At 69.4% G+C, this 57,671-nt stretch carries 55 protein-coding genes (2 of these 55 cut by a window edge); 33 read left to right on the forward strand and 22 right to left on the reverse strand.

All coding sequences use genetic code 11. From position 1 onward, the window contains the following. Positions 1 to 1,312, forward strand: the 3' portion of a protein-coding gene (locus tag BJ964_RS06540) for an acetyl/propionyl/methylcrotonyl-CoA carboxylase subunit alpha (protein ID WP_188119839.1). It extends 434 nt beyond the left edge of the window; 1,312 of the gene's 1,746 nt are visible here — the last part of the coding sequence; its start codon lies off the left edge, out of view; the stop codon is at positions 1,310 to 1,312. Positions 1,313 to 2,195: 883 nt separating this feature from the next. Further along, entirely contained in the window at positions 2,196 to 2,906 is a 711-nt protein-coding gene (locus BJ964_RS06545) for a hypothetical protein (RefSeq protein WP_188119840.1), read from the forward strand. Between the two features lie 116 nt (positions 2,907 to 3,022). On the opposite strand, the gene BJ964_RS06550 is transcribed toward BJ964_RS06545, so the two are convergent. Continuing rightward, complete coding sequence (locus BJ964_RS06550) at positions 3,023 to 3,217, reverse strand: DUF397 domain-containing protein (protein ID WP_188119841.1); 195 nt, start codon at positions 3,215 to 3,217, stop codon at positions 3,023 to 3,025. A gap of 15 nt (positions 3,218 to 3,232) precedes the next feature. Then, positions 3,233 to 4,114, reverse strand: a complete 882-nt coding sequence (locus tag BJ964_RS06555) for a helix-turn-helix domain-containing protein (protein WP_188119842.1) — start codon at positions 4,112 to 4,114, stop codon at positions 3,233 to 3,235. A gap of 409 nt (positions 4,115 to 4,523) precedes the next feature. Here BJ964_RS06555 and BJ964_RS06560 point away from each other — a divergent pair, with 409 nt between their 5' ends. The 6 genes from BJ964_RS06560 (at position 4,524) to BJ964_RS06585 (ending at position 6,930) form a co-directional block, all read left to right on the forward strand. After that, a complete protein-coding gene (locus tag BJ964_RS06560; protein WP_188119843.1) occupies positions 4,524 to 4,805 on the forward strand; it encodes a hypothetical protein in 282 nt (93 codons plus the stop codon). Further along, complete coding sequence (locus tag BJ964_RS06565; protein WP_188119844.1) at positions 4,802 to 5,149, forward strand: hypothetical protein; 348 nt, start codon at positions 4,802 to 4,804, stop codon at positions 5,147 to 5,149. The genes BJ964_RS06560 and BJ964_RS06565 overlap by 4 nt, the downstream gene beginning before the upstream one ends. After that, on the forward strand, positions 5,142 to 5,534 hold the full coding sequence (locus BJ964_RS06570) for a hypothetical protein (protein WP_188119845.1): 393 nt from the start codon (positions 5,142 to 5,144) through the stop codon (positions 5,532 to 5,534). Before BJ964_RS06565 ends, BJ964_RS06570 begins: the two co-directional genes overlap by 8 nt. Continuing rightward, positions 5,531 to 5,977, forward strand: coding sequence for a hypothetical protein (locus tag BJ964_RS06575; RefSeq protein ID WP_188119846.1), 447 nt, complete (start codon positions 5,531 to 5,533; stop codon positions 5,975 to 5,977). The genes BJ964_RS06570 and BJ964_RS06575 overlap by 4 nt, the downstream gene beginning before the upstream one ends. Before the next feature lie 116 nt (positions 5,978 to 6,093). After that, positions 6,094 to 6,504, forward strand: a complete 411-nt coding sequence (locus tag BJ964_RS49030) for a DUF397 domain-containing protein (RefSeq protein ID WP_229806599.1) — start codon at positions 6,094 to 6,096, stop codon at positions 6,502 to 6,504. A 252-nt stretch (positions 6,505 to 6,756) separates the two neighbouring features. After that, positions 6,757 to 6,930 carry a hypothetical protein gene (locus BJ964_RS06585; protein ID WP_188119847.1) on the forward strand — a complete coding sequence of 58 codons (174 nt, stop codon included), beginning with the start codon at positions 6,757 to 6,759 and terminating at the stop codon, positions 6,928 to 6,930. A 12-nt stretch (positions 6,931 to 6,942) separates the two neighbouring features. Here BJ964_RS06585 and BJ964_RS06590 read toward each other — a convergent pair whose 3' ends face one another. The 3 genes from BJ964_RS06590 to BJ964_RS06600 form a co-directional block, all read right to left on the reverse strand. Next, positions 6,943 to 7,716, reverse strand: coding sequence for a hypothetical protein (locus BJ964_RS06590; protein WP_188119848.1), 774 nt, complete (start codon positions 7,714 to 7,716; stop codon positions 6,943 to 6,945). Positions 7,717 to 7,814: 98 nt separating this feature from the next. Continuing rightward, entirely contained in the window at positions 7,815 to 8,720 is a 906-nt protein-coding gene (locus BJ964_RS06595; protein WP_188119849.1) for a glycosyltransferase, read from the reverse strand. Between the two features lie 4 nt (positions 8,721 to 8,724). Then, entirely contained in the window at positions 8,725 to 9,576 is an 852-nt protein-coding gene (locus tag BJ964_RS06600) for a GntR family transcriptional regulator (protein ID WP_188119850.1), read from the reverse strand. A 178-nt stretch (positions 9,577 to 9,754) separates the two neighbouring features. On the opposite strand from BJ964_RS06600, the gene BJ964_RS06605 reads away from it, so the two are divergent. From BJ964_RS06605 to BJ964_RS06645, 9 genes are all read left to right on the forward strand, one after another. Next, the gene (locus tag BJ964_RS06605; protein ID WP_188119851.1) at positions 9,755 to 10,081 is read left to right on the forward strand and encodes a hypothetical protein; all 327 of its coding nucleotides are present in this window, start codon (positions 9,755 to 9,757) and stop codon (positions 10,079 to 10,081) included. Positions 10,082 to 10,534: 453 nt separating this feature from the next. Next, positions 10,535 to 10,810, forward strand: a complete 276-nt coding sequence (locus BJ964_RS06610; protein WP_188119852.1) for a hypothetical protein — start codon at positions 10,535 to 10,537, stop codon at positions 10,808 to 10,810. Continuing rightward, positions 10,810 to 11,046 (forward strand): hypothetical protein, encoded by a 237-nt coding sequence (locus BJ964_RS06615; RefSeq protein WP_188119853.1) that lies wholly within the window; start codon positions 10,810 to 10,812, stop codon positions 11,044 to 11,046. Before BJ964_RS06610 ends, BJ964_RS06615 begins: the two co-directional genes overlap by 1 nt. 351 nt (positions 11,047 to 11,397) lie before the next feature. After that, positions 11,398 to 12,480: an FtsK/SpoIIIE domain-containing protein gene (locus BJ964_RS06620; RefSeq protein WP_407650835.1), complete on the forward strand. Its 1,083-nt coding sequence runs from the start codon at positions 11,398 to 11,400 to the stop codon at positions 12,478 to 12,480. Further along, positions 12,447 to 13,328: a hypothetical protein gene (locus tag BJ964_RS06625; protein WP_223149490.1), complete on the forward strand. Its 882-nt coding sequence runs from the start codon at positions 12,447 to 12,449 to the stop codon at positions 13,326 to 13,328. Before BJ964_RS06620 ends, BJ964_RS06625 begins: the two co-directional genes overlap by 34 nt. A 129-nt stretch (positions 13,329 to 13,457) precedes the next feature. Then, positions 13,458 to 14,768 carry a replication initiator gene (locus tag BJ964_RS06630; RefSeq protein WP_188126823.1) on the forward strand — a complete coding sequence of 437 codons (1,311 nt, stop codon included), beginning with the start codon at positions 13,458 to 13,460 and terminating at the stop codon, positions 14,766 to 14,768. Then, on the forward strand, positions 14,761 to 14,934 hold the full coding sequence (locus BJ964_RS06635) for a helix-turn-helix domain-containing protein (protein WP_188119856.1): 174 nt from the start codon (positions 14,761 to 14,763) through the stop codon (positions 14,932 to 14,934). Before BJ964_RS06630 ends, BJ964_RS06635 begins: the two co-directional genes overlap by 8 nt. Then, a complete protein-coding gene (locus BJ964_RS06640) occupies positions 14,934 to 16,172 on the forward strand; it encodes a tyrosine-type recombinase/integrase (protein WP_188119857.1) in 1,239 nt (412 codons plus the stop codon). The genes BJ964_RS06635 and BJ964_RS06640 overlap by 1 nt, the downstream gene beginning before the upstream one ends. A 305-nt stretch (positions 16,173 to 16,477) precedes the next feature. Further along, a complete protein-coding gene (locus BJ964_RS06645; RefSeq protein WP_188119858.1) occupies positions 16,478 to 17,179 on the forward strand; it encodes a DedA family protein in 702 nt (233 codons plus the stop codon). Here the strand turns inward: BJ964_RS06645 and BJ964_RS06650 are convergent. Then, positions 17,106 to 18,506, reverse strand: coding sequence for an NAD(P)H-quinone dehydrogenase (locus BJ964_RS06650; protein WP_188119859.1), 1,401 nt, complete (start codon positions 18,504 to 18,506; stop codon positions 17,106 to 17,108). The two genes, BJ964_RS06645 and BJ964_RS06650, sit on opposite strands and share 74 nt — an antisense overlap. A 99-nt stretch (positions 18,507 to 18,605) precedes the next feature. Here BJ964_RS06650 and BJ964_RS06655 point away from each other — a divergent pair, with 99 nt between their 5' ends. Next, the gene (locus BJ964_RS06655; protein ID WP_188119860.1) at positions 18,606 to 19,067 is read left to right on the forward strand and encodes a gamma-glutamylcyclotransferase family protein; all 462 of its coding nucleotides are present in this window, start codon (positions 18,606 to 18,608) and stop codon (positions 19,065 to 19,067) included. A 361-nt stretch (positions 19,068 to 19,428) separates the two neighbouring features. Then, the gene (locus BJ964_RS06665; RefSeq protein ID WP_188119862.1) at positions 19,429 to 20,376 is read left to right on the forward strand and encodes an acyltransferase family protein; all 948 of its coding nucleotides are present in this window, start codon (positions 19,429 to 19,431) and stop codon (positions 20,374 to 20,376) included. On the opposite strand, the gene BJ964_RS06670 is transcribed toward BJ964_RS06665, so the two are convergent. Further along, positions 20,373 to 21,338: a GNAT family N-acetyltransferase gene (locus BJ964_RS06670; protein ID WP_188119863.1), complete on the reverse strand. Its 966-nt coding sequence runs from the start codon at positions 21,336 to 21,338 to the stop codon at positions 20,373 to 20,375. The two genes, BJ964_RS06665 and BJ964_RS06670, sit on opposite strands and share 4 nt — an antisense overlap. Positions 21,339 to 21,555: 217 nt before the next feature. Here BJ964_RS06670 and metG point away from each other — a divergent pair, with 217 nt between their 5' ends. Beyond that, positions 21,556 to 22,989, forward strand: coding sequence for a methionine--tRNA ligase (gene metG, locus BJ964_RS06675; protein WP_188119864.1), 1,434 nt, complete (start codon positions 21,556 to 21,558; stop codon positions 22,987 to 22,989). A gap of 7 nt (positions 22,990 to 22,996) precedes the next feature. Here metG and BJ964_RS06680 read toward each other — a convergent pair whose 3' ends face one another. Genes BJ964_RS06680 through BJ964_RS06690 form a run of 3 tightly spaced genes read right to left on the reverse strand, consistent with a single transcriptional unit; the run spans position 22,997 to position 25,296 of the window. Next, a complete protein-coding gene (locus BJ964_RS06680) occupies positions 22,997 to 23,734 on the reverse strand; it encodes an SCO6745 family protein (protein ID WP_188119865.1) in 738 nt (245 codons plus the stop codon). Between the two features lie 46 nt (positions 23,735 to 23,780). After that, positions 23,781 to 24,662, reverse strand: a complete 882-nt coding sequence (locus BJ964_RS06685; protein WP_188119866.1) for a hypothetical protein — start codon at positions 24,660 to 24,662, stop codon at positions 23,781 to 23,783. Position 24,663: 1 nt separating this feature from the next. After that, complete coding sequence (locus BJ964_RS06690; RefSeq protein WP_188119867.1) at positions 24,664 to 25,296, reverse strand: MBL fold metallo-hydrolase; 633 nt, start codon at positions 25,294 to 25,296, stop codon at positions 24,664 to 24,666. Positions 25,297 to 25,405: 109 nt separating this feature from the next. Here BJ964_RS06690 and BJ964_RS06695 point away from each other — a divergent pair, with 109 nt between their 5' ends. Next, a complete protein-coding gene (locus tag BJ964_RS06695; RefSeq protein WP_188119868.1) occupies positions 25,406 to 26,344 on the forward strand; it encodes a DUF4349 domain-containing protein in 939 nt (312 codons plus the stop codon). 245 nt (positions 26,345 to 26,589) lie between these two features. Here BJ964_RS06695 and BJ964_RS06700 read toward each other — a convergent pair whose 3' ends face one another. After that, positions 26,590 to 27,846 carry an amidohydrolase gene (locus BJ964_RS06700; RefSeq protein WP_188119869.1) on the reverse strand — a complete coding sequence of 419 codons (1,257 nt, stop codon included), beginning with the start codon at positions 27,844 to 27,846 and terminating at the stop codon, positions 26,590 to 26,592. A gap of 216 nt (positions 27,847 to 28,062) precedes the next feature. Further along, positions 28,063 to 29,628 carry an acyl-CoA mutase large subunit family protein gene (locus tag BJ964_RS06705; RefSeq protein WP_188119870.1) on the reverse strand — a complete coding sequence of 522 codons (1,566 nt, stop codon included), beginning with the start codon at positions 29,626 to 29,628 and terminating at the stop codon, positions 28,063 to 28,065. A 206-nt stretch (positions 29,629 to 29,834) separates the two neighbouring features. Here BJ964_RS06705 and BJ964_RS06710 point away from each other — a divergent pair, with 206 nt between their 5' ends. Beyond that, positions 29,835 to 31,766 (forward strand): serine/threonine-protein kinase, encoded by a 1,932-nt coding sequence (locus BJ964_RS06710; RefSeq protein ID WP_188119871.1) that lies wholly within the window; start codon positions 29,835 to 29,837, stop codon positions 31,764 to 31,766. Positions 31,767 to 31,786: 20 nt separating this feature from the next. Next, entirely contained in the window at positions 31,787 to 33,427 is a 1,641-nt protein-coding gene (locus tag BJ964_RS06715; protein ID WP_188119872.1) for a phospho-sugar mutase, read from the forward strand. Positions 33,428 to 33,470: 43 nt separating this feature from the next. Here the strand turns inward: BJ964_RS06715 and BJ964_RS06720 are convergent, their stop codons facing one another. Next, positions 33,471 to 34,157, reverse strand: coding sequence for a GOLPH3/VPS74 family protein (locus BJ964_RS06720; protein ID WP_183222635.1), 687 nt, complete (start codon positions 34,155 to 34,157; stop codon positions 33,471 to 33,473). A 64-nt stretch (positions 34,158 to 34,221) separates the two neighbouring features. After that, entirely contained in the window at positions 34,222 to 35,226 is a 1,005-nt protein-coding gene (galE, locus tag BJ964_RS06725; protein WP_188119873.1) for a UDP-glucose 4-epimerase GalE, read from the reverse strand. Positions 35,227 to 35,472: 246 nt separating this feature from the next. Between galE and BJ964_RS49035 the strand changes: the two genes are divergently transcribed. From BJ964_RS49035 to BJ964_RS06740, 3 genes are read left to right on the forward strand one after another with little or no spacing between them, the layout of a single operon-like run. After that, on the forward strand, positions 35,473 to 38,331 hold the full coding sequence (locus BJ964_RS49035; RefSeq protein ID WP_223149492.1) for a bifunctional glycosyltransferase/CDP-glycerol:glycerophosphate glycerophosphotransferase: 2,859 nt from the start codon (positions 35,473 to 35,475) through the stop codon (positions 38,329 to 38,331). Continuing rightward, entirely contained in the window at positions 38,324 to 39,475 is a 1,152-nt protein-coding gene (locus tag BJ964_RS49040) for a glycosyltransferase (RefSeq protein WP_188127573.1), read from the forward strand. The genes BJ964_RS49035 and BJ964_RS49040 overlap by 8 nt, the downstream gene beginning before the upstream one ends. Positions 39,476 to 39,526: 51 nt before the next feature. Further along, the gene (locus BJ964_RS06740; protein ID WP_188119875.1) at positions 39,527 to 40,018 is read left to right on the forward strand and encodes an NUDIX hydrolase; all 492 of its coding nucleotides are present in this window, start codon (positions 39,527 to 39,529) and stop codon (positions 40,016 to 40,018) included. 113 nt (positions 40,019 to 40,131) lie between these two features. Here the strand turns inward: BJ964_RS06740 and upp are convergent, their stop codons facing one another. Next, positions 40,132 to 40,764: a uracil phosphoribosyltransferase gene (gene upp, locus BJ964_RS06745; RefSeq protein ID WP_188119876.1), complete on the reverse strand. Its 633-nt coding sequence runs from the start codon at positions 40,762 to 40,764 to the stop codon at positions 40,132 to 40,134. Positions 40,765 to 40,824: 60 nt separating this feature from the next. Here upp and deoC point away from each other — a divergent pair, with 60 nt between their 5' ends. From deoC to BJ964_RS06775, 6 genes are all read left to right on the forward strand, one after another. After that, positions 40,825 to 41,754, forward strand: coding sequence for a deoxyribose-phosphate aldolase (deoC, locus tag BJ964_RS06750; protein ID WP_188119877.1), 930 nt, complete (start codon positions 40,825 to 40,827; stop codon positions 41,752 to 41,754). Positions 41,755 to 41,757: 3 nt separating this feature from the next. Then, positions 41,758 to 43,182, forward strand: a complete 1,425-nt coding sequence (locus BJ964_RS06755; RefSeq protein WP_188119878.1) for an aldehyde dehydrogenase family protein — start codon at positions 41,758 to 41,760, stop codon at positions 43,180 to 43,182. A gap of 10 nt (positions 43,183 to 43,192) precedes the next feature. After that, positions 43,193 to 44,020: an aldehyde dehydrogenase family protein gene (locus BJ964_RS06760; RefSeq protein WP_229806600.1), complete on the forward strand. Its 828-nt coding sequence runs from the start codon at positions 43,193 to 43,195 to the stop codon at positions 44,018 to 44,020. A gap of 113 nt (positions 44,021 to 44,133) precedes the next feature. Further along, positions 44,134 to 44,991, forward strand: a complete 858-nt coding sequence (locus BJ964_RS06765) for a DNA primase (protein ID WP_188119880.1) — start codon at positions 44,134 to 44,136, stop codon at positions 44,989 to 44,991. 64 nt (positions 44,992 to 45,055) lie between these two features. After that, complete coding sequence (locus BJ964_RS06770; RefSeq protein ID WP_229806601.1) at positions 45,056 to 47,320, forward strand: transposase; 2,265 nt, start codon at positions 45,056 to 45,058, stop codon at positions 47,318 to 47,320. 235 nt (positions 47,321 to 47,555) lie between these two features. Next, positions 47,556 to 48,260, forward strand: a complete 705-nt coding sequence (locus tag BJ964_RS06775) for an HAD family hydrolase (protein WP_188119881.1) — start codon at positions 47,556 to 47,558, stop codon at positions 48,258 to 48,260. Positions 48,261 to 48,406: 146 nt separating this feature from the next. On the opposite strand, the gene BJ964_RS06780 is transcribed toward BJ964_RS06775, so the two are convergent. From BJ964_RS06780 to BJ964_RS06800, 5 genes are all read right to left on the reverse strand, one after another. Then, a complete protein-coding gene (locus BJ964_RS06780; RefSeq protein WP_183222624.1) occupies positions 48,407 to 48,994 on the reverse strand; it encodes a GTP-binding protein in 588 nt (195 codons plus the stop codon). Position 48,995: 1 nt separating this feature from the next. After that, complete coding sequence (locus BJ964_RS06785; protein ID WP_188126825.1) at positions 48,996 to 49,376, reverse strand: DUF742 domain-containing protein; 381 nt, start codon at positions 49,374 to 49,376, stop codon at positions 48,996 to 48,998. A gap of 132 nt (positions 49,377 to 49,508) precedes the next feature. After that, the gene (locus tag BJ964_RS06790) at positions 49,509 to 49,913 is read right to left on the reverse strand and encodes a roadblock/LC7 domain-containing protein (RefSeq protein WP_014447580.1); all 405 of its coding nucleotides are present in this window, start codon (positions 49,911 to 49,913) and stop codon (positions 49,509 to 49,511) included. Next, complete coding sequence (locus tag BJ964_RS06795) at positions 49,910 to 53,335, reverse strand: sensor histidine kinase (RefSeq protein ID WP_188119882.1); 3,426 nt, start codon at positions 53,333 to 53,335, stop codon at positions 49,910 to 49,912. Before BJ964_RS06795 ends, BJ964_RS06790 begins: the two co-directional genes overlap by 4 nt. A 451-nt stretch (positions 53,336 to 53,786) precedes the next feature. After that, a complete protein-coding gene (locus tag BJ964_RS06800) occupies positions 53,787 to 54,884 on the reverse strand; it encodes an adenosine deaminase (RefSeq protein WP_188119883.1) in 1,098 nt (365 codons plus the stop codon). 26 nt (positions 54,885 to 54,910) lie between these two features. On the opposite strand from BJ964_RS06800, the gene BJ964_RS06805 reads away from it, so the two are divergent. Further along, positions 54,911 to 55,711, forward strand: a complete 801-nt coding sequence (locus BJ964_RS06805; protein WP_188119884.1) for a putative RNA methyltransferase — start codon at positions 54,911 to 54,913, stop codon at positions 55,709 to 55,711. A 34-nt stretch (positions 55,712 to 55,745) separates the two neighbouring features. Here BJ964_RS06805 and BJ964_RS06810 read toward each other — a convergent pair whose 3' ends face one another. Together BJ964_RS06810 and BJ964_RS06815 are read right to left on the reverse strand one after the other, a co-directional pair. Further along, entirely contained in the window at positions 55,746 to 56,426 is a 681-nt protein-coding gene (locus BJ964_RS06810) for a DUF4272 domain-containing protein (protein ID WP_188119885.1), read from the reverse strand. A gap of 6 nt (positions 56,427 to 56,432) precedes the next feature. After that, on the reverse strand, positions 56,433 to 57,671 hold the 3' portion of the coding sequence (locus BJ964_RS06815) for a thymidine phosphorylase (RefSeq protein ID WP_188119886.1). It continues 39 nt past the right edge of the window; the window shows 1,239 of its 1,278 coding nt (coding positions 40-1,278); its start codon lies off the right edge, out of view — the gene reads right to left on this strand; its stop codon occupies positions 56,433 to 56,435.

Genomic DNA, 57,671 nt, shown 5'->3' on the forward strand with positions numbered 1-57,671 from the left:
GTTCGCGCAGGTGCACGGCCTGCCGGTGGCGATCAAGGCGGCGTTCGGCGGCGGTGGCCGAGGGCTGAAGGTGGCCCGCACGATCGAGGAGATCCCGGCGCTGTTCGAGAGTGCGACCCGCGAGGCAGTGGCCGCTTTCGGTCGTGGCGAGTGTTTCGTGGAGCGCTACCTGGACCGGCCCCGGCACGTGGAGGCGCAGGTCCTGGCGGACATGCACGGCAATGTGGTGGTGGTCGGCACCCGGGACTGCTCGTTGCAGCGCCGCCACCAGAAGCTGGTCGAGGAGGCGCCGGCGCCGTTCCTGAGCGACGACCAGAGACGAGAGATCCACGAGAGCGCGAAGGCGATCTGCCGGGAGGCCGGCTATCACGGCGCCGGCACGGTGGAGTATCTGGTGGGCCAGGACGGGACGATCTCGTTCCTGGAGGTGAACACGCGTCTCCAGGTGGAGCACCCGGTCAGCGAGGAGACCACCGGCATCGATCTGGTGCGGGAGCAGTTCCGGATCGCGGCGGGCGAGCCGCTGCCGTTCACCGAGGACCCGGCGCCGCGCGGCCATTCGATCGAGTTCCGGATCAACGGGGAGGACGCGGGTCGCAACTTCCTGCCGGCGCCGGGCACGGTCACCGCGCTGACCTGGCCGTCCGGGCCGGGTGTGCGGGTCGATTCGGGGGTCGAGCAGGGCGGTGTGATCGGCGGCAACTTCGACTCGATGCTCGCGAAGATCATCGTGACGGGCGCGAACCGGGCCGAGGCGCTGGAGCGGGCCCGCCGGGTGCTGGACGAGACGGTGATCGAGGGGATCGCCACGGTGCTGCCGTTCCATCGGGCGGTGGTGCGGGACGAGGCGTTCACCGGCGAGCCGTTCACGGTGCACACCCGCTGGATCGAGACCGAGTGGGTCAACGAGGTGCAGCCGTTCGCCTCGCCCGCCGCGCCGGCCGAGGAGGCGGGCGAGCGCGAGACCGTCGTGGTCGAGGTGGGCGGCCGGCGCATCGAGGTGCGGCTTCCCAAGACCCTTTTCTCCGGTACGGGGCCCGCGGCCCCCAAGCGCAGTGCGTCCCGTCCCCGCGGCGGCGGCGCGCAGACCCGGGTCAGTGGCGGCAGTCTGACCGCGCCGATGCAGGGCACCATCGTGAAGGTCGCCGTGCAGAACGGCGACGAGGTGGCCGAGGGCGACACCATCGTGGTGATCGAGGCCATGAAGATGGAGCAGCCGTTGCAGGCGCACAAGGCGGGCACTGTGGCGGGCCTGTCCGTGGAGCCGGGCGCCACGGTGACCGCCGGCACGGTGATCTGCGCGATCGACTAGCCGTCACGGGTTCGCCGCCTGCGGCGTTCTCTGGAGGGGCCCGGGGTTCCCCGGATGGGGCCCGGGGCTTCCCAGGTTTCCCGGAGCGGGCCGTCGATACGGGACCTACTGGATAGCCTGTTGATCATTGGGCAGGTCGCGGCCACGATCAAGGCCGCGACCTGCCCATATTCTTGATCATCGTTCGGCAGTCTTGGTCGACGTTTGTCAGCATCTGACGGCCTGGCGGCGGCCTGACGGCCTGGAAACGGCCTGGGTTCCGCGCGGAACGCGCCTCCACACCGCCACCGCCATCCCGTCACCGTCGTCCCACACCACGTGGAGCGGGCCTGCCCCGGGGTGACCAGGTGGAGCGCCCTACCGGACGTACGACCTGGTCACCCCGGGGCAGGTCTGCTCGGCTCTGCCTGGGACGACGGTGACGGGATGGCGGCCCTCGACCACCGCGGACCGCGCCGGCCAAACGGCCCCGGACCATCCCGGAGCCCGAGGCCCCCGCCGGAGGCGCTCTAGCCGTGACCAGGCAGCGTTCGCACTTCAACGCCCGATGCTGCCGTGCGCCGGGGCGTGACCGGCCGCCAGGCCGCACGCGCGCCCCGGCGCGACACGGCGGCGGGCCGAAGGCCCGCCCTTGAACAAGTAAAGAAAGTCTGAACACGCACGCTCGGGTTACGCGGGTTACGTCGACCGCAACCCGGTTCGCCTAGGCATGCGCGCTCCGCCCCCAGGGCTCCGGCAAAGTCGTGGGATGTCTGGTGCGTCAGCTCCGCCGAGACAGGACACGCGTTCTGCGGCTCGAGCCCAGGGCATTGAGCTGACTCACCATCTCGGGATCAATGCAGCTCCCACGGGCGCGGTCGGCCTGCCGGGGTATTGTCCAAATATGATCATGCCGGTCTTCTATGCCCGACCTCATGCAGCGGGTAAGGCGCTCGATGTCGCCCGCGCTCTCGCCGGTCATGCTGAGGCGGGAAGCACCCGCAAGGACCGCTTGGCGGGGCTTGCCGACGATATCCGGCTGCTCGTCGCTGAGGACCTGCGGGTGACGCCTGACCCGCTAGGGCTATTGCTGAACATCGGGCTGCCCAGCAATGTGCCGTTGCTGTCCTCCAACGACCTGGACCGCTTCGTGTACCCGCTGGTACCAAGGCTCACCGCGGCGACCCGGCGCCCGTTCGTCTCGGTATGGGCAAGCAAGCGACACGCCAGGACTTCCTCGGTCGGGGTCTTTCAGGCCCTCCCGGCCCGGGACCCCGGCGGGGCTGAGCAATTTCAGGTCCGGACGAGCGCCTCCATCGTCGCTCCAGCCTTCCGGCAACAGATCCACAACCAGCTTGCCTCTGGTGGTTTGTCGCCGACCGGTGGCATCGCCCTTCAGCTGTCGTTCGTGGTCGGCCCGAGACGTGCCTGGCCGAACCTGTGGAAGGCCACGATCGACTCACTGGGTCCACTGCTGGGGCATGCTGTCGACACCCGCGGAGCGGATGGCCGCATCACCGATCTTGGACTGCACTGCGCCGTCGACCCGGACCTCGGACACGACGTTGTCATCGCGATCCGCGCCACGTCATCCCGGACAAGCACCGAATCTTGACCATCAGGCGGTGAGCAAGGGTGAACTCACGAACCGGCAGCCGGCCCTTGCTCCGCCCCTAGCCCAGACGCGAAAAAGCCCGGCCTGTGTAGACCGGGCTCTTCGGTGTCGGGCGATCAGAGATCGAACTCGCCGTCTTTGACGCCACCCACGAACGCGGCCCACTCTGCATGAGTGAAGACGTGCGCGGGCTTGCTCCGGTCTTTGGTGTCCCGAACGGCGACGCCCTCGTCGGTGATCGCCACCTCGACACAGTTGCCGTTTGCCCCACTACGGGTGCTTGTACGCCAGCGTGCGTTAGAGAGATCCACCGCCCGCTCCTTCCTTTATGTGGCCTCGCGGGCCACGGTCTGGATCATTGTCGTGGTGTCGCTCGTGTTCAGAGCCTGAGCAGCAAGCCGCTGGAAGCCAATGCGGTACCAACCAACCTCGGCGTCTGCCTCCGCGAAAAGTCCCCCGCCCTGATTTTCCATGTAGACCAGCGGCGGATCGGGCTCTACGAACTCCAAGATCGCGAAGGCGCCAGGCATTCCGGCATGCGCTCCAGCGATGAACGGGAGTACCTGAAGAGTGATGTTCGGCCGCCGTGCCATTGCAACCAGATGCTCAAGCTGGGCGCGGTGCGCTGTCGGGGTACCCACCTGTCGACGGATCACGGCCTCGTCCAGGATCACCCAGAGCGCCGGAGGCCGAGGCTTCGTCAGAGCCTCCTGCCGCCGCATCCTGATCTCCAGCCGTGGGCCGATCTCCTCGTCCGTCGCCTCGGGAAGAAGTGCCCGAATCACAGTCTCGGCATACTCCCGAGTCTGGAGCAGGCCAGGCACGAACAGGCTTTCGTAGTTCGAGATCCGCTCGGCGTCGGACTCAAAGGACGTGAACGTTCGGTAGGTGTCGGGCAGCGTGCCACCCTCGAATGCCTCCAGCCACTTGAGCTGACGCGACCTCTTGCGCAAGTCGTGCATCTCGGCGCGGGTGTCGGCGTCAGTGACGCCGTAGAAGTCGAGTAGATGATTCAGCGTTCCGGCCTGCGGCGTGGTCTTCGCGGTCTCCATCCGGTGCAGAGCACCCGTCGACAGGCCCGTTGCGGCGGAGACGTTTTCGCGCGTTCGGCCCTCCACGGACGTCCTGAGCGCGAGCAACTGGGCGGCAAGACGACGCCTCGCCACCGTCGGCGCTTGTCTGCGCACAGCCATCGCTTGCAACTCCATCCTCGGGGCTCCCTTCAATGAGTCTCCCTCGCTGAGGTGGGGGAGATACGCCGGGGCAGGCTTAGTTCCTGTAGCAAAAGTATCTCAGGTACTTGTAGACTCCCGAGTAAGTACCACAAGTACTACTACTAAGTGATCTCTAAGCCGACGCCAGGCATCCGCCAGGCTCCACCCGTCTCGAAGCCGACCCGCCGGGGGCAGACGTGAAGCACCGAAGAAGGAGAGTCCTGAGGGTCTTCCCGACTCGCCAGTGTGTATGCGGACTAAGGCACCCATGCCCGGATGCCGGACAGCCATTTGGCCTGACGCCGGTGCGTCCCGGACCTCGCACGCGCCATGCGGATGAGGAGATTTGGCCGACGCCATGGGGACCGATGTACGTCCGTCTGCCTGGAGAGCGGTGGACGAAATGACGACCGAACTGGTCCTCGTCACGCCCGCGCGGCCGGAGCCGAGCAGCGAGCACATTGCCGACCGTTCGTCCTGGGATTGCCGAGTGTGCGGGCAGCCGTGGCCCTGCGCGCCGGGCAAGGTGGCACTCATCGAGGAGTTCCGGGAGTACCCGTCGGTTCTGCTGCTGTACCTGGTCGCGACGTTCTACGAGGCTCGGGATTCATATATGAACGTGGCGGAGCCGCCGGACCTCTACGGGCGCTTCGTGATGTGGGCCGTGAGGCGGGCGAACCCATGACCCGCCGTCACTACCCGCCGATGATGACGTTTCACTCGCCCGAGTGTCCGGCGCTTGCCGGCCTGCTCGATCAATTCGAGTCAATGCCGGTCGATAGGGCTCGCGAGAAATACCCGAACCATCATTTCGATCTCTGTGCCGCTGTCGACATCACGCCGTACGTGGCTGTCGAGCTGGCGGTGCCGGAGCACCTGTACGACCCGAGCGGCACTCGCCCTGACGACGCCGTGCGGTCGCTGTGCCGGAAGTGTTTCGGCACGCACGGCGAGGACGAGGGCCGGGAAGTGATCAACGTGCGGCCGCAGCAGGAGCCGCCGTCAGGCTTGGTGATTCCCGGTGCCTGAGCCGCAGCGTGCCATCGAGGAGTCGCTCAGTTGGCGGAACCGACGGATCCGGGCCGCGAACCTGCCGTACCCGCCGGGTGTCCTGGAGGCATGCGAGCAGTTCGATCGTGACCATTCCGCCTGGTCCGCCTCGTGGATGCCGGAGAACACCGGTAAGGGCTGGGAGCGCCCGGCCGGGTTCGGTGCCCGCCGAACCGACGGTGAGCGGCTGCGCGGTTGTGACGACTTCCGCCCTGGCCTGGACGACAACGTGCCACGGACGCCGTGGGCGTTCGGAGCGACCATCGCTGACCTGGAACGGCGGGTCGCGGAGTTCGAGGCGCTGATCGCCATGGAGGCAGATCTGACCCGGCGACTGACGCCACGCATAGGGGGCATTCGATGACAAACTATATCTACGACGAATCACACGCTCTCGCCGCTGCGGACGCTGCTGGCCGCGCGCTGGAGCCCGATGACGAGGCGCGGCCGACCCTACGCGAGGTGCTTGGCTCCTCGGGCTACCCGATGCCCGCCTCCAGCGCTCCTGACCGGTTCGTGCGATTGCTCGCCGACCTGGTGCCGGGATGGCTTGCCGAGCCGCCGGAGAGCGCGGTGGATTTTTACCTGGCCGTGGCGGCACCGGACCGGTCGATGGGTGTGAGCATCACCGTGGGCCTGCCGGGTGAGCAGGGGTATCTCACGGTCGACGAGTGGTGCGTCACCGGCACCAGTACCGCGCATGTCGCCCTGGAGCTGACCTTGAACCACGATGCGGGCACGCCAGCATTCGAGCACGCGATCCGGGTGCTGCGGGCGCATGGCGCGCTACCGGCGGTAGGGCAGTGATGGCCAGTGAGATCGATCTGCGTCGGTTGGGTCGGCCGTTGTGGGCCAACCTCATGGATTGGCCTCGCCGGGCAGCGAGGACCTGCCTTGCCATCGACGTCGACTACCCCGCGTGGGTGGCCTGGTATCACCCGCCGCGCGGCACGGATCCGGCCTGCTGGTCGGCCCTGCTGGTCAGCGGTGACCCGTGGCCGGTCCACGTCAACGCTGCGACCCCCGGTGAGCTTCGTTCCGCGATCGCGGCCCGCGAGGCAGAGCACCGGCCCCATTCTCCGGCGGAAACGGCCGCCGGTGACACCAAGGAAAGGAATACCAGCATGGACCTGCTCAACGACGGCAAGCCGTTCAAGTCCTCGAAGTCCGGCGCGGCCGGGCACTGCGTCACGGTGCAGCACCTGCCGTCCGGCGGCGTCGCCGTGGCCCACAGCCAGGACCCGGACGGCGTGAAGATCCGCTACACCCCCGAGGAGTGGACCGCCTTCCTCGAAGGTGCCAAGAGCGGCGAGTTCGACCTGCCGACGGTCTAGGTCGCAGCCTTCAACACCACTCCCAAGTTTGACCCTCCAACGATCTAGTGGCCGGGCAGGGCGCTAGATCCGGGTGAGGGCGTTAAACCGATCCAGCCGGAACAGCGACACGCATGCCCCCCTGCTACGCGTGCACGCCCCTACCGGTCTGTGTCGGCTAGGACGTCCACGACGGCCCCGTTCCCGCTTTCTTCCGGCCGAGACGTACCTGCGCCCTCACTCCTCAAACTTTCGACAGAAGAGAGTCGCACCGTGTATGAGCTGCCGGTACTGGATCAGCGGATTCCCGGTTCCCACCTCCACCCGCTGCTCCGGCGAACTCGCTTCGTTGGTGTGGCGAAGGTTCCCAGCGGCTTCGTCGATGACCTGCCAGTGCTTGAAAAGGTGCTGACGGCACTCCGGCAACACCGGAATGCCGAAGACTGACCGTCGACGCGTTCACTCCGTCGGCATCGAGGACGTTGGCGGGCAGGAGTGCCACGCGCGGAACGGGTCACGCGGGCCGCACTTCAACATCTCGCGGGGATGCTTCAACGGATCCGCCGACGACGGGACGACCGCCGGCACGGGCGCAGCCGACGGTTCCCCATCTCCAGCGCCTTCATATCGGGGCACGTACCCACCCGTCCCGCACCATGGCGGAGCGTCGATACCGGCGACTCGCCAACCATCATCGTTTCGGGTCTTGATGACCCATGTCCGCGGCGAGCTGCTGTAGCCGCCAAGCCGCCCGTTGTCGTCCGCGCCCCACCACACTGCCTGGACCTCCGCGCGCACTTCGGCACGCCCGTCGACGACAGGGCCGCTACGCAAGGACTTGATGTCTAAACGGGTGGGGGGCGGATCGGTTGAGCGCATCGCGTCCTGGTACGTCCGCCACTGGCTCAGTAGCCGCTCCTGCCCGCCATCATCCAAGAGCGGCAGCAGGCCATCGGGATCGTTGTACGACAACCGGATGAGGTACTCATCTGCGGCGGCTTCGGGAGACGGGGCACCCTTGCCGGCCTCAACCGTCACCCTGGCAAACCAGAGGACAGGGACACTGAGAATCCCGCCGCAACAGATCAGCAGCGTTGGCGTGAACACGAACACGGCGAGGCGGCGGCGCACTGACCAACCCGAGAAGCGATGTCGGACATGCCGCTCCTCCCAGCGTTCATAGGCAGCCTTGACTACCCTCCACCGCACCCATCGATCGACCCTCGTGATCATCCGGGAACGATACGCATCTTGGTCAACTTCCGTCGAACGCGTTACCTCTTCCTGAGCATGCGGTGCGGCGGTGCCAGCAAGGCCTAGAACAACTGCGCCTATCGTTGGACCAAACCAAGCTGCCGCCTCAACTCCTGCATTGATGCCTTCAGAAGTTCCTGCTCGAAAGCCTGCGGGCTGTCAATATTGGGCTTATATTCGGCCATCAGAGAGTGCGCGCGATCGTACCACTTGCGTAGCGCAATCGACGTGGCTTCGTCAAGTCGGCCATCGATGAGGCCGTGACGAATTATGACGTCTAACTCTTGGCTCATTAGATCGTCCTTGGGCCTTTGCGGATTTGTCCAGTCGTCCGCGACAATCGGGCGTAGGCGCAGCGCCTTCCGGTTCCAATGCATGAGAATGTCGAGGTCGACGGTAAAGTGATCTGGCATCTCCTCAGGCCAGAGGTGGCGCCACGCCGCGCGCTGCCCAGACCATGGCGTGGAGCCTACCTTCGGAAGCATTTCCGGATAGAGATAGCCGCAGACTGGCGCAAAAAAACCGTGGAGCCACATCTGCGGATACAGGGGACGCCAATACAGATCGGTGACACACGCGTCGGCAATGCCGCTTAGGATTGGCTCAAGCAAGATCGTTGATAGCGGTCGGTCGCCGAAGTACTGCATGTCGCCATCGATTAGACAGACAATGTCGCCTGACGTACTTGCCAGTCCAGCCTTTATGGCTGCGCCTTTACCAATCGGTGCTTCAATGACCCGAGCGTCGGTCTTCTGCGCTTCGGCCACCGTCCCATCGGTGCATCCGCTTGCGCTAACGAGCACCTCGCCGCCGATCCCAAGAAGCGACAAGCCCTGGCGCGCCTCAGCAACAACACTGGCAATCGTGGCTTCTTCATTGTGCGCTGGGATTACGATGCTGACGGTTGCCTTGGAGCTGCTGATCGTCCGATTAGGAACCAAATCGAGCCCGAGGGCAGGATCAATCTCCGGCCGCTTAACCATTTCCTCAACTTCCCTTCGCGTATGACTGATGACCCGCCGGCCACCGATCCAAGGACTCCGTAAACACCAGATCCACCCTGTCAGCAGGGTATGTGGCATCGGAAAGCTCAACGACTCTTCCATCGGTGTCTACGGAGCGACTTCGCACCCACATCAACGGCACGCCTGGATCAATTCCCCAACGCGCACGATCGGCTGGCGTCGGCTCCGTCGCTGTAACCGATCTGACAAATCGCTCTATCTCAATCCCGACGGTATAGAGCTGATGCTGATGCCCTCCAGGCCACGGCTCTAGATCCTCTCTCAGGAGATCAGGATTTCCTGAGATGAGGCTCACGGGGATGTAGGAGGTGCTCCATGCAATTCGGAGACCGGTGTCAATCTCAAGAGTTTCGTAGACTCGCCGAAGTACCTCAACGTCATCGGGAACGGAAAACTCTTCGGCAAGCTCCGGCGTGATGGGAACAACAGAGTACCGGGCCGTGAAGTGTGTTCGGTCGATCGGGACACCGGCCGTAAGCTCAGCCGTTCCCACCGCTGCACGTTCTTCCTCGGGCCGAAGTACAAGGTTCTTTTGCTGCTGAGTGAAGTCAACGGTCAGGCGAATCCTGCGTACCGGTGGCCGGACTCGCTTGCGCCGGCCACGACCGCCGACGATGCGTCCTTCATTGGTCAGTACATCTAGAGCTGCACGCGCCGAACCGACCGAACAGTTCCACTTGGCCGCCAGCTCGCCTGCCGACGGCACGGCGTCGTTTGGCCCCAGGCGTCCGCTCACGATCTCGGCTCGGATGGAGTCCGCGATGCGGTGATGGACAGGCACCACGCCCGGCGTGGACTCGGGTTCTTGCTGCATAGAAGCCATTCAACCACCAACTTTGCCAGTTCGCTAGCGAACTTCCTTGCAACCCATTGATCTACTTGCTAACGTCGCTACATCGCCAGTTCGCTAGCGAACCAGCGATGTGCGAGTGCAGGGACTGCGTGCAGCGCGAGCATCCGGCTCGCGATCGAGTTGTAGGGAGATCGACAAGATGCGGAACATCCCCGTGAACCTGGGTGGCTACAAGCTTCGCGTGGTGGAGGAGCCCGCGATCAAGACGGATCAGGAGGGCCGCGTGCTCACGGCGTACGGCAGTGACGATCCGCTGTACACGATCGCGGTGTTCGCGAAGCCGGTCGCGACGGAGGACGGCTACCGCGGCAAGGGCGAGGAACTGAAGATCACGCTCTCGACGGACCCGGGTCAGATCGAGGAAGGCGAGCTGGTGGAGATGATCGCGCCGACGGTCTCGCACTGGGAGCGGGACGGCCGGTCGGGTCTGACTTGGAAGGCTCAGGGGGTCAAGACGACCCGGTGAGCTTGGCGGACCGGGCGGTCATGACGACGCGAGTCCGGCCCTTCCCGCGACGGAGAAGTTTCTAGCCTCGCCCCTTTCGGTGGGCAATCCGTTCGAGTCGGATCGGGGCACTAATGCCGATACGCTGCGGCTTCAATCTGGTCACGGGTTCGGCGGTTTTTTGAGAATTCAACAGTGGATAGATCCATGCCAAAATCCCGCATTCGATCGCAATTTCACGAAAGGAGGATTGCCATGTCTAACACTAATCTTATTCTTTCTGGCCTACTGCTACTGTCGGCCTCAATCAACGTCGGCCTCATCCGGCGCGAGACCCGCCGCTGGCGTCGCATGTGGCGCCTGACGGGCCGGGAGTAGTCGCGTTTCGATGGGTTCTGTCCGTCCTTCGGAGAATTTTTCCGGGGGCGGGTGGTGCCCACCGAGAGGTGGACTACTTCAAGGAGAGGACGCCGTATGGATTTGGTCCCGGAGATCTTCAAGTCGATGACGGGGCGCAGGCGGTATGAGGCGCTGGTCGGCACGATTCAGGGCTTGGCGTTGATGCTCGACGGGGCAAAGAGCCTGATCGCGTCATGTGAGCCGCCGCCGGGGACGCTGTATCAGTACGCGGCTCGCGTCGAGGACCTGGAGGACGCGCACAAGCAGGCGGCGGAAGCACTACAGAGCTTTCGGATCAGAGTCAAGACGTTCGAGGCCGAGTTGGTGGCGAAACCGTGGAAGGTGGGTTGATGTCGTACCAGGTATTCGACACCTACGACGGAATCGACAAGGCAATGCGCATGATGCGTGACGCAATGAAAGGAATGCCGGAGCGGCACCGATACATGCGTCACTACGACGACCTTCGTCGGTCGGTCGCGGTGTTGCTGATCCTTCTCGAAGAGGCCACGCCGTGGCTGGACGAGACGAGTCGAGCGGAGCAGAGCACGAGCCGGGCAAAGACCCTGCTCGACTCCATTCGCTAGTTCACTGAGGCGGCCCGGATCGGAACTTCGGTCCGGGCCTTTTTCATGCCAGAAACCATGACAAGAAAGTGGTGCAACACGATGGGCAAGCGTATTCAGGGCTGGGAATGGCGGGTCGCTGGGTGGGCCGCTCGGCACCCCGGGTTCGTGGCCGCTCCGGCTGCGTTGACCGCTGGTGTGGCCCACTTCGGGCCGGTGACCACGGGCGGCGTCATGGCGGGTGCGGTGGCGGCCGGCGTCGGCTGGTACCGGGGTCACCCCGACTCGTGGTCGCGGATCGCGGCTCCCCGGCTGCGGGCGGTGCGGCGGCGCTGGCTGTCGCGGACGTACCTCGGACCGTGGTGGGGTCGCGTGACCGAAGCGTGCAACCTGGTCACAGTCCATCGGACGACCGGTGCCGTAAACGTCCCCCGGATCGTGCGGGTACGGTCGCACTCCCCGTCCACCGAGACGGTGTACGTGCGGCTGCTGCTCGGGCAGACCCCGAAGCAGTGGGAGGAAGCCGCCGAAGCGCTGGCGGTGGCGCTGCGGGCCGAACGGATCGGTATCGAGCGGGTACGGCCTCAGGTGATCGCGCTCATCGTGCAGCGCTCGGAACCGTTCACCCAGGTCATCATCCCGCCGGACATCCCGGCTGAGGCCGACTCCGCGAGCCTGGCGAACGTGTACCTCGGCGAGACGGAGCACGGCGGCGACTGGTACGCGCCGTTGATCGGACAGCACTGGTTGATCGCGGGCGCCACCGGCTCGGGCAAGAACTCGGTCACCTGGATGGCGTTGCGGGCCTGCGCTCCGCTGATCCGTGACGGCCTGGTCCGGCTGCACGTCATCAACCCGAAGGGCACCGAGTTGAACGCGCTCCGGCCGGTGTCGTACCGGTACGCGGAGACCGATAAGGACATCGTCGAGGTGATGACCTCCTTCTGGGAGACCATGCAGGAGCGCAAGCGGACCTTGGCCGAGCAGGGGCGTCGCACCTTCGAGATGTCGCGGGAAACCCCGCTCGAACTGCTGGTCATCGACGAGTTGGGCGCGGTGACCGGGTACGGCGATCGGTCGTTGACCCGGGGTGCTCAGGCGGTGCTCCCGCTGATCCTGTCTCAGGCTCGTGCTCTGGGCGGCAGCGTGATCGGCGCGTTGCAGGAGCCCACGAAGGACGTGATCCCGCAACGGGACCTATTCTCTCTGCGGGTCTGCCTGCGGGCTACTACCGCCGGCCACCCGGATATGGTGCTCGGCGACGACATGCGCCGTCGGGGTGCCCTAGCCGACGAGATCCCGAACGCTCCCGAGTCGGCCGGTATCGGCTTCGTGGTCAAGCAGCGTTCCCGTACTCCGCTGCGGGTGCGGGCCGCGTACTGCGACGACGCTGACATTGCCGACCTGGTCCGGGTCGCCGGATGGCCGCATACCGAGCTTGTCTCGGCGGGGTGATCGAGGCCGTGACCCGCGACCGAACCACCCGCCCCCGGCAGCCTCGTCAGGTCCGCAAACTGAGCAAGCGCCTGGAAGTGGCCCGGCAGGTTCACGACCTGGAACAGGATGCCGCGCTCGACATCGTCGACATCGAGCGCCTGCGGGTGAGCGTCACCCGCTGCCTATGGTTCTTCCTGGCGCTCGGTTCGGTGTTTACCACGACCGGCGTACAGAACTTCCTCGCCGGGAACCTCAGTCCCGCTGATCCGGTGTGGTGGGGCTGTTGGGGTGTGGAGCCCTGCCTGGTCGGCATCCTCATCACGGTCCTGCGCTGGGAAGCCGCGATGATCGCCCGGGAGATCGACATCGACTCCCGGGCGGTCGACTGGCTCAAGCGGTTCCTGCTCTGCTCGACCCTGGTCATGAACGTGGTTCCCGCGTTGTGGCCTCGGGACGGTGGGGTCAGCGCGGGCATGCTCGCCGCACACCTCATGGTCCCGATCCTGGTGTTCTTCCTGGCCGAAGTCATGCCGATCGTGCAAGCACGCTGCACCCAAGCACGCCGCGCCATCACCCTTCCCGGCCCTGCCCCCACCGCGGCACCGATGCCGCCGGTACCCACCAGGCAGCCGACCATCCCGGCCGGCGTCGTGACCAAGCACGTTCCAACTCCGGCTCCGGCACCCTCGGCATCCGCTACGGACGGGTTGGACGGGTTGGGCCTGCCCCTGGCGATGCAGGCCCGGGTTCACCAGCTCGCCGCGAGCCTCGACCGCCCGGTGACCGCCGTCGACGTTCAGCAGGCGACTCGCCTGCCGCTGCCGCTCGCGTCGAAGGTCGCCGACCGGCTCACCCCCGCTCTCTGATCTCGTCTCCTACTCGTTCCGGTCTGCCGTGCTCTGACGACGAGGGCACGGCAGGCCGTCTCTGGAGGGATTTGCTTGTCAACATCGACCCGCCCCGCCTACGACGGAGAGGCGGCCCTGGCTCAGTGGATGCGTACCCCCGCCTACAAGCAATGGCGTGCCGGAGTTGAAAGCGTCCAGGGCTGCCTCCAGCCGGTTCGCCTGATCGGCACATGGGAAGCCCGGCACGCCAGCACTGGACAGGTCATCGCCTCCCGCCGGGGGAAGGTGTGGGCATCCTGCGGCACCCGCCGTGCGGCCGTCTGCCCGACCTGCGCCGACCGGTACGCCGCTGATGCCTGGCACCTGATCCACGCTGGCATGTCCGGCGGCAAAGGAATCCCCGTCACCGTCGCCACATCGACGCGCCTGTTCGTCACGCTGACTGCCCCGTCGTTCGGTGCGGTCCACAACCGACCTGGCAAACGGCCGTGCTCCTGTGGCAAATGGCACCCCGACGGGCATCCGCTGCTGGGTAGCCCGCTCGCCCCGGAGACCTACGACTACACCGGTGCCGTGTTGTGGCAGGCACACAGCGGTGACCTGTGGCACCGGTTCGCCATCGCGTTGCGCCGGGCCGTCGCCACCGCTGGTGGTCTCACGGTCCGCGAGTCCGGTAACCACCTGCGCGTCTCTTACGCGAAGGTCGCTGAGTATCAGCGGCGGGGCCTGGTCCACTTCCACGCCGTCATCCGCGCCGACGGACCGACCGGCCCGGACTCGGCACCCCCGGCGTGGCTCACCTCTGACGTACTCGCCGATGCGGTGCGGTCCGCGTCCGCCTCGGTCCGCGTCGACACCGAACGCCCGGACGGCACGGTGTTGCCCCTGGCCTGGGGTTCACAGGTCGACGTGAAGGACATCACCGCGACCGACATCGATTTCAGCGGCGTCGACAACGGTGAGGACCAGGTCGTCAACGACTCCCGGCTGGCGGGCTACATCGCCAAGTACGCCACCAAGGGAACCGGCGCCAGCGAGACCGGCGATCGTCGTATCCGCTCGCAAGCGCACATCGACGAACTGCCCGTGTCGGGTCACCACCGGGCGATGATCCAAACCGCATGGGACCTTGGCGGCCTCGACCAGTACGCCGATCTCAAGCTGCGGCATTGGGCGCACATGCTCGGCTTCCGGGGCCACTTCCTCACCAAGTCGCGCATCTACAGCACGACGTTCAAGAACCTTCGCGCGGAACGACGTCAGCATCAGGTCGATGCCGCGCTCACTGAGGCCGGTCTGCCTGCCGACACCGAGGTCCTGGTCGTCAACGACTGGCAGATCCTCGGCATCGGCTACGACTCCCGCGAACAGCTCGAACTCGCTACCGCGATCGGTGACCGGATCCGATCGGCGCGTCAGGCACAACGCACATCACAACGGGGGGACAGCAATGGCTGAACTGTGGTCGGTCGACGACGTGGCGGCGTATTTGCGGGTGCCCGTCGAGACCTTGTACCGGTGGCGCAAGACGAAGTGCGGTCCGCCTGCTGCCCGGATCGGCCGGCACCTGCGCTACGACCCCGCCGACGTCCAGGCGTGGTTTCGCGGACAGGTGGCGGCGTAATGGGACACGTCGAGGACCGCTGGCACAAGACCGTGACCACCGATGAAGTCGACAAGAAGGGAAAGAAGCGCACTCAACAGGTGCGAACTGAGCTGTATGGCAAGGGCATGCGGTACCGGGTCCGGTACATCACCCCTGATGGACGGGAACGCAGCAAGTCTTTCCCTGACCGGGCCAAGAAGGCTGCCGAGGACTTCCTCATCTCCGTCGAGGGCGACAAGCTCCGCGGTGCCTACATCGATCCTTCCGCCGGGCAGACCCTCTTCCGCGACTACGCCGAAGAGTGGCTTCGCACCAGGGCGCTCGATGAGTCGACCCGAGAGAGCACGGAGCGCAGAGTACGCGGGCATCTGCTGCCCACCTTCGGTGATTCTCAGCTCGCGGCGATCAAGCCGAGAGAGATTCGCGAGTGGGACCGCAAGATGGTCGGCACGCTCGGCGACGGCACGCGGGCGGTGGTCTTCGCTCACCTCAAGTCCATCCTCAATGCCGCCGTTGACGACGAGAAGATCGGTAAGAATCCGTGCCTGGCTCGCTCGGTCACTGCGCCACGGCCCGTACAGCGCAAGGTGATTCCTTGGAAGGCGGAGACCGTCGCGGCGATCCAGGCAGGCATCCAGGAGCGTTACCGTCCGATGGTTGCTCTCGGTGCCGGGTGCGGGATGCGTCAGGGCGAAATCCTCGGGGTCTCGCCCGATGACGTTGATTTTGACGGCGGATGGCTGCATATCGTGCGGCAAGTCAAGATCGTCCGGGATCGTCTGGTGTTCGGGCTTCCCAAGAGCGATCGGGATCGCCGAGTGCCGTTGCCGGACAGCGTGGCCGCTCTCCTCCACGCGCACTTCGAGGAGTTTCCGCCGGTCAAGATCACTCTGCCGTGGGAGAACCCGGCCAGCAATGAGCGGGTCACGGTCCGTCTGGCGTTCACAACGACGCGGACGAGCGCGATCAACAAGAACACGTTCAACGCCAAGAGCTGGCACGTCGCGTTGCGGAGCGCCGGTGTGACTCCGTCTCGCTCGACCGGAATGCATGCGCTGCGGCACTTCTACGCCTCGTCGCTGCTGGACGCGGGCGAGAGCATCAAGGCTCTGTCTGAGTATCTCGGGCACGCCAATCCCGGTTTCACCTTGCGGTACTACACCCACCTCATGCCCTCCAGCGAGGGACGTACCCGGAAGGCAATCGATGACCTATTCCGACCGAAGGATGGCTCCGGCGGCCCGGACGGAGCCTGACGGCCTGGTGACGGCCTGAGCGGGCCAAGGTCCGGTGTCTTCGCAGGTCAGATGGGTACGGGCCGTCGATACGGGACCTACCGACGGCCCGCGGCCGCGCGCCGTCGTGCGGCGGGGCCGATCCCACCGTACGCCGGGGATCGGCCACCCGCGAAAAGCGGGCGCGCAAGGGTGGCTTCTCGCCGTAGCGTGTCCGGCATCACGACGGACCGTGCCCGGCGGGAGCGCATTCTGAACACAGCGCACTCTCAGGCGGGTTCACGCACAATGCCGGGAGTCCTGAAAGCCGCGAGGTGGCCCGACCTATGACCGAAATGCTGACCATGTTGGCGATACCGGCGTGGGCCTACCTGGCCTTGTTCGCGTTTCTCGCGGTCGACGCGCTGGTGCCGGTGGTACCCACCCAGGCCATCATGATCACATCCGGAGCGCTCACCGTCTACGGAGATCTCGATCTTGCCGCGGTGGTCGCGGTCGGCGCGGTCGGCATGTTCACCGGTGACCTCATCGCCTTCGTGCTGGGCCGGTCGACCGGCGCCCGCCTGAGCGCGCTGCGGGACAGGTTCGCGCCGCGCAACGAGGAGAGCGAGTCGAAGACCCGGCGCGCCGCCGCCCGGTTCACCCGTGGCCTGCGGCGGCCCGGCCCGCTCGTGGTGCTGCTCTGCCGGTTCGTCCCGGGCGGCCGGATGGCGTCCGGCTATCACGCCGGCCGGTCCGGTTACCCGATCAAGTCCTTCATCGGGTACGACGTGGCCGCCGCGCTGAGCTGGGCCTGCTACGGCGGGCTGGTGGGGCATCTCGGGGGCACCGCGATCACCCAGTCCGCGTGGCGCCTGTTCGCCGTCGCCGCGACCGCCGCGCTCATCTTCGGCACGGCCGGCTGGATCCTGGCCCTGTTCGGCGGCCGCGATCAGGCGGCCGCCGAAGGACCGGCTACTGGATCTCGTGCTGCATCAACTGACGCGCCGCCTCGGCGATCGAACCGGAGAGCGACGGATAGATCGTGATGGTGTGGGCCAGCTGATCCACGGTCAGGTTGTTCTCGATCGCCATGGTGATCGGCAGGATCAGCTCGCTGGCCTTGGGTGACACCACGACGCCGCCGACGATCTGGCCGGTGGCCGGGCGGCAGAACAGTTTGACGAACCCGTCCTGGAGGCCGGCCATCTTGGCGCGGGCGTTGCCGGTGAGCGGCAGCATCACCTGGCGGGCCGGGAAGCGGCCGGAGTCCACCTCGTTCTGGGAGACGCCGACGGTGGCCAACTCGGGGTCGGTGAAGACGTTCGCCGAGACGGTCCGCAGACGCAGCGGGGCGACCGCCTCGCCCATGGCGTGCCAGATCGCGATCCGGCCCTGCATGGCGGCGACGCTGGCCAGCGGCAGCACGCCGGTGCAGTCACCGGCCGCGTAGATGCCCGGCACGTTGGTCCGGGAGACCCGGTCCACGGTCACGTAGCCGCCGTCGGAGACGTCCACGCCGTACTCCCGCAGGCCCAGCTCGGACGTGTTGGGGACGGCGCCGACCGCCATCAGGGCGTGCGACGCCTCGACGGTGCGCCCGTCGGAGAGGGTGACCAGGACCCCGTCGCCGGTGTTGACCACCGAGTCGCCACGGGACTGGCTGAGGATCGTCATGCCCCGCTCCCGGAACACCCGCTCGATCGCCATGGCGGCGTCCGCGTCCTCGTGCGGCATGACCCGTTCGCGGCTGGAGATGAGCGTCACCTTCACACCCATCGCCAGGTACGCGCTGGCGAACTCGGCGCCGGTCACACCGGAGCCGATCACGACCAGGTGGCTGGGCAGCTCCTCGAGGTCCCACACCTGCCGCCAGTCGAGGATGCGCTGCCCGTCCGGGCGGGCCGAGGACAGCACCCGCGGGGTGGCGCCGGTGGCCAGCAGCACGGTGGTGGCCTCCACCGCGTACGTCTCCCCGCCCTCCGGGGTGATCAGCACCTGGTGGGTGTGCCCGAGCCGGTCCTCACCGAGGCGGGCGCGACCCCGGACGACGTCCACCCCGGCCTTGATCAGCTTGGTCTGGATGTCACCGGATTGGGCGAGGGCGAGCTTCTTGACCCGCTCGTTGACCGCCTTCGCGTCGACGGTGACCCCGGACAGGCCGGACGACCGGATCCCGAAGCGCTCCTCGTAGCGGAGCCCGGTCACCACCTCCGAGCTGGCGATGAACGTCTTGGACGGCACACAGTCGGTCAGCACACAGGCTCCACCGGGCCCTTCGGCTTCGACGAGAGTGACGTCAGCCCCGAGCTGCGCCGCGACCAGAGCCGCCTCGTACCCTCCCGGTCCCCCACCGATGATCACGATCCGACTCACGACTAAAGACCTCCAAAAGCGGCATCCAACACCGAACAGTTGTGCCGACACGCACTCCTCATATTCTCACCACCGCCCGCGAGGACTATCGTCGTCGCCGTGCGTCACTACGCCGCGTATGGCTCGAACCTGGATCCCGCCCGCATGCGGGCCTACTGTCCGCACTCGCCGATGGTCGGCGTGGGGTGGATCGAAGGCTGGCGCCTCACCTTCGCTGGTGAGGGAGAAATCGGCTGGGAGGGGGCGGTGGCGACGATAGTCGAGTCGCCCGGCGACCGGGTCTTCGTCTCCCTGTACGACGTCCACGCGTGGGACGCGTCACAGCTCGACGAGATCGAGGGCGTCACCGCCGGGGCGTACCAGAAGGTCACCCTGCGTGTATCGACACTTGACGGTGAGGACTCTGCCTGGGTGTACGTCTTCGCCGGGTACGAGGGTGGTCTGCCGACCGCCTGGTACCTGTCGGAGATCGCCAACGCGGCGGAGAAGGCCGGGGCGCCCAACGACTATGTCGCCGATCTGCGCGGCCGACCCACCGGAACGGCTTCTCCGGAGATCTAGGCGGCTGGTGGGCGAGACCGTTCTCGCCTACCGCCCAATCGACGGTTGTACTACTGTTCGCACTTCCGTCACTCTTCCGCCGTCTCGCAGAAGCTGATCTCACACATATGCTCATGAAAGGCCTCAGGGCCGACCCCACGGCCCCGCTGCCGAAGCGCTTGGACTCCCTGACCAGCCTGCGGTTCTTCGCGGCTTTCGCGGTGTTCACCCACCACTTCACCGGACTGGGTGGCAAGACCGGTTTCGGTCGGTCCGAGGCGATCTTCCCGTTTTCGGGTATCGGCGCGCACGGCGTCACGTTCTTCTTCGTGCTCTCCGGCTTCCTCATGATGTGGGTCTTCAAGCCGCGGGAGAGCCCCGGGTGTTCTACTGGCGGCGGGTCGGCCGGATCTGGCCGGTGCACCTGGTGGCGCTGCCCCTGGGCATCTACGCGTTCTACGTCGCGGCGAAGGTGGACATCGACTGGCCCGGCCTGATCTCGTCGGTGTTCCTGGTGCAGACCTGGTTCCCGGACGTCACGCCCACCCTGCCGGGCAACCCGGTCACCTGGACGCTCAGCGTCGAGCTGCTCTTCTACGCGCTCTTCCCGCTGGTCGCGCCGTTCGCGGACCGGATGCGGACCCGCTGGCTGATGGTCGCCACGGCGGTCGGCCTGTTCGGCATGTACCTGGTCAACTGGGTCGCCGACGCGACCCTCGACCCCACCATGGCCCGCTGGGTGATGCGCCACCCGCTGGTGTACCTGCCGGAGTTCCTGCTCGGCATGACCATGGCGCTGGCGCTGCGGCGCGGCTGGCGGCTGCCGCTGCACCCGGTCGTCCCGCTGGCCGGCCTGTTCGGCTGGACCTACCTCTACTACCAGGAGCGGTGGCCGTTCTCCGACGTCGTCGAACACCAGATGGAGTTCGCCATGCGCCCGATGGTGGGCGTCCTGTCGGCCCTGATCATCCTGGCGTTCCTCCAGCGTGAGGCGCGCGGGCACCGGGGCATCCTGAACAACCGGCTGCTCGTCTCGCTGGGGCTCTGGTCCTACAGCTTCTACCTGGTCCACCACGCGATCAGCCGGCTGGCGACCTACGAGTTCGGCCGGATGCCGGACAACAACGCGGTGCTGTTCACCCTGATCGGGATGGCCGTGGTCATCAACGTGATCTGCTGGGCGCTCTTCACCTACGTCGAGGAGCCGGCCGAGAAGTGGTGGCGTAAGCACACCCCGAAGCGGTGGCTGGACCGCGGTGGGGAGACCGGCGGCAGCGCGCTGCCGCCGGCGCCCCGGCGAGAGGCCGAAACGGCCCCCGCCCCGGTCTAGCCGGCCGCCTTGATCTCGGTCCGGTACACATCGGCCCGGTAGAGCGGGGTCATGCCCACCTTGAAGTAGAGGCTCGCGGCGTCGGTCGGGTTCGCCAGATCGACGCCGAGCCCGGCCTTCGGGCAGCCCTTGGCGGCATAGACGGCGAAGGCCCGCCGCAGCAGCGCCTCGCCCACCCCGCGCTTGCGGAAGCCCCGGAGGGTGGCCAGGTACTTCACGTAGCCCTCCTCGGTGTCACCGCTGCCGTCGGCCGACTGGAGCACCCCGGCGATCTCCCCGCCCACCTCGGCGACCAGCCACTCGTCGAAGGAGACCGAGGACTCGGACTCGAACTGGGCGCGCCAGCCGTCGTACCCCATCGCGGGGTGATCGGAGTCCCGGAAGGCCTCCTCGATGACCGCGTGGAAGCGGCGCATCTCGGCGTCGTCGCCGGAGTCCACCGCGCGGATCGTGACGCCGGCCGGTGGCTCGGGCGCGACCGGGGAGTAGCCCTCCAGCGACATCTGCATCCGGGCGAACTGTTTGAGGAACGTGAAACCGGCGTCGGTCAGCGCCGCGATCAGATGGTCCTCCCCCGGGATGGCCCCGGACCGGACCTCATAGATCTCGTGGCCGAACTCCCGGCCCCGCTCGGCGATCCGCTCCATCAGCATGGCGAGCAGCGGCCGCAGCGCGGGCAGGCCGATCTCCGGCCAGAAGTAGACGTTGGCCATGTCCCGGGCCCGGCCGGTCCCGTTGTACGGATACGCCCAGGCGACGATCTTGCCGGACGGGTCGAGGGCCAGCCAGGAGTCCCGGTCCAGATCCGTGTTCGGCGCGATGAGCTCCTCACGGACCTCGTCGCTGGTGAAATCGGGCTCGCCCACCGCGGCGATGTCGCTGGCGTGCACCACCTCGAGAATCGCCGGGATGTCGTCGAGGGTGGGCCGGCGGGTGGTCCAGCCGCTGGGCAATTCCGTCATGCGGGCATCCGACCACGCTCCCGGGGCCGCCGCCAAACGAGTTTCCGCGCGGTCGGGCCCCGCCTACCATGGCCGCATGCAGCCACGCCGTGAGTCGATGATGCGCCCCGCCCAGGGGCTCCTCGCCGTGCGCTGACCACCTCACGACCAGGCCCCGCGTCCGCCGGGCCTGGCTTCGCCGTCTCCCGCCCGGACCGGGCCACCACAGGAGACGATCATGAACCTGCTGTACGTGACGACCGCGATTCCGTACGTCAACGCCGCACCGCACCTGGGCCACGCGCTGGAGCTGGTGCAGGCCGACGTGCTGGCCCGGCACGCCCGCCGCCGGGGCCGGCCGGTGCGGTTCCTGACCGGCACCGACGACAACGCGCTCAAGAACGTCACCGCGGCCAAGGTCGCCGGGGTGGACGTGCGCGAGTTCGTCGACCGCAATGCGGCCCGTTTCGGGGCCCTTCGCGAGCCGCTGTCCCTGTCCTTCGACGATTTCATCCGTACCAGCGCCGACACCCGGCACCGGATCGGCGTCGAACGGCTGTGGCGGGAGTGCGCGGCGGCCGGGGACCTCTACCGGCGCCGCTACGAGGGCCTCTACTGTCCCGGCTGCGAACAGTTCTACGCCGAGCCGGAACTGCCCGACGGGCTCTGCCCGGAACACCGGGTGCGGCCCGAGACGGTGGCCGAGGAGAACTGGTTCTTTCGCCTGTCCCGGTACACCGATCAACTGCTGGAGATCCTGGAGTCCGGACGGATCCGGATCGAGCCGGCCGCCCGGCGCAACGAGGTGCTGGCGTTCGTCCGGGCCGGGCTCACCGACTTCAGCGTCTCCCGCCCGGCCGCTCGTGCCGCGGGCTGGGGCATCCCGGTGCCCGGTGACCCCGGCCAGGTGGTCTACGTCTGGTGGGACGCGCTGGCCAACTACGTGACGGCGCTCGGCTACGGCGACGACGACCCGGGCTACCGGCGGTGGTGGGACGGGCCGGGCGAGCGTACGCACGTGATCGGCAAGGGCATCGTGCGCTTCCACGCCGTCCACTGGCCGGCCCTGTTGCTCTCGGCCGGGCTGCCGCTGCCCACGACGGTGCTGGTGCACGACTATCTGACCGTGGACGGGGCGAAGATCGCCAAGAGCGCCGGCAACGCGGTCGACCCGGCCGGGCTCACCGACCGGTACGGCACGGACGCGGTCCGCTGGTGGCTGCTCCGCGACGTGGCCCGGCTCGGTGGGTCCGACTTCACCACCGGGCGCCTGATCCACCACTCCGACACCGATCTGGCCAACGGCCTCGGCAACCTGGTCAGCCGCACGCTGACGCTGACCCGGGGCGAGATCGCCGCGAGCACGCCACCCGCCTGGTGCACGGACCTGCCGGAGCGGATCGACCGGGCCCTGTACGACTTCGACTTCCGGGCCGCCACCGGTGCGATCTGCTCGGTGGTCGACGAGGCGAACCGGCTGATCGAGACGGAACAACCGTGGAAGGGCGATGGGCAGGCGGTGCTGGCCACCCTGACCGGCGTCTGTCGGCTGGTGGCCACGGAGTTGGAGCCGTTCCTGCCGGACGGCGCCCGGCGTCTCCGGGAGCAGTTGAGCCGGCCGGGCCGCCCGAAGCCGGTCTTCCCCCGGTTGGCTCAGCGGTCGCGGCGGTGACCCCGGGTCAGCGGACGAGGCGGTGGCTCAGGGACTCCAGGAGGCCGGCGAACTCCAGCCGCTCGGCGCGGTCCAGGGCCGCGTACGCCTGCCCGGCCAGTGCGTCCGCCACCGCGTCGGCCCACAGGAGGCGGCGCAGCAGCGGACCGGCCGGCGGGTAGGGCGGCTGCCAGCCGAAGGCCACCGCACCGGTCTCGCCCTCCGGCCCGGCGATGATCGCCTCCAGCGGGGTGAGGCCGGCCGCCCGGACCGCGATCACGTGGACGCCCTGCCGGTGTTCGTGCAGCAGGTGCAGCAGGACCGCGGCCTGCGCGCCGGGCTCGGAGTTCGGCACCGGCATGGCCTGCCACGCCGCGAAGAGCGGGAGCCCGGCCGGGTCGATCCGGTCCGCCACCCGGCGGGACAGGTCGAGCAGCCGGGTCAGGCGGGGGAAGCCGCCCAGGTGTTCGGCGCCCCAGTCGCAGAGCTCCACCAGGTGCCAGGTGGCGACCTCGGACGGGGCGTGCGTCTTCACCGTGGCCTCCCAGCCGTCGGTGACGGCCTCCGGCGCGATGAAGGCCAGTGCCGCGGCGACCGTCTCCGGTCGTACGTCGCCGAGGGCGCCGGCCCGGGCCGAGACGTGGTACGCCCAGCCGGAGAGGCCGAGCAGCCGGGCGCGGCGCAGCGTACGCGGTGATTCGGCGAAGGCGCCGACGATGACGGCGAGTCCCGCGCGGGCGTTGGCGGCAGCCTGTTCCGGGGTCACCTGCCCGATTCTGCTCCCCTCGACCGTCTAAAGAAAACGCTCCCCGCTATCGATGCAGGTCGTCCAGGGCCGCCTGTACGTCGCCGACCCGGCGGCGGGCCTCCGCGGCCTCCCGTTCCGCGGTCCGGCGGGCCGTCTTGCGCCGGGCCACGTCGGCCACCGCCTCGGTCCGCCGTCGCTCCAGTTCGGCCAGTTCGGCGTCGAGGTCCTCGACCAGGTGGCCGGCCTCCCGCTCGGCGTCCTCGGCACGTTCCAGCTGCCGGTCGGCGCGCCGTTCGGCGGCGGTGGCCGCGTTCAGCTCCCGCTCCAGGTCCCGGCGGCGGCGCTCGATCCCCTGCTCCCGCTCCCGGCGCCGGTGCTCGGCCTCCGAAAAGTCCGGCCCGACGGAAGGGACCGCCTCCGAAGAGTCCGGCGCGGGTGAATCGGTGACCAGCCGCAGCCGCGGCCGGGGCACCTCACCGAACCCGGAGTGGCTGACCGCCCGGATCAGCCGCCCGGTCCGCACCTGCTCGGCGATCTCCGGCTCGGCGAGCGCCGCCGTGAACGTCGCCTCCACGTCTCCGAGCGGCAGTTTCGCCGCCCCCGCGCCGGACCCGACGGCCAGCTTGCGGGCGGCCACGACCAGCGACGACACGAACTGCCGCCGCTGCGTCGACAGTTCCCGCAACTCCTCGCCCCGCAACTCCCGCTGTGCCGCCCGCAGCGCCGTGGAGAGCTCGACCAGTTCCTCGATGAGCTCCGGGCGCCGTAGCGCCACGAGGTTGACCACCCAGGCCGCCACGGTCGGTTTCTTGAGCGCGGCCAGCCGTTTCGCGGCCTCCCGGTCGCCCGCCTGCCGGGCCGCCGCGATCGCTTCGGCCCGGGCGGCGACGAACCCGTCCGGCGGCGCCTCGTACAGCCGCTGGATGACGTCGTCGGCGTGCAGCACGTCAGTCCAGCACGCTGCCCGGCTCGACCCGGGCGAACCGGGTCTCCGAGAAGCTTTCCAGGTGTTTGCCGTAGACCGCCGCGCCGCGCTCGTTGACCAGACCGTCGTGCAGCGCGAACGCCCGCTCCGGCCGGATCCCGCGGACGAACTCGAGCGATTCGGCGATGGTCGCCCACGGCGCGTTCAGCGGCACGAACAGCGTCTCGACGGCGACGTCCGGCGCCACGAAGGAGTCACCCGGGTGGTAGAGGTTGGTGGCGCCGTCGTCGATCAGGAAGCCCAGGTTGGCGAAGACCGGAACGTACGGGTGGATGATCGCGTGCTGCCCGCCGAAGGCCCGGATCCGGTACCCGGCCGCCTCGAACTCCTCCCGCGGCGACACCGCGGTGGTGGCCTCGTCGACGTCGGTGAGCAGTTTCAGCACCGCCGGATGCGCGAAGATCCGCAGGTCCGGCCGCCGGGCGACGGCACCGGTCACCGCCTTCACATCGAGGTGATCGAAATGCTCATGGGTGATGAGCACCGCGTCCGCGCCGTCCAATACCGACGCTTCGGAGAATTCGCCCGGATCGACGACGAGAACTCCGGCGCCCTCGACGCGTAGACAGGAGTGCGTGAACTTCGTGACGCGCACGGGATCCCTCCGCTGCTGAATCGTGACCGCTCATCTCGCAGTCTGCCGGAACCGGGACGTGTGCGCTTCACGTCCCACCGGTCAGTGAAGACATGAGATCGGAGCGGCCATGAATAAACGGGGACTCACGGCGACACTCCTTCTGGCGGGCCTGCTGCTCGCCGGCTGCGGCGCCGACAACGAATCACAATCGGACAGCGGATCGGCGGGCGCCCCGGCGGTCGGCGAGGCGGACAGGAAGGTCGATCAGGCCGGCGGCGGGGCGGCGCAGGAGCAGGCCGCGCCGACCCAGGGCAAGGACAGCGCGGCGCAGGCGCCCGACCTGCGGGTCGACCAGCGCTCGATCATCTACACCGGGTCGATCACCCTGCGGGTGGAGGACGTCACCTCGGCGGCGGCCCAGGTCACCGGCATCGCCGCGGCCTCCGGCGGGTTCGTCGGCGGCGACGAGCGGCACAGCGGCGACGGCTCGTCGACCGCGAACATCACGTTGCGGGTCCCGGCCGACAAGTTCACCTCCGCGGTGGACCAGATCGCCAAGCTGGGCACCGAGGAGACGCGGGGCATCAACACCGAGGACGTCACCGAGCAGGTGGTCGACCTGGACGCCCGGATCTCCGTACAGAAGGCCCGGGTGGAGAGCGGCAAGCGCCTGCTCGCCGAGGCGAAGAGCCTGGACGATCTGGTCATGCTGGAGCGGGAGGTGGCCACCCGCGAGTCGGATCTGGCCGCGCTGGAGGGCAAGAAGCGGCGGCTGTCCGACCTCACCTCGCTCTCCACGATCACCGTGGTGCTCCTCGACCCGGCAGCGGCCGCGGTGGAGCCGGAGGAGGAGCCGCCGGGCTTCCTGGCCGGTCTCGCCGGCGGATGGAAGGCGCTGATGGCCTCGCTCGGGGTGCTGCTCACCATCCTGGGCGCGCTGCTCCCGTGGATCATCGCGATCGGCCTCCCGGCCTGGGCGGTCATGCACCTGCTGCGGCGTTACCGCCGCCGCAACACCCCGGCGCTGGTCGCTCCCCCTGCCGAGACCCCCGCTTCGAACCCCTGATCCGGTACGCCGTGAGCGCGCCGATTCACTGATGCGTGGAAGCGGGACAGCCACACCCGCAAAACGCCGCCGGTGAGGAGGCAGGCGGGAAATCGCCTGCCTCCTGACCGGTTACAAGGCGTTTTGCCGCGGAGCGAAGCGGAGCCATCAACAGAGCTCAGCCCGGCGGGCGCGGCAAAGGCTTGCGCCCCGCGAAGCTCGCGGGGCGCTCCGGGGACTCGGCGGTCCCGTACGAAATATGGGTTTTAAAAAGAGCCGGTGGAGAGGGCGGCCAGGGCGGTGTGGGCCATCACCCGGACGCCGTAGCCGATGCAGCTCTCGTCCACGTCGAAGTCGCCCTGGTGCAGGTCGTGCCGGATGTCGGAGCCGGGCCGGCCGGTGCCGAGGCGGATCATCGCGCCGGGGACGTGTTCCAGGTAGAAGGCGAAGTCCTCGCCACCCATGCTGAGCTCGGCCTCGACCACCCGGTCCGGGCCGAGCGCGGCGCCCGCGGCGCCCGCGATGGTCGCCGACGCCATCCGGTCGTTGATGACCGGCGGGACGCCGCGGATGTAGTTGACGTCGACCTCGGCGCCGGTGGCCGCGACCACGTCCCGGATCAGCTTGGTGATCAGCTCGGGCGCCTCCCGCCAGGCTTCCCGGCTGAGGACCCGGACGGTGCCGCGCACCTCGCCCGCGCCGGGGATGGCGTTGAACGCCTGCCCGGCGTGCACCGAGCCCCAGACCAGGGAGATGCCGGCGCGCGGGTCGATCCGGCGGCTGAGCAGCGCGGGCACGTCGACGATGATCCGGCCCAGCGCGTGCACCAGGTCGGCGGTCAGGTGCGGGCGGGCGGTGTGCCCACCGGGGCCGGTCAGCTTGACCTCGACCGCGTCGGCGGCCGCGGTGAACGGGCCGGAGCGGACCCCGACCAGCCCGGCCGGCAGTTGCGGGTAGCAGTGCAGCGCGAAGATGGCGTCGACGTCCTTGAGGCCGCCCGCGGCGATCACCTCGGGCGCGCCGGACGGCATCGCCTCCTCGGCCGGCTGGAAGAGCAGCCGCACCCGGCCGGGCAGGAGGTCCTGCTCGTTGAGCTGCGCCAGCGCCATGCCCAGGCCGAGCATGACGGTGGTGTGCACGTCGTGGCCGCAGGCGTGGGCCTGCCCGTCGACGGTGCTGCGGTAGGACACGTCCTTGAGGTCCTGCAACGGCAGCGAGTCGATGTCGGCCCGGAAGGCGATGGTCCGCGGGCCCTCACCGATGTCGCAGATGACGCCGTTGCCGCGCGGCAGCAGCTGCGGGGTGAGGCCGGCGACGGAGAGCTCCCGGGCGATGAGCGCGGCGGTCTCGAACTCGGAGTGTGACGGCTCGGGGTGGGCGTGGAGATGCCGGCGAATGGCTACCAGCTCGGCCCCCCGCGAGGCGAGCCAGCGGTCCAGCCGGCCGGGGAGGGGGTCGGACCCGGGGAGTTGCCCGGGCCACGCCGTATCGGCGCCCTCGGGCGCCTCCAGAGCAGTAGTCACGTCAGGCTTCCGTATTCACTCTCGAAGTTTTGTCGGGTTACATGCCGCGCGACAGCTTAGTCCCGTTTTTGGTGACGCTGTGCAACGGTCGTGTAAACAGGTGCTCACACCGTTCCGGAGGCTGGGCGGGCCCACGGGAGATCATCCCGGCCCGCCAACCTCAACGGGTAGTGGATCGCCGAGGTGACGCGACACACTACGAGTACGTCGACCCGCTCAGAAGCGCTCGACGGGGCGGTGGACGCCCCATACCCCGCGGAGGGTGTGACACACCTCCCCCACGGTCGCACGGAGCCGCAACGCCTCTTTCATCAACGGTAGGACGTTCACACTTCCGGCGGCGGCCTTCGCCAGATCTGCCAGCGCGGCCTGTACGGCCGGCTCGTCCCGTTCGGCGCGCAGCTTCGCGAGGCGGGCCACCTGTGCGGCCTCGATCGCCGGGTCGACCCTGAGGGGCTCGTACTTCTCCTCCTCCGCGACGGTGAACCGGTTGACGCCCACCACCACGCGCTCGCCGGCGTCGATCTCGGTGGCGATCCGGTACGCCGACGCCTCGATCTCGTTCTTCTGGAAGCCCGCCTCGATGGCGTCGACCGACGAGCCGAACTCGAAGACCCGGTCGATGAGCGCGGTCGCCTCCTGCTCGACGGCGTCGGTGAGCGCCTCCACCGCGTACGAGCCGGCGAACGGGTCGACCGTGCCGGTCAGGCCGCTCTCGTAGGCGAGCACCTGCTGGGTGCGCAGGGCGAGCCGGGCCGACTTCTCGGTGGGCAGGGCGATCGCCTCGTCGTACGAGTTGGTGTGCAGCGACTGGGTGCCGCCGGCCACCGCGCCGAGCGCCTGGATCGCCACCCGGACCAGGTTGACCTCCGGCTGCTGCGCGGTGAGCTGCACGCCCGCGGTCTGGGTGTGGAACCGCAGCATCAGCGACTTCGGGTCCTTGGCACCGAACTCGTCGCGCATGATCCGCGCCCACATCCGGCGGGCCGCGCGGAACTTGGCGATCTCCTCCAGCAGCGTGGTCCGGGCCACGAAGAAGAACGACAGCCGGGGCGCGAAGTCGTCGACGGCCAGGCCCGCGGCGATCGCGGCCCGGACGTACTCGATGCCGTTGGCCAGGGTGAACGCGATCTCCTGCGCGGGCGAGGCGCCGGCCTCGGCCATGTGGTAGCCGGAGATCGAGATGGTGTTCCACTTCGGGATCTCGGCCTTGCAGTAGGCGAACGTGTCGGCCACCAGGCGCAGCGACGGTTTGGGCGGGAAGATGTACGTCCCGCGGGCGATGTATTCCTTCAGGATGTCGTTCTGGATCGTGCCCTGGAGCGCTGCGCCGGGGACCCCCTGCTCCTCGGCGACCAGCTGGTAGAGCAGCAGCAGCACCGACCCGGGCGCGTTGATCGTCATGGAGGTGGACACCTGGTCCAGCGGGATGCCGGCGAAGAGCTGCCGCATGTCGTCGATCGAGTCGATGGCGACGCCCACCTTGCCGACCTCGCCGTGCGCGATCGGGTCGTCGGAGTCGTAACCCATCTGGGTGGGCAGGTCGAAGGCCACCGAGAGGCCCATCGTGCCGGCCGCCAGTAACTGGTGGTAACGGGCGTTCGACTCGGCCGCGGTGCCGAACCCGGCGTACTGCCGCATGGTCCACGGCCGTTTCGTGTACATCGTCGGGTAGACGCCGCGCGTGTAGGGATAGTGACCGGGCTCGTCGGCCCCGGCGTTCACCGGCACGTCAGCAGGGCCGTACACCGGCTTGATGGGGAACCCTGACTCTGCATTCACACGGGTGATCCTAAGACTCGTTAAGGCCGCCGACCGTGAGGAATTTGCCACCCTGCGTTCGCCCTGGGGCCACCCTCGGCCACTCGGCCACTACTCACCGTCGAAGTGTGGTTAACAGTGGCTCAGGAACTTTCGTTCTCCCCCAACCTGCGGGCAAGATAGCGGGGTTGGTCGACAGCCCCTATACCCCCTCGGTGGCATCCTCAGTGACTCAAATTCCGACGTGGAGCGGCGGCAACACGGCTCCCCCCAACGGACGCGCCGCCCCCGGCACGCTCATCGGCGGGCGGTACACGCTGCGCGCCGCGGTGGGTCACGGTGGCATGGGAACGGTGTGGCGGGCGGCGGACACGCTGCTGCGCCGCGACGTGGCGATCAAGGAGGTCATCCTTCCTCCCGGTCTGGCCCCGAGCGACCGTGACGCGATGTACGAACGGACCATGCGCGAGGCCCGTGCCGCGGCCGCGCTCCAGCACCCGGCCGTGGTGCAGGTCTACGACGTCGTGCACGAGAACGGCCGCCCGTGGATCGTCATGGAGTTGCTGGACGCCCGCAGCCTCGCCGACATGGTCATCGAGGACGGGCCGGTCCCGTCCCGGGTGGTCGCGAAGATCGGCATCGCCCTGCTCGGCGCCCTCGAGGTGGCCCACGCGCACGGGGTGCTGCACCGCGACGTGAAGCCGGCCAACGTTCTGATCTGCGGTGACGGCCGCTGCGTGCTGACCGACTTCGGTGTCGCCCGGATGCCCACCGACGTGCAGCTGACCACACCGGGCATGGTGCTGGGCTCGCCGCACTTCATCTCGCCGGAGCGGGCCATGGGCCACGACTTCGGCCCGCCCAGCGACCTGTTCTCGCTCGGCGTCACGCTCTACACCGCGATCGAGGGCCGGCCGCCGTTCGACAAGGGCGACCCGATCGAGACCATGCACTCGGTCGTCGAGGACCCGCCCGCCCCGGTGGTGCGGGCCGGCTCGCTCACCCCGGTGCTGATGGGCCTGCTGGAGAAGGACCCGGCCCGGCGGATGGACGTGCAGACCGCCCGTACCATCCTGCGGCAGCAGCTGGCCGGCCCGCTGGCCAGCAAGAACCCGCCGCACATGATGACCGACCCCTATTCGGTGGTGCCCTCGCCGCGGCCGGTCAGCCCGGCCCCGGCCGAGACGCAGCAGATCCCGCCGCAGCCGACCGGCCAGATCGGCGGCCGGGCCATGCTGGCGCCCGAGGAGTCGCTCACCGACCACCTGGCCAAGCTGGAGCAGCAGAACGCGGGCGGCGGCCGCCGTCGCGCGCCCGAGCCGTCCGGCCCCGCCGTGAGCATGCCCACCGGCGCCATGCCCGCCCACAAGCTGCCCGACGGCGGCCGGCGGGCCGGCGGCGACACCACGAGCGTCATCCCGCCGCAGAACCCCTGGCAGGTCCCGCCGCCCGGTGGCGCGCCCCGCCCGGGCACCGTGGTGGTCAGCCCGGCCGCCAAGCGCCGGGCCGCCTTCGGGAGCATCGTCGACACCGCCAAGGAGGGCACCGGCAAGGCGGTCGCCACGTTCCAGGGCTGGCCGCGCAACAAGCAGCTGATCTCCGGTGGCGCGGCCGCCGTGGTCCTGATCCTGGTGCTCGTCTTCGCCCTGAGCGGTGGCGGCGACCCGAAGACCACCCCGGCGGCCGGCGCGGCCACGAGCGCCCCGCCCGCGCCCGCGGTGGAGACGCAGGCGTACAAGGGCAACGCCGCGGTCAGCGTGAACGTGCCGGCCGGCTGGACCCGGACGGCCGGTGGCGTCTACGTGGAGTACTACGAGCCCGCGGACAAGACCACGAAGGTGCGGATCCTGGTGGAGAAGGGCTCGGTCGACCCGACCAAGTTCGTCAACCAGACCGCTCCGACCGGCCTGAAGAAGGGCAAGACCTGCCCCGACCCGTTCGTCACGGTCGGCACCCAGCAGGTCGACATCGCCGGGAACGCGGGCGCCGAGCTCGAGTACACCTGCGGCGAGGGCGACGCCATGCGCCACGGCGTCTGGCGGATGACCACCGTCAACAACAAGATGTACTCGTTCTACCTGACCACGACCGACGCCAAGTTCGCCGACTACCGGAAGTACTACGACGCGATGGTGGAGAGCTTCCAGCTCAACCTGTGACTCTGTGCTATCAATCCCTGATGGCACCACAAGTTGATGTTGACCTGATCGCCCGGGCCGAGGCCTGGCTCGCCGACGACCCCGATCCGGCGAGCCGGGCCGAGCTGCGTGCGGTGATCGACGGTCTGCCGGCCACCGCCGCCGAACTGCTCGACCGCTTCGCCGGCCCGCTCACCTTCGGCACGGCCGGTCTGCGCGGCCGTCTGCGCGCCGGCCCCAACGGCATGAACCTCGCGGTGGTCACCCGGGCCGCGGCCGGCCTGGTCGGCTGGCTGGCGGCGAGCGGCGGCGAGGGCCCGCTGGTGATCGGGTACGACGCCCGGCACGGTTCGAAGGAGTTCGCCGAGCGGACCGCCCGGGTCGCGACCGGCGCCGGTCGCGGGGCGCTGCTGCTGCCCGGGCCGCTGCCGACGCCGGTGCTGGCGTACGCCGTCCGCGCTCTCGGCGCGGTCGCCGGGGTGATGGTGACCGCCAGCCACAACCCGCCCCAGGACAACGGCTACAAGGTCTATCTGGGCGCGGCGCTGGGTGGTCCGGCCGGCGACGGGGCGCAGATCGTCCCGCCGGCCGACGCCGGCATCGAGGCCGCCATCCGGGCGGTCCCGAGCGTCGCGTCGGTCCCGCTGGGCGGTCCGGGCACGCTTCTGGGTGCGGAGGTGGCCCAGGGGTACGTGCGGAGCGCGACCGCCGTCCTGGACCCGTCCGGCCCGCGTGACCTGACGATCGCGTACACCCCGATGCACGGGGTCGGTGGGTCGACACTGGCCGAGGCGTTCGTGGCGGCCGGTTTCCCCGCCCCGGCGATCGTCGCGGCGCAGGCGGAGCCGGACCCCGAGTTCCCGACCGTGGCGTTCCCGAACCCGGAGGAGCCGGGCGCCATGGACCGGCTGCTGGCGCTGGCCGGGAAGCACAACGCCGACCTGGCGATCGCGAACGACCCGGACGCCGACCGCTGTGCCGTGGCGATCCCGGGCCCGGACGGCTGGCGGCCGCTGCGCGGTGACGAGCTGGGTGTGCTGCTGGCCGACCACCTGATCCGCCGGGGCACTCCCGGCCTGTACGCCACCACGATCGTCTCGTCGTCGATGCTGGGCCGCCTGTGCGCCGCCCGTGGCGTCCCCTACGCCGAGACCCTGACCGGCTTCAAGTGGATCGTCCGGGCGGCCGAGGACCTGGCGTTCGGTTACGAGGAGGCGCTCGGCTACTGCGTGGCCCCGGCCCTGGTCCGGGACAAGGACGGCATCACGGCGGCGCTGACCGTCGCCGAGCTGGCCGCCGGCCTGAAGGCGGAGGGCCGCACCCTCGCCGGCCGCCTCGACGAGCTGGCCCTCGAACTGGGCCTGCACGCCACCGACCAGCTGTCGGTCCGGGTCGACGACCTCGCCGAGATCGGGACGGCGATGGGCCGGGCCCGGCGCAACCCGCCGGCGGCGCTCCTCGGGGCCCCGGTCACCGGGACGACCGACCTGCTGCCGGAGAACGACGTGCTGACTTTCCGCACCGCCACGACCCGCGTCGTGATCCGGCCGTCCGGCACGGAGCCGAAGCTCAAGGCGTACCTCGAAGTGGTCGTCGAGGGTGACCCGGCGACGGCCCGCACCCGCGCGGCGGCGGACCTGAAGGCCCTTCGCGCCGAGATCGCGGCAACGCTCGGCGTCTAGGAACCGTCCCCGGGGCTTCCCGCGAAGCCCCGGGGGGAAGCGGTCAGATCGGCTTGGGGGCGCCCAGCGCGGCCTGGATGGCCCGGCCCAGGGTGGCCACCACCAGCGCGACGCTGGGCCGCACGATGGAGTCCTCCAGGGAGACGTCACCCACGAAGCCGGCGTTGCTGGCGATCTCCGCGAGCCGCTCGTGGGCCCGCTCGGACTCCCCGGCCGGGAGTTTCAGCGCCGGCTCCATCCGGGCCGCGACGAGCAGGGTGGCCAGCGCGGCCGTCCGCTCGTCGGGCAGGGTGTCGCCGGTCAGCGCGGCCGCCAGCCGCTGCCGGATCTCGGCCTCGTACGCCGGATCGCTGGTCGGGTAACGGTGCACGTGGATGACACCCATCTGGGTCTCGTCCACGTCCTGCACGACACCCCGGGCGCACAGGTCCTCGAGCACCCGGGTACGCAGCCGGTGACGCAGGCGCTGCAGCCACTGGGCCGGGGTGTGCGGCTCGTCGGACGCGACCTTTCCCAGCACGGCGTCGGCGACCGGGTCGCCGAGCGGTGTGGCGTCCACGACCTTCAGGTAGCCGTCGGCCGCGTACGCGATCCGGTTGGCCAGCGCCAGGTCGATCAGCACCGCGGCGGCCATGCCCAGGTCGAGCCCGATGCGGGAACCCGTGGCCTTTCCGGTCTGGTCGTCATACGCGAGGAGGAGGAGTTCCTCGGCGAGCGGGATGGGGGTCATGTGACGCAACGATAGTGGCCCGAGTCATCCGAGCCGATCCCCAGGTCGGTCAGATCATCAGCCGCTATCGGGCGGAAAGATCCGGCAGGATCCGCTCCCGCTGGGCGAACCAGTTCAGCGAATCCCGGATGCCGTCCGCCACGCTGTGCTCGGCCCGCCAGCCCAGCAGGTCGGCGGCGCGGCTGCTGCGGGTGTAGGCGCCGGCCGAGTCGCCGGGGCGGCGCGGGGCGTGCCCGACCTCGACCGCACGGTCGGCCACCTGGTTGAACGCCTCGACGAACTCCAGCACCGTGGTGCCGGTGCCGGTGCCCAGGTTGATGGCGAGCGACCCGTTCTCGAAGGGCAGCGTGTCGAAGACCTCGAGGGCCCGCAGGTGGGCGCCGGCCAGGTCCCACACGTGCACGTAGTCGCGGATGCCGGAGCCGTCCCGGGTCGGGTAGTCGACGCCGGTCACCGGGAACGGCTTGCCCTCCCGGTAGACCTCGATGAGCTTGCCCAGGGCGTGGCTCGGGGACCGCAGCTGGAGGCCGGTCCGCATCTTCGGGTCGGAGCCGATCGGGTTGAAGTAGCGCAGCGACAGCACCTTGATCGGGGTCGCGGCGGTGATGTCGCTCAGCATCTGCTCGACGATCAGCTTGGTCCGCGCGTACGGGCTGAGCGCCGTGAGGGCCGAGCTCTCGTCGACGGTGAAGTCCTCGCCGGGCTGGTAGATCGACGCCGACGAGCTGAACAGCAGCCGGGTGACGCCCTTGCCGATCAGGTGGTCGACGAACTCCAGGGTCTTCGCCACGTTCTCCCGGTAGTAATGAACCGGGCGCTCCACCGACTCCGGCACCACGATGAGCGCCGCGCAGTGCACCACGGCCGTGATGTCCGGGTGTTCGTCGAAGATCCGATCGAGGATCGCGGGGTCGGCGATGTCACCCTCGTAGAAGGGCCGGCCCTCGCAGAACTCGCGGCGGCCGGTGACCAGATTGTCCAGGATGACGGGCTGGTGTCCGTTGTCGAGCAGACAGGACGCGATCGTGCTGCCGATGAAGCCCGCGCCACCGGCGATGAGTACCTTCACGAAACGTCCTCTCGTTCTCCGAATCCCGCACCGAGGCTAGCTGACCTCATCATCCGGCCGGTGACACCGGGCCGCAGCCATTCACCGCCGCCTTGATCGTGAGCCGGATGAGAGCACGCTGGCTGTAACCTATGATGCTGACCGCCTTGGGCCCCGTCCCCATCACCGCGTCCCGTGCACACCCCGCCTCCTGGCTGCGACGACGGACGCGAGAGCTTTGAACTTTCAGAAAGGACCACGTCGACCGTGACCTCGCCCCAGCCCCGGCCCCCAGACGTCACAGTCGTGGTCATCGTGTACAACGACGCGGCCCGGATCGAGACCGCGGTCCGCTCGGTGCTGAACCAGTCTCTGCGCAGCCACGAGGTGATCGTCTGCGACGACCACAGCACGGACGGCACGCAGGCCGTGGTGGAGCGGCTCGTCGCGGAGCACCCGGACGTGGTGCGCTACATCCGGCTGGAGGCCAACTCGGGCCACTGCGGCGCGCCCCGCAACCGGGGTGTGGCGGCGGCCCGGGGCCGGTTCATCATGTTCCTGGACAGTGACGACACCCTGGACCAGCACGCCTGCCGCAACATGGTGGCGATGGCCGAGCAGTCGCACGCCGACATGGTCATCGGCCGTTGCGTCCGGCACGACGTGGCGACCGGCAAGGAGACCTCCTGGATGCCCTGGCTGGTCCAGCGCAAGGTGGTCTACGAGTCGCTGCACGACCAGCCCGAGCTGCTCTACGACGTGCTGTCGACCAACAAGCTGTACCGGCACGACTTCCTGACCCGGGAGAACCTGGTCTTCCTGGAGGACCGGCTGTACGAGGACAACCTGTTCTCGGCGCACGCGTACCTCGCGGCCAAGAAGATCGCGATCATCCCGCAGCACATCTACACGTGGAACATCGAGCGCAAGGCGGCGAACCTCTCGATCACCCGCCGGGCCGCCGACATCCGCAACATCACCGACCGGATCATCGTCACCCGCAAGATCGACGACCTGCTGACCAAGCACGACGCCGGTGACCTGCGGTTGCAGAAGGACATCCGGTTCATCGAGAACGACCTGCGGGTGCACCTGGCCCGGCTCGGCACCCTCCCGGAGGAGAACCAGCGGGCCCTGGTCGACGCCGCCCGGCCCTACCTGGAGACCCTCCAGCCGGAGGCGTTCCTCCAGGCCAAGCCGCTGCCCGCGATGGCCGCCTACCTGGCCCGGCAGGGTGACTACCACGGTGTGGCCACGGTGCACGACTACATGGTCGGCAAGCCGTTCCAGCCGCACCTGACCGCCGACCTGGTGGTCCACGACGGCCGGGTGTACTGGTCCGACCGGCACCTGGACGACGAGCTGGGCCGCGCGGTGCTGGACGTCACCGAGCTGGGCCTCCAGGACCGCCCGCTCAGCAAACTGCGCCTGGGCGGCCGGATCGACAGCGTCCACCGCGACGGCGACCTGGTCACCATCGCCGGCTCGTTCGTCAACCCGCTCGGCCGGATCACCGTCGAGTCGGCGCCGAAGGCGCAGCTGGTCTTCTCCGAGCGGCGCAGCAAGCGCCGGGTGTTCAAGACGAAGGCCCAGCTCGTCGTGGACGAGCAGCGGGTCGGCTGGACGGTCACCTTCGAGCCGGAGCGGCTGCTGCGCCCGGTGGGTCTCATCGACCCCAACTACTCGGTCCGGCTGCACCTGGCCGTCGGCACCGACAGCGCCGACCTGGCCCTGTTCGCCGAGGACGAGGTGACCGAGGCGCTGCGGCTGCCGGCCCGGCCCAAGCTCACCCGGCTCACCGCCGACCTGCTCCAGGGCTACCGGACCGACAGCGGCAACGTGGCGCTGCGGCTGGACGCGGACGGCAGCGCCGCGAAGCTGGGCACCGCCGCGATCAGCGGGGTGCGCAACACCAGCATCGGCAGCCGCGCCTGGGAGCGGGCCGCCGAGTTGCAGACCTCGCTGCGCCAGCGCCGCAACAAGCGGGCCACCAAGCTGTCCTGGTACGAGAACGTCTTCCTGAAGATGCCGGTCAAGAAGGGCACGGTCGTCTTCGAGAGCCACATGGGCAAGCAGTTCTCGGACAGCCCGCGCGCCATCTACGAGGAGATGAAGCGGCAGGGGATCAAGTTCACCCCGATCTGGGTGTACGCGACCCATCCGACCGGTTTCCCGTCCGATGCCAAGCTGGTCCAGCGCAACTCGTGGGCGTACCTCCAGGCGCTCGGCCAGGCCGAGTTCTGGATCGACAACCAGGGCTTCCCGCACGACCTGCGCAAGCGGCCGGAGACCACGTACATCCAGACCTGGCACGGGTCGGCGTTCAAGAAGATGGGCTTCGACGAGGCCACCATCAAGGCGCAGACCGAGCAGTCGCAGCAGCGGTTGCAGCGGGCGATCGACCGGTTCGACGTGTTCCTGGTCCGCTCGGAGCACGACGAACGCACCCTCACCCAGGGCATGCGGGTCGGCGCCGAGCTGCTGCGGGTCGGCTACCCGCGTAACGACGCGCTGGTCAACGGCGGTAACGAGGCCGAGGTCGCCAAGCTGCGCAAGTCGCTGGGGCTCACCGACGGACGGAAGGTGGTGCTGTACGCGCCGACGTTCCGCCCCGAGGAGGTGAACCGCAAGTCCGGCCTGCAACTGCCGTTCGACCTCGACGAGTTCGTGCACCGGTTCGGTGACGACGCCGTGCTGCTGGTCCGCCCGCACTACCTGGTGTCGTTCGCGCTGCCGCCGGCGTACGGGCACTCGGTCCGCAACGTGGCGAACGTGCACGACGTCACGCCGCTGATGCAGATCTCGGACGCGCTGATCACCGACTACTCGTCGCTGATGTTCGACTACTCACTGCTCGACCGGCCGATGATCTTCCATGTGCCGGACTACGACGACTACGTCGGCAGCAGCCGCGGCTCCTATTTCGATCTCGGTTCGATCGCGCCCGGCCCGCTCACCCGTACCTCGGAGGAGCTGATCGCCGCGCTGTCCGACCTGGATGGCAACGCCTCGGCGTACGCCGGCAAGCGCCGCGAGTTCGTGGCCCAGTACGGTGAGTTCGACACCGGTCAGGCCGCCAAGGCCGTGGTCGACCGCTTCTTCCGTTCCGGAGCACGCCGTGGCTGAGACCCGCGACATCTTCATCATCTGCAACAGCGTGAACGAGCTGGGTGGCCTCACCCAGTGGGTGCACGACATCTCACGGCTGTTCACCGCACGCGGCCACCGGGTGCGGCTGATCGGCATGGAGCCGGCCACCGACTACCGGGACTTCGGCTCCGACCTGCCGTACCCGACGTTCACCCTGCACGACGAGCAACTGCCCCGGCGCCGCAAGGCCACCGGCGCGGCGGCGCTCAACCCGGCCCGCACCCTGATGCTGCGCAAGCGGCAGCAGATCTTCGAGGGTGGCGTCCGGCGGCTCAACGAGCTGCTGCGCACCGCGGAGTCCCCGGGCGCCGTGGTGATCGCCTCCCAGGTGTGGGCCGGCGAGTGGGTGGCCGCCGCGGACACCACCGGCATGCAGGTCATCGGCATGTCCCACGAGTCGTTCGAGGCGTGCAAGAACAGCAGCCGCTACAACCGGGTGCTGAAGTTCTACGGGGGCATGGACATCCACCTGTCGCTCACCGACGCCGACGCGGACGCGTGGGCCCGGGCCGGCATGTCGAACGTCGGCGCCATGCCGAACCCGCTGATGACCGTGCCGAAGACGCTGCCCACGCTGGACGAGAAGACGGTGGTCACGCTCCGCCGCCTCTCCCACGACAAGGGCATCGACATGCTGATCGAGGCGTGGGCGCAGGTCGGGCCGCAGCACCCGGACTGGAAGCTGAAGATCTTCGGCGCCGGCCCGGACGAGCAGGCGCTGCGCACCCAGGCCCGCTCGCTGGGCCTCGACGACACGGCGCTGTTCCAGGGCAAGACCAGCGACATCGACGGCGCGCTCAGCTCCGCCTCGGTGTACGCGCTGCCGTCCCGCGAGGAGGGCTTCCCGATCGCGGTGATGGAGGCGATGGCGTACGGGCTGCCCACCGTGGCGTTCGACTGCGCGCCCGGCATCCGGGAGCTGATCGACGACGAGGTCAGCGGTGGCCTGGTCGTCACGCCCGGCAACGTGAGCGGGTTCGCGATCGGCCTGGACCGCCTGATCAAGGACCGCGACCTGCGGGCCCGTCTCGGTGCCGCGGGCCGCGAGTCGGTTCAGCGGTTCAGCCCGGACAGCATCGTGGACCGCTGGGAGAGCCTCTTCGCGCTCCTGGACCGCTGACCACCTCACCGGCGCGGGCGGGGCTCCGGCCCGCGCCGGTAAGGTGCATCGGTGCAAGCGATCCTGGCCACCCTCGGTTACGTCCTCTCCCCGGGCGGCTCGCGGGTGCTGATGATCCGGCGGGACGCCCGGCCGGACGACATCCACTACGGCAAGTTCAACGGCCTGGGCGGCAAGCTGGAGCCCGGCGAGGACGTGGTGGCCGGGATGCGCCGGGAGATCCACGAGGAGGCCGGGCTCGACTGCGCCGGTCTCGACCTGGCCGGCACGATCTCGTGGCCCGGTTTCGGCCGGAACGGGGAGAACTGGTTCGGTTTCCTCTTCCGGATCACGTCCTGGACCGGCACCCCGCACACCGCCAACGACGAGGGCAGTCTGCACTGGGTCGAGGTCACCGACGTGCTGGCCGGAAAGATCCCGATGTGGGAGTCCGACCGGCACTTTCTCCCGCTGGTCTTCGCGGAGAAACCCGCCGTCTTCCACGGGGTCATGCCGTTCGCCGCCGGCCAGGCGCTGTCCTGGAGCTACACCAAAACCATTTGATCGTACGCACAAGGCCGCGACCGGCTGCCCGCTCACGCCTTTGCCGCCCGCGCCGGGCGTAGATCGGTGGTCCGGCTTTCGGGTACGGCCACAGCCGTACCCGAAACGGGTTTTCAGAAGCGGCGCATGCCGCCGAACTGGCGGTCGCCGGCGTCGCCCAGGCCCGGCACGATGTAGGCCTTCTCGTTGAGGCCCTGGTCGATCGACGCGGTGACCAGGCGCAGCGGCAGGCCGGAGTCCCTCAGCCGGTCGACGCCCTCGGGGGCGGCCAGCACGCAGCAGATGATGATGTCGGTGCAGCCGCGGTCGGCGAGCAGCCGGCAGCAGTGCAGCAGCGAGCCGCCGGTGGCCAGCATCGGGTCGAGGACCAGGACCGGCTGGCCGGTCAGGTCGCCGGGCAGCGACTCCATGTAGGCGCGCGGCTCGTGCGTCTCCTCGTCCCGGGCCAGGCCGACGAAGCCCATCGACGACTCGGGCAGCAGCGCGAGCGCGGCGTCGGCCATGCCCAGACCGGCCCGGAGCACCGGGACGATCAGCGGCGGGTTGGCCAGCCGGGTGCCCTCGGTCGCCGCGACCGGCGTCTCGATGGGGTACTTCTCGACGGCGAAGAGGCGGGCCGCCTCGTAGACCACCATCGTGGTGAGTTCGTGCAGCGAGGCACGGAAGACCCCGGAGTCGGTCCCGGTACGGCGCATCGCGGTGAGCCGGGTCTGAGCCAGCGGGTGGTCTACGACAAGGACATCCACGGCAACAACCTAATCGTTCCAACATGATCAACTGCTACGGGGTTGCGTAGAATCGTTCTCATGACTGTGACAGCGGCCGCTGAACTGTCCGATCTCCGCTCGTTCCTGCACGGCCTCCCCGGGGTCGACAAGGTGGGCGTCGAGGCGCGGGCGGCTGCGCTCGCGACCCGGTCGATCAAGACGAGTTCCAAGGCCAAGGCGATCGACCTGGCCATCCGGATGGTGGACCTCACCACGCTGGAGGGCGCCGACACCCCCGGCAAGGTGCGGGCGCTCTGCGCCAAGGCGCGGCGGCCCGACCCCGCCGACCCCACCTGCCCGCCGGCTGCGGCGATCTGCGTCTACCCGGCGATGGTCAAGGTCGCCGCGGAGGCCCTGTCGGGCTCCGGAGTGCACCTGGCCAGCGTCGCGACCGCCTTCCCGTCCGGTCAGGCGCCGCTGGAGGTGAAGCTCGCCGACACCCGGGAGGCGGTCGCCGACGGCGCCGACGAGATCGACATGGTGATCAGCCGGGGCGCGTTCCTGGCCGGGGAGTACACGCGGGTCTTCGACGAGATCGCCGCGGTCAAGGAGGCGTGCGGCGGCGCCCACCTCAAGGTCATCCTGGAGACCGGTGAGCTGGCGACGTACGACAACATCCGCCGGGCCTCCTGGCTCGCGATGCTGGCCGGCGCCGACTTCATCAAGACCTCCACCGGCAAGGTGACGGTCAACGCCACCCTCCCGATCACCCTGGTCATGCTGGAGGCGGTCCGCGACTTCCGGGCCCGGCACGGGCGGATCATCGGGGTCAAACCGGCCGGCGGGATCAAGACCACCAAGGACGCGATCAAGTACCTCGTGCTGATCAACGAGACGGTGGGCGACGACTGGCTCAACCCCGACCGGTTCCGGTTCGGCGCCTCCTCGCTGCTCAACGACCTGCTCATGCAGCGCACCAAGCTGACCACCGGCCACTACGCCGGTCCGGACTACTTCACCCTGGACTGAGGCATGTTCGAGTACGCACCAGCACCCGAGTCCCGTTCCGTAGTCGACATCGCCGGGTCCTACGGGCTGTTCATCGACGGCGCCTTCGACGGCGGCAAGGACGGCAACGTCTTCAAAACGGTGAACCCGGCTACCGAGGAGGTGCTGGCCGAGGTCGCCGCGGCCGGCCCGGAGGACGTCGACCGGGCCGTGGCGGCGGCCCGCCGCGCCTTCGGCCCCTGGTCGGCCCTGCCCGGCGCCGAGCGCGCCAAGTACCTGTTCCGGATCGCCCGGATCATCCAGGAGCGCTCCCGCGAACTGGCCGTGCTCGAGTCACTGGACAACGGCAAGCCGATCAAGGAGTCGCGCGACGTCGACCTGCCGCTCGTGGCGGCACACTTCTTCTACTACGCGGGCTGGGCGGACAAGCTGGCGTACGCGGGCTTCGGCCCCGACCCGCGCCCGATCGGCGTGGCCGGCCAGGTCATCCCGTGGAACTTCCCGCTGCTCATGCTGGCCTGGAAGATCGCGCCCGCGCTGGCCACCGGCAACACCGTGGTGCTCAAGCCGGCCGAGACCACCCCGCTGTCCGCGCTCTTCTTCGCCGACGTGTGCCGCCAGGCCGAACTCCCGCCGGGCGTGGTCAACATCGTGACCGGGGCCGGTGACACCGGCGCCTACCTGGTCCAGCACCCGGACGTGAACAAGGTGGCCTTCACCGGCTCCACCGAGGTGGGCCGGGAGATCGCCCGCGCGGTGTCCGGCACCGCCAAGCGGCTCACCCTGGAGCTGGGCGGCAAGGCGGCCAACATCGTCTTCGACGACGCCCCGATCGACCAGGCCGTCGAGGGCATCGTCAACGGCATCTTCTTCAACCAGGGGCACGTCTGCTGCGCGGGCTCGCGGCTGCTGGTCCAGGAGTCCGTCGCCGACGAGTTGCTGGTCTCGCTGAAACGGCGGATGGCCACGCTGCGGGTGGGCGACCCGCTGGACAAGAACACCGACATCGGCGCGATCAATTCGGCCGCACAGCTCACCCGTATTACCGAATTGTCGGAAATTGGCGCATCCGAGGGCGCCGAGCGCTGGTCGCCGGAGTGCACGCTGCCGGACCGGGGCTTCTGGTTCGCGCCGACGATCTTCACCGGGGTCACCCAGGCGCACCGGATCGCCCGCGAGGAGATCTTCGGCCCGGTGCTGTCGGTGCTCACCTTCCGTACTCCGGAGGAGGCCGTCGCCAAGGCCAACAACACTCCGTACGGGCTCTCCGCCGGCATCTGGACCGAGAAGGGCTCGCGGATCCTCGCCGTGGCCGACAAACTGCGGGCCGGTGTGGTGTGGGCCAACACGTTCAACAAGTTCGACCCGGCGTCGCCGTTCGGCGGCTACAAGGAATCCGGCTACGGCCGGGAGGGCGGCCGGCACGGCCTGGAGGCGTACCTTGCCTAAGTCATCTTCCGTGAAGGCCCCCGCCGAGCCGGGCCGGCTTTCCGTACGCAAGACCTACAAGCTCTACATCGGCGGCGCCTTTCCTCGCAGCGAGTCAGGACGGACCTACCTGGTGGACGGCGACAACGTGGCGCTCGCATCCCGCAAGGACGCCCGGGACGCGGTGCTCGCCGCCCGGTCCGCCCAGCCCAAGTGGGCCGGCGCCACGGCGTACAACCGGGGTCAGGTCCTCTACCGGATCGCCGAGATGATGGAGGCCCGGCGCGCCGAGTTCACCGCGCTGGGCGTCCGGTCGTCCGAGCTGTCGGCGGCCGTCGACCGCTGGGTCTGGTACGCGGGGTGGTCCGACAAGATCGCCCAGGTCGCCGGCGGCGCCAACCCGGTGGCCGGGCCGTTCTTCAACATCTCCGCCCCGGAGCCCACCGGCGTCGTCGCCGTGGTCGCCCCGCCCTCGCTGCTCGGGCTGGTCAGCGTGATCGCCCCGGCGATCGTGACCGGCAACACGGTGGTCGTCCTGGCCGCCGGCCCGCAGGTGGCGATCACCCTGGCCGAGGTGCTGGCCACCTCGGACGTACCGGGCGGCGTGGTGAACCTCCTCACCGGCCGGTACGCGGAGACCGCGCCGTGGCTCGCCTCGCACGACGACGTGAACGCCATCGATCTCACCGGCGTCGACCACCCCGACGTGGCCATCGAGCTGGAACGCGCCGCGGCGGGCACGCTGAAACGGGTGATCCGGCCGGTGACCGGCGGTGTCGACTTCACCGCCGACCCCGGGCTCCGCCCGATGACCGCTCTGCTGGAGACCAAGACGGTGTGGCACCCGAAGGGCTACTGACGACATCAGTTCGGATGGCGCTGGGGACGGGGCGGATGTCACACAGCGTTGCCGACTAGGGTGTGTGCCCAGAGTCACCCGTCCCGCCACCCCCAGATCACCCGGAGGTCACCGTGACCAGCCAGTCCGACGAGCCCGAGGCGTCCGCGCCGGTGGCCGAGAAGCCCTCGTCCGAGGGGACTTCCGGGCGGGAGCTTTGGGAGCATGTCCGCGTCTCGCCGGTGGAGATCGCGCTGCCGGCCGGGGTGGCGCTGACCCTCCGGGCGTACCGGAAGGCGTCCGAGCTCACGCCCACCGAGGTCCAGATCGATGAGGACGACCCGTTCGAGGCCCGCAAGCGGCGTGCCGAGGAGAACGAGGAAGAGGTCATCGTCGACGAGGAGTACCAGGCACTCCTCACCGAGGGCGAAGCGGAGGAGGGCAAATCCACCGAGGAGCCGGACCCGGCTGACTTCGAGGACGAGCCCGCGGCCCAGGCGGATGACGAGGAGGTGCCCATGTTCCTCAGTCACAAGGGCCGCCTGCTCGCCTTCAAGACGCCCGAATCGCTCGTCTCCTTCCTTCGTTCGGGTGCTCCGCACGATCTCGCACAATTGGACACCTGGGGTGACCTGGCCGAGCGGGTACAGTCGAGCGACATCGACCCGCAGCCGGAGGACCGTTACGAGCTCGATCTCGTGGTGGAGAACCTGCGCGGCGGACATGACACGTGGGACCTGCCGCTGCTCATCAACGCCGGCGAGATCGCCCGCGACCTGGGGTATGCACTCCGTATCAAGCCGGTGATCCTGGCGCTGTCGCCCGGTTCACCTCTCGACGATCTCGACGAGTCCCTCCGGACCTCGGAGAAGGGCGGGATGGGCGGATTCTTCGGTCGCCGCCGATTGAAGAAAATCGGGGCACAACAGGCGAGTCTCGGCTGGCGTTCGGTGATCGGCAAGATCTCTGCCGCTGTGGACTGGCGTGACTGACCGATTACCAGGGAATATCAATCCTTGGCCACAGAGAAGCACTCCCGGGGAGGAGGACGACGCCGTGGCGCTCGTGCGCGTGTACTGCGGTCTCGCGTCGGCTGATGATTCGGTGCGTACGGCCTCGGCCGCACCACTGACCGTCGCCGTGGTGGACGACGCAGGCCGGCTGCTCGGCGTCCATGAGATCAGCGACGACCCGGCCGGCTACGCCCAGCTGGGGACGCTGCTCGTGGAGCGGACGACGGGCTTCAGCGACGCGGCGGTCGCCGCCGACAGCGACGACCACGTCGTGACGTCACTCCTCACCGCGGCGGGCCGGCCACTCGTGGTCGTCGACGACGACGGGGCCGACGACTTCGCCGAACGCTTCTCCGACGACGACTCTCCCGAGGAGATCGCGGCGCCTGCGGCCGCCCGGCGGGCCGTCGGCCTGGCCCGGGCGCTGCAGGCCGGCGCGATCGCCGCGGTCACCCTGCCCGCTCCCCGGGAGCTCGTCAGCTACAAGCCGGTCCTCGCCGCCCATGTGGCGATGCTGGGCGGCCGGAACGCGGCGGCCGTCGCCCTGCGCGAGGTCCTCCGCGAGCTCTACCCGGCGGCCCTCCGGGCGTACCCGGATCCCGCCCACCCCGTCTGCATGGCCGTGCTCGACGCGGTGCCCGAGCCCGGCCGGCTGACCGGCCGGGCCGGCGACACCGACCAGGTTCTGCGGGAGATCACCGCCGAGCTGGTCCGCGCCGGCGCCGGGTCCTCCGGCGAGGTCGGGTCCGCCGTCACCGCCCTCCAGGTCGCGATCAGCGAGTCCCCGCGCCGGGGCGGCGTCAACAAGTCCCTCGCCCCCGCCGCGGCCGAGTCGGTCCGCCAGGCGATCTCGGCCATCCGCTCCTGCGACGCCGCCTGCGCCGCCCTGGTCGGCACGCTCGACGCCCGGGCCACCCCGCCGCTCACCGGACCGAACGTGGGCCGTCGCGGCACCCGCCGCGGCGCCGAGCCGCCCGTGCTCGAGCCCGTGCCGACCGGCGACAACGGCAGCCGCTTCGGCCGTCGTGGCCGCCCCGAGCCCGCCTCCTCCGGCGCCGGCCCGGCCACTCCCCGCCCGATGACCGCGCCGCCGGTCGCGCCGGACCCGATCGGGCCGCCCCCGATGGCCCCGGCCGCGGCGAACGGTCTGCCCGGCCGCTCCACGAACCCGCTGAACCGGCCGGTCTCGGTGCCACCGCCCCCGCCCGGCATGACCCCGATCACCCCGGGGTCCCGTCCGGCGCCGGCGACCCGCAACCCGGCCCGACCGTCGTCGGTGCCGCCGGTCCGCCCCACGTCGGTTCCGCCCGCCCGCCCGTCGTCGGTGCCGCCCGCTGCCGCGGGCACACCCGCCGATGCCGGCGAGCCGTTCCGGCCCACCCTGACCAACGCCGAGCTGAGCCGGGCCCGGGCCGAGCGGCGCACGGTCATCCCGCCGCGCCCGCAGACCACGCCCCGTCAGCAGCCGGCCGCCAACGGCACGCAGGCCGGCCCCACCGACTTCAGCCTCCCGATGCCGGCCCAGCGGCCCGCCCAGGAGATGCCGGAGCCGGGTTCCCGGGCCAACTGGCCGCTGCTCAACACGGAGAAGGACGAGGCGCCCATCGCCTCCTCGGTCAGCTCGCCGCCCGGCGGCCGCGTCCGGCCGCCATGGCACGACATGCCGCAGGAGCCGCCCGCCCTGGAACTCCCCAAGGAGCCGGCGCTGCGTCTCGTCGACCAGGCGAAGAACGGCAAGCGCGCCCGCCTTCCCGGGCTCGACCAGATGGGCGGCGCCGCCACCCCGCCGATGCGCCGGCCGGACAGCGACGACCGCGGCCACAACGGCGGCAAGCTGACCGCGCTGGACCGCAGCTCCGCACCGCCGGTCCCGTCCGACAGCAGCGACGGCGACCTGCTGATCTTCGCGGCGGCCCGGTCGGCCTGGTTCACCGGCCACACCGACACCAACGACGACGTCACCTGGACCAACCCCAACGACAGCGGCTGGCGCGCCGCGGAGAAGGCCGCCACCCCGGCCGTCGCCGCGGAGACCTCGGCCGGTCTGCCCAAGCGGGTGCCGCAGGCCAACCTGGTCCCCGGCTCCCCACTGCGTGAGGAACGCCCGATCCGCATCGTCCGCGACGCCGCCTCGATCGCGGCACACACCACGGGCTACTTCCGTGGCTGGCGGCGCGGCCAGGAGATCGGCGGCTTCGCCATGGGCGGTCGCCCCGGGCGCGAGGCGGCCGGCGGCTGGGACTTCACCCGTGACGGCCAGCCCGCCGACGAGTACCGCAACAACAGCGCGGGGTACGGCGGCCGCTGACCCCGCCCTGATCCCTCGGAGGGGCCGCGACCACCCGGTCGCGGCCCCTCCGCCGTTCCCCGGGTCGTGTCCTTCGTGGCGGGACGGCGTTGATGGGAGATGGGGTGGGCAGCACAGCCCGGCGGTGCCGCACGGGCGGGACCCGGCAGCGGATCGCGGTGCGCCAGGGTTCAGGGGTTGTGCGGTCGAGGGCTGCTCACCCCGTACCGGTGAAGGGTTTTGTGATGATGGCGCGATGCGCGCGGTGATTTTCGATTTCTTCGGGACGTTGACGGATCCGGCGGCGGAGGCGCTGCGGCCGGGGACGTTCGCGGAGACGGCGGCGGCGCTCGGGGTGCCGGCGGAGGCGTTCCGGGCGGCGATGGTGGCGAGTTTCCCGGAGCGGATCGTGGGGGCGCTGGGCGGGACCCGGGAGACGCTCCGGGCGATGGCCCACCGCTGCGGGGCCGAACCGGACCACGAACGGCTCGACCGCGCCGTCGCGACACACCACGCGGGCGCTGAGCGGGTCCGCACGCCGCGCGGGGGCGCCCTCGCGGTACTCGACCACCTCCGGGCCCGGGATTTCCGTCTGGGGCTTCTCAGCGACTGCGCGAGCGAGCTGTCCGAGGCGTGGCCGGAGACGGTCTACGCGGACCGCATCGATGTCCCGGTGTTCTCCTGGCGCGAGGGTCGCCGCAAACCTGACCCCCGGCTGTACGCCGTCGCCGCCGAGCGTCTCGGCGTCCCGGCCGAGGAGTGCTGGTTCGTGGGCGACGGCGGCGGCCGGGAGCACGACGGCGCCCGCCGGGCCGGCATGCGGCCGGTGCTCGTCACGAACGCCGGCTACCCGGGCGCTTCCGGGACGCGGGTGGACCCGGACACCTACCTCCCGGAGCACCGGATCGACGAACTGGACGAGTTGATCCGGTTACTGGGAACGGCTTGTGACAACGGGTGACCGCTCATATACGATGACGGACGGCCGGAAAGCGCGCGAAAGCCCCGCACCGGCCAGTGGAGGGTTTCCACCGGCGGGACGGGGCTTTCGACCGTTGACTGGGCGCTGAGCCTCCCCAGTGGAGCGGCTCGTCAGACGGTCTCTGCTCAGGCGGGCGCGGTCGCGCGGGTGCGACGCATCGTCAGCACATACTCGACGAGCGAGATGAGGACGTTCTTCGTCGACTCGCGGTTCCGGGCGTCGCAGCTGACCACCGGCACGTCGCTCGAGATCGCCAGAGCGTCCCGCACGTCCTGCGCGTTGTGGTACTGCATGCCGTCGAAGCAGTTTATCGCCACCAGGTACGGCAGGCGGCGATGCTCGAAGAAGTCGATGGCGGCGAAGCAGTCGGCGAGCCGACGCGTGTCCACCATCACGACCGCACCGATGGCACCCCGGACCAGTTCGTCCCACATGAACCAGAACCGTGTCTGGCCGGGGGTACCGAACAGGTAGAGGATCAGGTCGCGGTCGATGCTGATCCGGCCGAAGTCCATGGCCACGGTCGTGGTCATCTTGCCCGGCACCTGCCGGTTGTCGTCGACACCCACACCGGCCGAGGTCATAATCGCCTCGGTGGTCAGCGGGGTGATCTCCGAGACCGACCCCACCAGCGTCGTCTTACCGACGCCGAAGCCACCGGCGATGACAATCTTCGCCGATGTCACGCGTCCCGCAGCGGGACGGTGAGACATGTCAGAGCCTGCGAAGTCCACTCAGCACCCTTTCCAGCAGTTCCGTGCCTACCGCGTCGGTCTCGTCCTCGAGCGAGGTGGGCTCGTACACCGCGACAAGGCCGTCAGAGGCCATGTCGGCGACGATCACACGTGCCACACCAAGCGGCAGTTGCATGCGAGCGGCGATCTCGGCCAGCGACTGAACTCGGCCGCCGTCGCACATCGCCGCGATGTACTGATGCTCGCTTCCACCCTGCCCGCCGCGGCTTATTCCAGAACGGCCGCGCACGGTTGTCTCGACCAGCGCTTCCAGCGCTATCTCAAGCTTCGGCCGGGTCCGACCACGGGTCACGGCGTACGGCCTGACCAGCGCGCCAGTCGGCTCATCGCGTTCAGGCATCGTCACCCTCAACCCCTTCCTCGGCCCCTCGAAGTGTATTGGTTCTCAAAGTTTTCACCAGTAGCCGGCTGGAGCCTATCCGCGGCCGAAAACCCCGGATGAGCCCCTGATCGACTCCGGCTGACTGTCGCCTCAGCCCAGCACCCCGGCCGCGGAACGCGGCGCGGGGGTCAACGCCTCGCCGACGCGGTCGACCAGGAGGGCCATCTCGTAGCCGACCTGACCGACGTCGCAGCTGCGCGCCGCGAGCACCGCGAAGGAGGAGCCGTCAGAAATGGACATGAGGAACAGGAATCCGTTGTCCATCTCGACGACCGTCTGAAGGACGGCGCCGCCCTCGAAGCATCGCGCGGCGCCCTGGGTAAGGCTTACCAGGCCGGACGCGATGGCCGCCAACTGGTCGGCACGGTCACGCGGAAGGTCCCGCGAGGCCGCCAGGAGCAGACCATCGGCGGAGACCGCGATCGCGTGCGCGACCCCGGGAACGCGGTCGGCGAAGTTGGCGAGAAGCCAACCGAGATCCTGCGTAGATGTCATGCCTCATGCTCCTTGCCAGCCTGCGAGGGCTGCTGCCCTCCCGGAGTGTCCTCCAGGTTGGTCGATTGTTCCTTGGTGCGACCGCGCTGCACACCACGGTGGTACGCGGAAAGGAGACCGCGAACCCCCTCAGGAGTACGGCGCTGGACGGAGGTACCGCCCCGGTCGACACCGCCGGGGACGAGTTGCGCCATCGGCGTACGTTTCGGAAGGCCCGCATTGGTGGTCGAATCGACCGGAGCCTCAGCGGCCGCACGAGCCGCCTGCCAGCCGTCGTCGGCCGCGGTCCGCCACGGGTTCGACGCGGGAGCCGCGTCGTTGCCGTAACCGGTCGCCGCCGCGGCCGGTGCACCAACACTAGCCGTGTCGAGGTTGCGGACCTCGGGCGATGCCGCCTGCTGCGGAACGGCCGTGTTGCGGGTCGGCTCACCGGTCGGGAACCGCTGGGAGACCACCGACTCCTCACCGGTGCCGGAGACCTTGGGCCGGCCGTCGTCGGCGCCGGGCACCGTGGTGGTGAACCAGGCGGACTCGAGCTCCCGGAAGATCGGCAGCTCCATCGTCTCGTCGGCGAACGGAACCGCACCCTCACGGGCGGAGGCCATCTGGGCCGCGGCCGTGGCCTGCACCTCCACCGGCATGGTCACCGGCGGAGCCGACACCGGGAACGGTGCGGTCTGCGGGTTGGCCGGCGGCGCCACCTGCGGCTGGGGCTCGAAGTTCTCCGGACGGTACCGCGGGATCTCGGCCGTCATGTCGAGCGCGGCGGCCAGGTTCTCGGGCACGTGCGGGGTGGCCGGTTCGCGTTCGGCGACGACCGGCGGCCAGGCCGGCGGCGCTGCCGCGAACGGGTTGCGCTGGTCGGCTGGCGAGATCGGCGAGGCCGAGATCGGCTCGATCGGGGCCGCGGAGTACGGGGCCGCCGACACCGGCGGTGCGGAGACCGGGGGTAGCGGGGGCGCCGAGACCGGCGGCATGAACGAGTTCGGGTTGGCGGGGAGCTGCCGCGGTATGTTCGCGCCGAAGCCGTTGGTGTCGCTCTCCGGGCGCTGGTACTCACCGCTGCGGCGCTGGGCCAGCTCGTCCAGGCCGGCGAAGCCCTGCGGACCGGACGGCAGCGGCGGGATGACCTCGTTGCTGCGCGGGCCGTGGAAGCCGTTCGCCAGGCCGTTGCCGTTGAAGCCGCCGCCACCGTTGTGGCCACCGGCGTTGAACCCGCCGAAGCCGGCCGGAGCCGCGCCGGTCAGGTCGGACCACGCCGGGACCGAACCGTTGGGGCCGTTGGAACCGGGATAGCCGTTGGATCCGGGGTAACCGTTGGATCCGGGGTAGCCGCTGCTCTCCAGAGCCAGGGGCTCGCCGAAGCCACCGGGCAGGCCGGCGCCGGGACCACCGTCGAACGAGCCACGCCCATGGACCTGGGCGGTCGCGGCGGTGGCCAGGACCGAGACGGGCAGGCCCACCTCGGCGACGGTGCCGCGCTCGCGGTCGGCCGGTCGCAGTTCCACCCGAACGGCATGGCGGTTGGCCAGCCGGGCGACCACGACGAGGCCCATCATCCGGGAGACGGCCACGTCCACCGTCGGCGGGTTGGCGAGCCGCTCGTTGAGGTCGCGGAGCTGCTCACGGCTGATACCGATGCCGTGGTCCTCGACGGTCAGTACGGCGTTCTCGCCGACGCGCCGGGCCTCGACCATAACGTTGGAGTTCGGCGGGGAGAAGGCGGTCGCGTTGTCGAAGAGCTCGGCGACCAGGTGGACCATGTCGTTCACGGCGTGCGCCGCGACCTCGATCTCCCGGTCGATCATGCCGAACTCGATGCGGGTGTAGTGCTCGACCTCGGACTGGGCGGCACGGAGCACGTCGATCAGAGCGGCCGGCTCGCGCTGCACACGGGTCGAGTCGGCGCCCGCGAGAACCAGGAGGTTCTCGTCGTTACGACGCATTCGGGTGGCCAGGTGGTCGAGCTGGAAGAGCTCGGCCAGCCGGTCCGGGTCCTCCTCGCCGCGCTCCAGCCGGTCCAGGTGACCGATGAGCCGGTCGACCAGGATCTGCGAACGGCGGGCGAGGTTGACGAACATCGTCGCGACGGAGGCACGGAGTGCGGCCTGCTCGGCCGCGGTCCGCACGGCCTCGAGGTGAACCGCGTTGAACGCCTCGGTCACCTGCCCGAACTCGTCCCGGCTGCGCACCGGGAGGGGCTCGGCGATCTGGTCGGCGACCTGGGCCGGGGTGAGCGACGCGGAGAGCGCCGGGTCACGCAGCCGGCTGACCGCGTGCGGCAGGCCGAACTGGGCGACCGCGAGGGCACCCTGACGCAGCTCCCGCAGCGAGCGGGCCATCGACCGGGCGACCAACCAGGCGAACAGGATGGCCAGCAGGAGCATGCCGAGCAGGATGCTGGTCTCCAGGAAGACCTGCTGGTTCGTCTCGTCACGCAGGTCGGTGGCGTCGGCCACGATCTGCTTGTCGAGTTCGGACTCCACCTGGCGGAAGAGGGAGTTGTACCCGGACAGGGCCTCTTCCCACTCGCCCGAGTTGAACTGGATCTTCCGGATGTTGTCACCCTGGAGGGCCATGAGCGGGATGCTCAGGTTCTCCGCCTGCTGCTTCTGCTTGCCGACGACGGTGTTGTCGAAGAGCTCCTGCTCCTCGGCCGTGCCGACCGCCTTCATCGTCTCGGTGGCGAGGAGGTAACCGGTCTGGGTCTCCAGGAACTCCTGCCGGAGTTTCGAGTTGAACTCACCGGCTCCCACGACCTGCTGGCCGATGAAGCGCTGCTGGGCGATGTAGTCCTTGGCCTGCGCGACCGCGGCCACCATCCGGAGGTGGTTGCTCAGCTCCGGGTCGATGGCCAGCTGTGCCGACGCGTCACGGACCTGGAGCAGGTCGTTGACGAGCGTGTCGTAGGTCTTCGTGATGTTGCCGAGGTCCTCGCCGCCCTTCGCCGCCCGGCTCCGGAAGGTGGGCAGGTCGACGAGGTTACGGTCCAGGCGAACGATCAGCTTGCCGACGTTCTCGGGGACGTCCTCGAGGACCTGCTTCTGCTGGAGGTAGGGCTCCTTGGCGGCGTCCACCTGGGCGTGCTCACCGTTGTAGAGCTCCACGGCGGCCTGGAAACCAGGCGTGTTGCTGGTGGTCTTCGCCGTGAAGATCATGATGGCGTAAGTGCGCTCGGCCTGAAGGTGGTCGACCAGACCACCGGCCGCCTGCGACAGCACCGAGAGGGTGCGTGCGCGCTCCGCGTTACTGGCTTCGTCGATGTGGTCCACAAGGCCGTTGACACCAACGATGATCGTCGCCACCGTCGGAACCAACATGATCAGGCCTAGTTTTGACCAGATCGGTAGGTCTCGGAGTCGACTCGCAGGTCGACTGAGACGCGACATGACGCCATTCGCGCTGTTGGGGCGCTTGCTCACGTCACCGTCCTCCTGATTCGGGCCCGGCATTCGGCTCGCCGGGCACCGCACACGGCCGACTCGCCGACGTCGGGCCCCCGAGATTCCATCACGACAAGTGTCAAAGAGAAAGAGCAGCCGGACACGGACCGGTTGTGTGACGCGATGTTGCAACCTCGTAGTTGGACATCGCCGGTCCTGCATCACTGCCTGTGGAACTGTGCATCTCTCAAGGTCACTTACTCGGTCGGCACGGCGTGGGGGGTGGGTGCAGGCCGACCGGGTCCCGATCGTAGTCGATCGGGATAGCAGTCACGATGACTCGGTTCCCCGCGATCGACAAGGCGAGATGCCGGATTATGCCGACTTTGCAGGCGGCAGTCTAGCCGAACGGCGAGGTTCGCAAGGCTGACGGTCGATTTCTTTTGACGTACGTTCGTTCAGATCCAGGAATGTCCGACAAGTCCTAATCTCAGCTGAGCAACTTGGCGTACGCCGGCTTGATCACCTCATTGATCAGCGCCAACCGCTCGTCGTACGGGATGAAGGCGGATTTCATGGCGTTGATCGTCAGCCACTGGAGTTCCGTCCAGCCCCACCCGAACGATTCCGTCAGCAGAGTCATCTCCCGGGACATCGACGTGCCGCTCATCAACCGGTTGTCGGTGTTGACCGTGACCCGGAACCGGAGGTCGTGCAGCAGCTTGATCGGGTGCTCGGCGATCGACGGGGCGGCGCCGGTCTGCACGTTCGACGACGGGCACAGCTCCAGCGGGATCCGCTTGTCCCGGACGTACGCCGCGAGCCGGCCCAGCACCGGCGGCGCCGCGTGGGTGCCCCCGGCCGCGGTGACCGTGATGTCGTCGACGATGCGCACCCCGTGACCCAGCCGGTCGGCGCCGCACCACTGGATCGCCTGCCAGATCGACGGCAGCCCGAAGGCCTCGCCCGCGTGGATGGTGAAGTGGAAGTTCTCCCGTTGGAGGTACTCGAAGGCGTCCAGGTGCCGGGTGGGAGGGAAACCGGCCTCCGCGCCGGCGATGTCGAAGCCGACCACGCCGGTGTCCCGGTAACGGACCGCCAGCTCGGCGATCTCCTGCGAACGGGCGGCGTGCCGCATCGCGGTGAGCAGGGTGCCGACCCGGATGGGCGTGCCGTTCGCCGCGGCCTCGGCGCAGCCCTCCCGGAACCCGGCGTGCACGGCCTCGACCACCCGGTCCAGCGTGAGACCGCGCTCCAGGTGCTGCTCCGGCGCGTACCGGACCTCGGCGTAGACCACACCGTCGGCGGCCAGGTCGAGCGCGCACTCCTTGGCGACCCGGTGCAGGCCCTCCGCGGTCTGCATCACCGCCACGGTGTGCGCGAACGTCTCCAGGTACCGTTCCAGCGAGCCGGAGTCGGCCGCCTCGACGAACCACTCGCCGAGCCGCCCGGGATCCGTGGTGGGCAGTTCGTGGCCCACGGCGGCGGCGAGTTCCACGATGGTGGCCGGCCGCAGCCCGCCGTCCAGGTGGTCGTGCAGGAGAACCTTCGGGGCCTTGACGATGTCGGAGTGTGCGATGCCAACCATCAGCAGAGCCTAGAGGGAAGCGCCCGATGATCGACGGAGCAATTCCGTATCTGTGGTGCCCGGTGTGCCGGGAACCGCTCAGCCGCCGGGAACGGGCGCTGCGCTGCCCGCGCCGGCACAGCTTCGACATGGCCAGGCAGGGGTACGTGGACCTCAGCGCCGGCCGGCTGCCGCACATCGGCGACACCGCGGAGATGGTGGCCGACCGGGCCGCCTTCCTGAGCGCCGGGCACTACCGGTTCATCGCGGAGGCGCTGGCCGCACACCGGGCCGAGGGGCTCGTGGTGGACGCCGGCACCGGTACGGGCGACTACCTGGCCCACTTCCTGGAAGGTTCGCCGGACGCGACGGGGCTCGGGCTGGACGTCTCCAAGCCGGCCCTGCGGCGGGCCGCGAAGGCGCACCCGCGGGCCGCGGCGGTGCTGACCGACCTGTGGCGCCCGCTGCCGGTCGCCGACGCCACGGCGGCCGTGATCCTGAACGTCTTCGCCCCCCGCAACGGCCCGGAGTACCAGCGGGTCCTGCGGCCGGACGGGCTGCTGCTGGTGGTCACCCCGGCCGCCGACCATCTCACCGAGCTGATCACCGCGTACGGGCTGATCCAGGTCGACCCGGAGAAGGCGGCCCGGGTCAGCGGCAGCCTCGGTGAGCACTTCACACTCGACGCGACCGCCACCCACCGGCGCGAGCTGAGACTGACGGCGGGCGAGACACGGACTCTCGTCGGCATGACACCGAGCGCGCGTCACGTACCGATGGAGGGTCTGCCCGGCCACGACGTGACGGTGACCGCCGCGGTGGAGGTGGCGGTCTACCGGCCGCGTTGAAGACCTTTCCCCGGTACGCGGACCTGGGCCACCGTCAGACGGAGAGATCGACCTCTTCCCACTCCGGCGGCTTGTCGTGGTACGGACCGTGGAAGACGACCGCCCACTCGAGCGCCCACCGGCGCTGGCCGATCGCGTTGCTGTCCACCTCGCCGGGCAGTGACCGGCCGTTCTGCTCCGCCTCCTGATAGGCCCAGTCCAGGCAGTAGTAGAGGTCCAGCAGCACGGCGACCTCGGCCGGGTCCCGGATCGCGACCAGCGAACGGGACCGCCAGCTGGTGAAGCTCTCACCGGCCGGCAGGTCGGGCATCTGGATCATCAGCCGGTCGTCCGGCGGCACCGTGGGGTCCAGGTGCCGGCTCAGGCCGAGCAGCCAGGCCAGCGCGAAGACGGCGTCGTGGTGCAGCACGAAGGAGCGGTGGTCGCCCTTCGCGCCGATCACGAACTGCCACTCCGGCGGGGTGACCAGGTCGACCAGGTGGGAGCCGAGCAGCCAGCTCATCGCCGCCTCGGTGGGCATGCCGAAGCAGCGGGCCACGACGACGTGCAGCACCGCGGCCCGGGCTTCCAACTCGCCGACCGGGCGGAGTTCGACGGTGTCGCCCATCTCCCACACCAGCGGGAACGCCAGCGGGGGCAGGGGCAGGCCGAGACGCGCCAGCTCGTCGAGACTGGCCTCGCGAACCGCGCGGGGATCGGGGGCGGCCTTCTGCATGGCGGCTCAGGCTATGCGGTCGAGCAGCAACGGGGAAGGGGCGGGCGCCTCTGTCCCGACGGTGATCGCGGCGGCCGCGTCGGCCCGGGCCACCGGAATCCGCGACTCGTCGTCGGCGCGCAGCTCCAGCAGCACGTCACCGGCCCGGACCCGGTCGCCCGGGCGGACCTTGAGCTGCACCCCGGCGCCGAAGCTGACCGGGTCCTCCTTGCGGGCGCGACCGGCGCCGAGGCGCCACGCGGCGATCCCGATCCCGTACGCGTCCAGCGAGGTGACCACACCGTCCTCGGTGGCCCGCAGGACCTCGGTGTGCGCGGCCGTCGGCAGTGGCGCGCCCGGGTCGCCGCCCTGCGCCCGGATCATCGCCCGCCAGGTGTCCATCGCCGCGCCCGAGGCCAGCACCTTCTCCGGGTCGGCGTCCACCCCGGCGGCGGCCAGCATCTCCCGGGCCAGGGCCAGCGTGAGTTCCACCACATCGGACGGTCCGCCGCCGGCCAGCACCTCGACCGACTCGGCCACCTCGTTGGCGTTGCCGACGGCCAGGCCGAGCGGGGTGCTCATGTCGGTGAGCAGGGCCACAGTGGTGACACCGGAGTCCTTGCCGAGCTGGACCATGGTGCGGGCCAGCTCCTGCGCGTTCGCCAGGTCCTTCATGAACGCGCCGGTGCCGACCTTCACGTCCAGGACCAGCGCCCCGGTACCCTCGGCGATCTTCTTGCTCATGATCGAGCTGGCGATCAGCGGGATGGCCTCGACCGTGCCGGTGACGTCGCGCAGCGCGTAGAGCTTGCGGTCGGCCGGGGCCAGGCCCTCACCGGCCGCGCAGATGACCGCGCCGATGTCCTGCAACTGGCTCTTGAACTGCTCGTTGGAGATGCGCGCCTGCCAGCCGGCGATCGACTCCAGCTTGTCCAGGGTGCCGCCGGTGTGACCAAGACCACGGCCGGAGAGCTGCGGCACGGCCACGCCGCACGCGGCGACCAGCGGGGTCAGCGGCAGGGTGATCTTGTCACCGACGCCGCCGGTGGAGTGCTTGTCGGCGGTCGGCCGGGACACCGAGGACAGGTCCAGCCGCTCGCCGCTGGCGATCATCGCGGCGGTCCAGCGGGCGATCTCGCCCGACGTCATGCCGCGCAGCAGGATCGCCATGGCCAGCGCCGACATCTGCTCGTCGGCGACGGCCCCCCGGGTGTACGCGTCGACGACCCAGTCGATCTGCGCGTCGGTGAGCACGTGGCCGTCCCG

Source organism: Actinoplanes lobatus (assembly GCF_014205215.1).
Classification (GTDB): Bacteria; Actinomycetota; Actinomycetes; order Mycobacteriales; family Micromonosporaceae; genus Actinoplanes; species Actinoplanes lobatus.

Coding starts and splice junctions, on each gene's coding strand:
- BJ964_RS06545 (WP_188119840.1), top strand. CDS start 2,196: ATGATCATGCCGGTCTTCTATGCCCGACCTCATGCAGCGGGTAAGGCG.
- BJ964_RS06555 (WP_188119842.1), bottom strand. CDS start 4,114: ATGGAGTTGCAAGCGATGGCTGTGCGCAGACAAGCGCCGACGGTGGCG.
- BJ964_RS06560 (WP_188119843.1), top strand. CDS start 4,524: ATGACGACCGAACTGGTCCTCGTCACGCCCGCGCGGCCGGAGCCGAGC.
- BJ964_RS06565 (WP_188119844.1), top strand. CDS start 4,802: ATGACCCGCCGTCACTACCCGCCGATGATGACGTTTCACTCGCCCGAG.
- BJ964_RS06575 (WP_188119846.1), top strand. CDS start 5,531: ATGACAAACTATATCTACGACGAATCACACGCTCTCGCCGCTGCGGAC.
- BJ964_RS06590 (WP_188119848.1), bottom strand. CDS start 7,716: ATGATCACGAGGGTCGATCGATGGGTGCGGTGGAGGGTAGTCAAGGCT.
- BJ964_RS06595 (WP_188119849.1), bottom strand. CDS start 8,720: ATGGTTAAGCGGCCGGAGATTGATCCTGCCCTCGGGCTCGATTTGGTT.
- BJ964_RS06600 (WP_188119850.1), bottom strand. CDS start 9,576: ATGCAGCAAGAACCCGAGTCCACGCCGGGCGTGGTGCCTGTCCATCAC.
- BJ964_RS06605 (WP_188119851.1), top strand. CDS start 9,755: ATGCGGAACATCCCCGTGAACCTGGGTGGCTACAAGCTTCGCGTGGTG.
- BJ964_RS06610 (WP_188119852.1), top strand. CDS start 10,535: ATGGATTTGGTCCCGGAGATCTTCAAGTCGATGACGGGGCGCAGGCGG.
- BJ964_RS06615 (WP_188119853.1), top strand. CDS start 10,810: ATGTCGTACCAGGTATTCGACACCTACGACGGAATCGACAAGGCAATG.
- BJ964_RS06625 (WP_223149490.1), top strand. CDS start 12,447: ATGGCCGCATACCGAGCTTGTCTCGGCGGGGTGATCGAGGCCGTGACC.
- BJ964_RS06630 (WP_188126823.1), top strand. CDS start 13,458: ATGCGTACCCCCGCCTACAAGCAATGGCGTGCCGGAGTTGAAAGCGTC.
- BJ964_RS06635 (WP_188119856.1), top strand. CDS start 14,761: ATGGCTGAACTGTGGTCGGTCGACGACGTGGCGGCGTATTTGCGGGTG.
- BJ964_RS06640 (WP_188119857.1), top strand. CDS start 14,934: ATGGGACACGTCGAGGACCGCTGGCACAAGACCGTGACCACCGATGAA.
- BJ964_RS06645 (WP_188119858.1), top strand. CDS start 16,478: ATGACCGAAATGCTGACCATGTTGGCGATACCGGCGTGGGCCTACCTG.
- BJ964_RS06670 (WP_188119863.1), bottom strand. CDS start 21,338: ATGACGGAATTGCCCAGCGGCTGGACCACCCGCCGGCCCACCCTCGAC.
- metG (WP_188119864.1), top strand. CDS start 21,556: ATGAACCTGCTGTACGTGACGACCGCGATTCCGTACGTCAACGCCGCA.
- BJ964_RS06695 (WP_188119868.1), top strand. CDS start 25,406: ATGAATAAACGGGGACTCACGGCGACACTCCTTCTGGCGGGCCTGCTG.
- BJ964_RS06715 (WP_188119872.1), top strand. CDS start 31,787: ATGGCACCACAAGTTGATGTTGACCTGATCGCCCGGGCCGAGGCCTGG.
- BJ964_RS06720 (WP_183222635.1), bottom strand. CDS start 34,157: ATGACCCCCATCCCGCTCGCCGAGGAACTCCTCCTCCTCGCGTATGAC.
- deoC (WP_188119877.1), top strand. CDS start 40,825: ATGACTGTGACAGCGGCCGCTGAACTGTCCGATCTCCGCTCGTTCCTG.
- BJ964_RS06755 (WP_188119878.1), top strand. CDS start 41,758: ATGTTCGAGTACGCACCAGCACCCGAGTCCCGTTCCGTAGTCGACATC.
- BJ964_RS06775 (WP_188119881.1), top strand. CDS start 47,556: ATGCGCGCGGTGATTTTCGATTTCTTCGGGACGTTGACGGATCCGGCG.
- BJ964_RS06780 (WP_183222624.1), bottom strand. CDS start 48,994: ATGTCTCACCGTCCCGCTGCGGGACGCGTGACATCGGCGAAGATTGTC.
- BJ964_RS06785 (WP_188126825.1), bottom strand. CDS start 49,376: ATGCCTGAACGCGATGAGCCGACTGGCGCGCTGGTCAGGCCGTACGCC.
- BJ964_RS06790 (WP_014447580.1), bottom strand. CDS start 49,913: ATGACATCTACGCAGGATCTCGGTTGGCTTCTCGCCAACTTCGCCGAC.
- BJ964_RS06800 (WP_188119883.1), bottom strand. CDS start 54,884: ATGGTTGGCATCGCACACTCCGACATCGTCAAGGCCCCGAAGGTTCTC.
- BJ964_RS06805 (WP_188119884.1), top strand. CDS start 54,911: ATGATCGACGGAGCAATTCCGTATCTGTGGTGCCCGGTGTGCCGGGAA.
- BJ964_RS06810 (WP_188119885.1), bottom strand. CDS start 56,426: ATGCAGAAGGCCGCCCCCGATCCCCGCGCGGTTCGCGAGGCCAGTCTC.